Source organism: Marinobacter zhejiangensis, from assembly GCF_900114775.1.
In the GTDB taxonomy this organism is placed as follows: Bacteria; Pseudomonadota; Gammaproteobacteria; order Pseudomonadales; family Oleiphilaceae; genus Marinobacter; species Marinobacter zhejiangensis.
On the sequence record NZ_FOUE01000004.1, the window covers coordinates 399225 to 455140 of the forward strand.

Genomic DNA, 55916 nt, shown 5'->3' on the forward strand with positions numbered 1-55916 from the left:
ACCAGTGCAGTACCGCCAAGCGCCTGCATTACCATTGCGCCACCGCTAGGCAGAGCGAGGTAGTAGTGAAGCATGGGCCCAAGAGAGAGTCCCATCAGGCCTGTAAAAGCAAAGACCACACCAATACCGGCGGAACTGTTAGCAGTGCGTGGCAGGACAAACCAGACCAGTACCAGGGCAGTGATGCTGCAAACGAGGCTGGCGCCACGTCCCAGACCGACACTCATGGATACTGCTGCCATGATGGCACTGAAGGCAAGCGTCATTGCCAGCAGACTATAAGTATTCCGCAGTACCTTGGTGGTACTGGCGCTTAAGTCGGTACCGGCATGGGATGCCGAGTACATACCCTGACCATGCTGCGCATTTACATTTCTGTGTTCCATCATTTACTCCGTCTTGATAACGAATCAGTTTTAAACTACCACCAATAATAGTGTTCTGGTTGTAACTTTCAACGATTTACGACAGCAGACTGCCCAAACTATTTCATTAAACGACGGTAATGTTGAGAAAAAATTTCAAGGCGTTGACAGAGCAGGGGATTCAGGTATGATGCACACCGCTGTCGCAATGACGGCGAACAGAGTGTTACACGGTGGGCTGGCAGAGCGGTTGAATGCACTGGTCTTGAAAACCAGCGAAGGTTAATAGCCTTCCCGGGGTTCGAATCCCTGGCCCACCGCCACTTCTCCTCTTCGCAATTCTCCTTATTTTATCCACCCCCAAGTTGCGCTAGCCTGAAGCTGTTAACTCAGGTTTAATCCGCTTGGAGGAAGCTATGTCCCGGGATTCAAACAGGAAATACGCCGTTTCGGCTAACCGTACAGAGTCGCGTCACCGCATACGCTACGTTGAAACCGGCGGTGCAGCTGTTGATGCTGGCGAATGCGCTTTCTGCGAATCAACGCCAGTTCTGACGGATAGCGAGCAGAAAGAGGGGGCCGTCAGCCTCCCCAAGACAGGTCCGTGCCCGACGGGTTCCAGCGACTAACCTGGAAGAAACGCTCAAACATCAACCACTCAGACTGCATGGCCTCCAAATCAGTGAGAGCAAAGGCCACTTGCTGCCCCGGCAAGGCCTGAACCAGGCGACTGCAGTCAAGCGTGCTTACCACACCGATCTTCGGGTAGCCCCCTATTGTTTGCCGGTCGTTAAGCAACACAATGGGGTTGCCATCCCCCGGCACCTGAATGGAACCCAGCGCAACACCTTCAGAGATAACCCCAGACGGCGGCGACTGCAACGGGGCACCGCTCAATTTGAAGCCCATGCGATCAGACTGACTGGAAACCGTATAACGCTGACCGAACAAGCGGTGACGATCATCACCTGAAAATTGGTGATACTGGTACCCAGCGATCACCCGACACAAAACAGGCGACTCATAACGCCGCTGAAAGCGTAACGGGACGACTCGCTGCGGCAATATTCCGGCCGATTTCCCGCCAATCACATCACCAGCCGCAATCGGGTTCAAGCCGTCGACACCCTCCCGCATAACCACGGATTGGCTGCCAAACACGGTTTCCGACAACACACCACCAGGGATGGCAAGATAGCTAAATCTTCCATGCCTGACGGGTGGAATGCGCAAGCGATCCCCACGCGCCAACTCCAGGGTGCGCCAGGTCGGCATAAAGTCCTCATTCAGCTGCACTTCCCATGCAGCCCCGGTAACAGCAACTGTCACCGGAGCAAGGGCCACTGCCTCAAACCCGCCAAAGGCCAGCTCGAGGCAGGCACTTCCCGGCGCGTTTTCCAGCAACTTGTTGGCCCACATAAAGGCGTGGCGGTCAGCGGCGCCGCCTTGCGCCAGCCCGTGCCGCTGATAGCCCTGGCGCCCATTGTCCTGCACCGTCGTCAGGGGGCCTGGGTTTTCGATGCGGAAAAGGCTCAAAGCTCCCCCCCCATGGACAGGTACTCCTTCCGAGAAACAGGAAAGAACCGGACTTGGTCGCCGATACTGAGTCGCGATAATGAGTGACGATCAAACATGACGGTGGGAGAGCGACCGATCAACTGCCAGCCGCCTGGCGAAGTCCTTGGGTATATGGCGGTTTGCCCGTTGGCAATGGCAACACTGCCCGCCGGTACGCTGGCTCTTGGCACGACCTTCCGAGGAGCCTGTATTTGTGGGTCAACCGTCCCCAAGAACCCAAAGCCCGGCAAGAACCCCAAGGCGTACACCTGGTAACTGCGCTGGCTGTGCAGCCTGATCACTTCGTCGACGGAGAGCCCCTTCAGTTTGGCGAGCGCCAACAAGTCAGGCCCACTCTCTGGGGAATAGTAAACTGGAATTTCGTGGCTATGACCCTCAGAGGAGGGTTGGCGAGTTAACTGAGCCAGGCCACCCACTCCTTGCCGAACAATACGTGTCACATCACGGAAATCGCGCTGCAGTGGGTCATAGACCACCAAGAGTGTGGTGTACGATGGGACAAGATCAACCAGCCAGCCCTCACCATTGAGGTCCAACCATTCACAGAGTGCGACAATTTTCGAGGTCAATGCGGGGTCAATACGATTCCCCAGCGTCACCAGTACGCTATTTTCAGAGACGCAATCAATCATTGCCCGGCGCTTTGAAGGGCATCACGGATCGCTTTCACCGCCGCCAAGGCGTGTTCGTTGTCACCGTGCACGCACAGAGACTCCGCCGGGAGGTCGAGCCACTGACCAGACACACTTCGCACACCACCATTCGTCGCAAAGGAGAGGGCCTGCGCCACGATGGTGGCGGGATCATGATGCACCGCACCGCTCTGGGTGCGAGGCACCAGCTGGCCGCTGTCATCGTAGGCACGGTCCGCAAAGGCTTCAAAAATGAGGGGGACACCGATTTGGCACGCTAGCGCGCGGTGAGCCGAATGATCCAGTGTGATCGGGATCATCAATGCCAGGTCAGAGCGATAATTCGCAACAGACGCCATCACAGTGCGAAGCAGGGATGGGTCTTTCATCATGTCATTGTTCAAAGCCCCATGGGGCTTAACATAAGCAAGCCGAGCGCCTTCAGCTCTGCAGATACCCTCAAGAGCACCAATCTGGTAGAGCATGAGTGCCGTAATTTCTTCGGGAGTATGCGCAATGGAGCGACGACCAAAGCCAACCAGATCATGATAGGACGGGTGAGCACCGATCTCGACACCATGCTCAAGCGCCATCGCAACGGTTTTGTGCATGATCAAAGGGTCGGAGGCATGAAAACCACAGGCCACATTGGCCATGTCGATCCAGGGCATGACCAACTCGTCCTGCCCCATAGTCCACGCGCCGTAGCTTTCTCCCAAATCGCAGTTCAGTTTCATGGCGTCCGTTTATCGCTTCCTACAACACTCATCCTATAGACCGCCAACCCGGCAGGATGATCCCATGCCCCGGCAATAACTTACTGACTGGCACCCCGATCAAGTGCACTTTTCAGAGACTGCGCCAGCATCTCTGTTTCTCCAGCGCTAACAGGCCAGCCGCTCAAATTGTCTTCGATCAGCTGAACCAGCGCATCGATATGAGCAGGCTCGCTGTTGAGCGCTGGAATGTACGCAAAACTGTCGCCGCCGGCTTCGAGAAAGTACTCGCGGTTTTCCTCGTCAATCTCTTCGATGGTTTCGAGGCAGTCGGCCGAAAATCCTGGGCAGAATACATCAACACTTTTTACGCCTTTGGCTGGCAACGACTTCAGGGTTTCATCCGTATAAGGCTGGAGCCAGGGCTCCCGTCCAAAGCGCGACTGGAAGGTGGTCATGTACTGGTCTGCACCGAGTCCCAGACGCTCGGCGAGGAGGCGCGATGTCTTGTGACACTCACAATGGTACGGGTCGCCACGGTGAAGATATTTGAGCGGTACGCCGTGGTAGGACAACAACAGCATGTTCGAGCGCCCATTTGCCGCCCAGAATGCTTCGATCTGCGACGCCATGGCTTCGATGTACGGTGGGTAGTCCGGGTAATGACTGATAAAGCGCAAGTCAGGGAGCCAGCGCCGCTGCCGGTAATCACGGGACAGGGCATCAAACGTCGACGCCGAGGTGGAAGCCGAGTACTGCGGATAGAGAGGCAGAACTACCAAACGCCTAACGCCCTGAGCCTGAAGATCGTCCAAAGCACTGGCAATGGACGGATTGCCATAGCGCATGGCGTAGCGGACAACAACGTGATCACCGTATTTCGCATGCAGCCGCTCGCTGATGGCCTGGCACTGATTCTTGGTGTGAATCAGCAGCGGCGAGCCATCCTCTTTCCAAACCTTGCGATAGGCTTCCGCAGACCGCCGGGGCCGAATTCTCAGGATAACGCCATTCAGGATTAGCCACCACAAAAGGCGGGGCACTTCGACCACCCGAGGGTCAGACAGGAACTCTTTGAGATAACGTCTCAAGGCGCCAGGTGTTGGTTCGTCCGGAGTACCGAGATTGGTGATCAGCACGCCCAGCCGTTCGGGTTGGCCATGGGCGAAGTTTTCAACACCTTTGTAACGCATGAAATATGAGTTCCTGTCCGAAGGGTAGCAATCAGAAGTTTAACGTTTGTCTGCAAAATACTGCAGGCGGGGTTTAAGACCGTTGAGATCATAGCCAGCGTTGTACGCCTTGATCAGCAGCGCGTCGGCAGGGACCTTTGACGACTGGCTCATCACCCAGAGCGCGCAGCAACGAGTGCCTGAGCGGCAGAACGCCAGGATTGGCTTCTCCGCCTGCTCATAGATTTCAGCAAAGCGCTCAACGTCATGATCAAAAATGTTGCCAGACTGCACCGGCTGGTACACCCAGGCCAGCCCGGCTTCAACCGCGGCCTTTTCGATATCAGCCATCGCGGGCTGACCCGGCTCCTCAAAATCCGGTCGGTTAGCGATAATTGTGCGAAACCCGAGCCTTGCAGCCGTTTCAACGTCGCCCACCTGGATCTGTGGTGTGACCGTAATATCGTCGTCAATCTTTCTTAGGTCCATAAATCACCTGTAAAAAAACGTATGATGACACAGCTTGCGCTTGGTGTCAGATGGCTCAGCTTGCGGCTTTTCCGGGCGCAAACCAGCCACGCTCAAACAACTCAAAAATTGCCATTCCAGCGACCATTGAGGCCGTGAAGACCAGCGCCTTTATTTCGCCCGCTCCCAAGCCCACCAGCGCAGGCCCCGGGCAGAACCCTGCCAATCCCCAACCAACGCCAAACGCCAGGCTCCCAAGCACAAGCCGCTTGTCGATCTGAGTGGCGGTCGGCAACCGAAGGGGGCCTCCAAACACGGTTACCGTGCGCTTTTTAGCCACCATGAATCCGAACAAGCCAACACCAATGGCACCCGCCATGACCAGCGCCAGCGAGGGGTCCCAAAGACCCGCCAAATCAAGGAAGCCGAGAACTTTGTCAGGGTTGGCCAGGCCGGAGATCATCAGACCAAAACCAAAAAGCAGGCCAGATACGAATGACACCAAGGAAAATTTCATGTGTTTAAGCTCCGATAATGTGGCGAATCAGGTAGACGGTTGCAAAACCCGCCGCCATGAAGGTCAGGGTTGCCACGAGCGATCGCGGGGAGAGCCGGGAAATACCGCAGACACCGTGCCCGCTGGTACAGCCCGAACCATAGCGAGTGCCGACACCAACAATCAGACCAGCAACAATGAGCATCGGGTAGCTCGCGTCGATTTGGATGGGCGGGAGGTCACCAGCGAGGAGCCAGAGCGACGGAGCCCCGATCAAACCAGCAAGAAAAGCCACACGCCAGCCAATATCGCCCCGGGTAGGACGCAGGAGCGTACCAAGAATGCCACTAATGCCAGCTATCCGACCATTGGCCAGCAAAAGCAGGGTAGCCGCGACACCGATCATAAGACCGCCAGCCAGGGCAGTACCCGGAGTAAATGAGTTCCAGTCAATTTCAATCATCGTTCGTTACCTGTCTCTTGGGAGCAAAACATTAAATACAGTTGGGCCAGCATGGCCCGAACGTTATCGGACGCGATCCGGTAGTAGACGTTCTTTCCCTGCTTCCGGGGCTCGATCAAGCCTTCACGCCGAAGCACGCCAAGTTGCTGTGACAACGACGGCTGACGAATCCCGGTCAGCGCCTCCAAATCACCCACACAGGCTTCACCTTCCGTAAGATGGCAAAGCAGCATCAGCCGGTCCCTGTTGGCCAGTGATCGCAGGAACTGACTGGCATTCTCGGCCGACTGTTGCATTTGCTTGAGATCAATTGCAGCTTCCACTTCCATAGAACACCTCACTTCACAAAAACATAATATATAAAAATGTATACCGTAAAGACAAGACCAAAAAAGCCCGGCTTTGGGGGCCGGGCAGAGGCGTGCGAGTAGTATCCATGAAAGACTTCCAGACAACCGGCATCAGCAGGGACACCGGTATAGAGTAGTATTGACCATATATTGAACAGATCAAGGCGGGATCAGCCCACTTTCATCACATTTCGTCATATCGGGAGAGGGCTTATGCCGGGCTGAAACCACTGAATTTGACCGGCCGCTGTAATACAATAGAGCGATTGCCAATTTCTTCCGCATTAAGCGGAGCTTCCAGAGGTTCCAACGAGATGTCTGACCAGAACGAGAACAAGCCAGAGAGCGATGCCCAGCTTGCAGGTAAAATCAAAGATTCCGCTAGGCAGATCTGGCTTGCCGGCCTGGGGGCGTACAACAAGGCAGAGGAAGACGCGGGGCGCTTCTTCGAACGCCTGGTTCAGGAAGGCGAGCAACTTGAAAGCAAAACCCGCGACGTGGTCGAAAAACACGTAAAGCAGGTAGAAGATCGCGTTGACGACGTACGGGAGAAGGCAACCGGCACTTGGGACAAGCTCGAGCACCTGTTTGACCAGCGTGTTTCCAATGCCCTCCGCCGCTTGGGAATACATCGAAGGGAAGAGATTGAGGCGCTCGAGCACCGAATTGCTGCCCTCGAAGCCGAGCTCAGCAATCTGCGCGACAACAGCGCTGAAGAAGAATAAAGCGCCAGACAGCTGTCAGAGGTAATCCTGACTTAGCAGCACCACTTCTTCCCGCTCCTCTGCCGCCAGGTAGGGGAGCAGAAGATGCAACATTTGGTAAACCCCGCGCCCGGGATCAGTTGCATCCCTGTCATTGAGCTTTGCAAGACTGTCAAAGCTGCTCCAATAGCATGTGGTCAGCGTCAGCTGCTCACACAGGGCATTGAGCTCATTGGGTGCAAATCGGGCAATACCCTGAGTATCCAGACTCCCACAGATAACCCTGAAAGCCTGGCGTTTGCGGTTGAGTATTTTCCGGAACCGGGACTGAATGCTGTCGTACCGGGAAAGTACATTCACCAGATCCTGATAAAGGAAGCGGTAGCGACTGACTGTTTCGAACAGGATGTGGAGAAAAAACGAGATTTGCTCAAGGGAAATAGGCACATGCTCCGGTACCGCCAGCAGCTCACCAATTTCCGCCTCATAACGATCAAACAGAACAGTGACGATGTCACCCTTACTCTTGAAGTGGTAGTACAGGTTGCCCGGGCTGATATCCAGTTCGTCAGAAATCAGCAACGTGGTGACGTTAGGCTCACCAATCCCGTTGAACAGCGCGAGACTGGTGGTCAGAATCCTTTCTTTTGTCTTGATCTTCTTCGTCATGGAGATCCTGAGGGTGATGCAGTCTGTCAGTCGTCAAACCGAGCCCAAATCGGACAATGATCTGATGGGCGCTCCATCGCACGTATATCGTAGGAAACGCCAGACTCCGTAGCCCGTTCAAGCAGGTTATCGCTTGCCATAATCAGATCAATGCGCAGGCCCCGTTTCGGCTCACGCTCAAACCCTTTGCTGCGGTAATCAAACCAGCTGAAGGTATCGCATTCATTGGGGTGCAGGTGGCGGAATACGTCGGTAAACCCTCGGGACTCAACCTGGGCCAACCACTCCCGCTCTTCTGGCAGAAAGCTGGTTTTTCCCTCACGCAACCAGCGCTTGGCATTTGCCTCACCAATACCGATGTCCTTCTCGGTGGGCGAAATGTCCATATCGCCCATCACTACGACATCCTTTCCGTCTGACTTCAAGGAGTCGAGGTATTTCATCAGGTCAGCGTAGAACTTTTGCTTGGCAGGAAACTTGACCGGATGACTGCGATTTTCCCCCTGCGGGAAATAGCCGTTGATCACGCAAAGTTTACGCCCGTCACGATCAAATTCTGCGGCAATGAAGCGGCGTTGCGCGTCAGCATCGTCCCACGGATAACCCTTCTGGACAGACAGCGGTGCTTCACGCGAGAGCAGGGCAACGCCGTAATGGGTCTTCTGGCCGTGGAAATGCACATGGTATCCCATCGCCTCGATCTCTGCCGCGGGGAAGTCCGGGTCTGTGACTTTGGTTTCCTGGAGCCCAATGAAGTCTGGTTGGTAAGCATCGATCACAGCCTGAAGCTGATGCAGGCGAGTGCGGATACTGTTGACATTGAACGAGACGAACATCATGGGCAATTACTCTGCTGACGTTGGGACTAATGGTTTTATGCTTAAGGAAGCAGGGCTTGGAAAACCGGCAAAGTCTACCACAGTTCCCATGGAGCCAAATTGCCTGAACGCCACACTGCCTGACGACAACACAGCCTAAATCCCTGGCCCAACAACTTGGCAAATGGCGCCGTCACAACGAATCAGCCCCGAAGGATGGCTGGGCGATGATAAAAATGGGTAATCGTGCCATCACTGAATTTGCTGAAAAACTCACTGACCTCCGTGATTTTCTTTAACGACCTCAACCCGGTCACCGGATCACGAACCAGGACCTTGATACCGTTAAAGTTTTCCTGAATATTTGAAAACCTGGCCCGCATCGAGCAGGTGACAACATCGCCTCGATTGAGCGCCAGAGCCTCAGCAAGGTAGTCACAGTGCGCCTCTATTTGCCCCTCGCTCAAATTGTCGCGGGTATCCAGGTGGTCCAACTTAACGCGGTCAACAATACATTTTGAGTAGCTATGAGGGTGGGCACGTGCGTGCTTCCTGAAAGCCTCCCAGAAAAAGCTGTCAGTCAGGTCGGCAAAGTCGGCCATGTTGGTAAGGCAGGCGTCAACCCGGTCAAAGTTATCGGGATCATCAAGTACCTCGTTAATGGCTTCCCGCAGGAGCCAGTCAAAGCCAAGAGCCGTCTTGTGGGCATAGACCTTGCGGTACATCTGGTGGCGGCTGTAAACAAAGTCTTCCAACGCACCGAGGCCTTTGTGGGTAATCGCCAGCCCCAGCCAAGGCGAATCAACATCCCAGCCGAATCGCAGGTTGCTCAGCAAATGGTCCAGATTGAAGCCGCCAATCGTGACCGATGAATGAAATCCGTCCCTCAACATATAGTCGGCCCGGTCGGCATCTATCTCCCCGGATACGATCGAGCTGAGCAGATCCATCACCATGGCCGGAACGTCTTTCTGGTCCAACACGCCGTTTGCCGCGTCAGGTCCGGCAATGAACGACCAGAAGGTAAGCGCGTGCTGCTTGAATGCCGGGCTCGGCTCAACGGTGGTAGTTTCCATGATGCCCAGCACATCCTCCATCGCAAGACCCGACTCATCGAGAGCGATGGCAGACAAGACCTCGTGCGCAACCCTTACCGAATAGTGCTCGTGTTCCAGCTCATCAGGCGGGGCAGCATAGTACCGGGTGTAATTCTGACCGGACCAGAGCGAGTGAAATCGTTCGGGGTGCGCCATCAACTCATGAATGCGGCGTGCCTTGGTGAATTGATGAGAGAAGCTGGAATGACCGCTGTCGTGCAGCAGACACCCCAGACGAATGACCTTGGTAAGGTAGTCAATGGCATCAAGCTGGTTGAGCGAAAGATCTGTGTGATCGCTCAGCTGTCGCTCTCTGAGGTAGGCATCGATCATAGCCCGGAACATCCGCCCGCCAACATGCATAACACCGACGCTGTGAAGGAAGCGGGAATGCGTGGCCCCGGGGAATACCAGGCTCAGGATGTCGTTTTGACAAATATTCCGCAGTCGCTGGAAAAGAGGATGATCGATGACCTGGATTTCATGACGGTAAAGGGGGATGCCACCATGCACCGGGTCCATAACCAGCTTGTCAAACGCACCCAAGAGATCGTTAACTGCGCTACGTATCACGAATTTTAATCCCAAAACCTGAATTATTGTCTTGTTATATCACAGGGGCGTGCCAGAATAGGCAAAAGAGCACTCTCGAAAGCCGTTTTGTCCTTTCACATAGGTAGTTTAGGACGATAACCATGAACTCGCGCACCGAGCGCATACTTATTATCGACCCGGACAACGACGCCCGGCTCGAACTTGATCGTTACCTGGAGTCCAAGGGTTTTTACGTTTGCGGCTATCCGGATATCCAAGCTGCAAAGTCACTCTTTGACGATCAACCGCCAGACGCCATTTTTGCCGACCTCCCTCCTGAGGAAATTCAGCAGCTCAGCGAAAAGCTGGACGGCAGCGACTCATTCATTCCGCTAATCGCCTATGCCCGCGCAAAAGATGCCTGCGAGGTTGTCTCAGCCTTGCGCGCAGGCGCTGAGGACTTCGTTCTCAAGCCCCTGTCAGAAAAGAGCAAGGTTGACGATGTTCTTGGAAAACTCTTCGACCGCGTTCGGGTCAACCGGTTGAACCAGCTTTACCGCCAAGAACTGGAAGAAGCCAACAGCGACCTCAGAGCCGGTATTTCAGAGTTGCGCGCAGACCAACGGGCAGGACGAAAGGTCCAGCTCAAGATGCTGCCGGACCGGGACCGTCAACTTGGCGGACTCACTATCGACCACCTGATTAAACCGTCTCTCTATTTAAGTGGCGATTTTCTGGATTATTTCCGGCTCTCCAATGATCAGACTCTGGTTTACATTGCAGATGTCTCCGGCCACGGCGCCAGTTCAGCATTCGTTACCGTTCTTCTTAAAAACCTGACCAACCGACTGAAACGCAACCTCCGACGAGGGTCCAGCGACGACATTCGTTTCCCTGATCGCTTTCTCCAGCGAATCAATACCGAATTGCTGGATACAGGCCTCGGAAAACATGTCACAGTGTTCGTGGGGATCATTAATGAGCGCACCCATACACTGAAGTATGCCGTTGGGGCACATTTCCCTATGCCAATCCTATCCGTTGAGGGGGAGGCGCCCATGTTTCTTGAAGGGAACGGACTGCCCGTTGGGTTGTTTAAAGACCCGGAGTGGGAGGTCTATGAAATCAGGCTTAATGGGCCATTCCAGCTTTTTCTGTTCTCCGACGGAATACTGGAAGTCATAAAAGCCAAATCCCTGACAAAAAAGGAAGAGAGATTACTTGAAGTCGTGTCGGGAGGTAGTCACACTATCGCCTCTTTAAGCGATGCCCTGAATCTCGATGAGATCACAGAGCTACCTGACGATATTGCTATTGTATCGGTAACCGATACGCTAAATTCGACCGGCCAGCCAGGAACTGACAACCCCGCTGACGGTCCAGAGTCAAAATAGTGGCAGTGTAGATGATGGCTGGCTACAAGATCCTTCAGGCTGAAAAGCAGGGCATTTATGTCCTTAAGTTTATCGGCGAAATCCGGCTGAACCTCTGCTCAACGCTGGACAACCTGGTTGAGTCCATCACCCAGGATCCACAGTTCAAGACGGTTGTTATCGATCTGACTGAAACCGAGGTGATCGACAGTACAACCCTCGGTTTGCTGGCAAAGATCGCCATGGCGGCTCAGCAGCAAAGTCATTTCCTGCCCACCCTGATTTCGACCAACCCCGATATTACCCGCATAATCACCTCCATGGGCTTCGACAAGATTTTTATCATTGTCCGCGAGCCAGCCTCCCGCATAGAAGAACTCGAAGAAATTCCGGTCCTGCGCGCCAGCGAACACCAGGTGCGAGACAAGGTACTGGACGCCCATCGCGTCTTGATGGGGCTCAACAACAAGAACCGGGAAGAGTTCAAGAATCTTGTTCGTGCCCTGGAGTGCGAAGAGCACGGTTAACTGATTCGGGCTTATTGTTTGCCCGAAGTTTCACCTTTGAACACATTCGTATCTATTGATACGCAGACGGACAGTGTATGCCTCAAACGACGAACCCAACCAGCAATACAGAAAACAAGAAGGAACAGGTCGCGGTACTGGGCGGCGGAAGCTTTGGTACCGCCATCACCAAGGTGCTGGCCGAGAAAGGGCACACCGTACACTTTTGGATGAGAAGCGCCGAACAGGTTCAGGAGTTGGCGGAAAAGGGCACCAACAGCCGTTACATGCCCGGCGTCCAACTGACTGGAGACATCCGCCCATCCACCGACTTTTCTGCCGTTGTTAAGAATGCAGATGCGGTGTTTGTCGCCATCCCCAGTAAAGCCTTCAGAAACGTGATTCGCGAACATGCCAGCGACTTTCACGATGGCCAAATCGTTATCAGCCTGACCAAAGGGATCGAGCGCGACGGCTTCAAGCTCATGAGCGAAATCCTCCAGGAAGAGATCCCGCGCACCCGGATTGGCGTGTTAAGCGGCCCGAACCTGGCGGGTGAAATCGTCCAGCGTGACCTCACTGCAACAGTGATTGCCGCCAAGGATCCCGATGTACGCAGGACCGTACAGAACCTGCTGGGCTGCGAATATTTCCGGGTTTACGCCAATGTCGACATCTATGGAGTCGAACTCGCCGGCGCCCTGAAAAACATCTACGCGATTGTCGCTGGCATGGCTTCCGCACTAGAACTGGGCGAAAACGCCAAATCCATGCTGATCACCCGCGGCCTTGCCGAGATGAGCCGGTTCGCGGTGAGCCTGGGGGCGAACCCCATGACGTTCATGGGCCTCGCCGGTGTTGGCGACTTGGTGGTGACATGCACCTCATCGAAGAGCCGAAACTTCCGAGTTGGCTATGCTGTAGGGAAGGGCGCCCAGCTGGAGGACGCTGTGGCTGAGCTCGGGCAGGTGGCAGAGGGCATCTACACGCTTCAGCTGGTAAAGGAGAAGGCGGAAGATGCCGGCATCTACATGCCTCTTGTCCGGGGGTTATATGAGATCCTGTATGGCGGCGCATCCATCAAAGCCGTTATCAACGGATTAATGATGGCGGTGCAGAACTCCGATGTTGAGTTCATTCTCCCGCGCACCCTGACTTACTGAGTATGACAACGGGGGCCAACATGAACCTGGTTATCATGCGTCACGGCGAAGCTGGCTGGCATACGCTTGACCAAGAGCGGGCGCTGACAGAGCGCGGACGACTGGCAACTGCCGAGGTTGCCCATCGCCTTGCCGAGTCAGTTTTTCGCCCATCACTGATTTGGTGCAGCCCGCTTGTCAGAGCCCACCAGACCGCCGCCATCGTGTCCGGAATTCTTAACTGCCCGGTGCAGGAAAAGCCGTTCCTTACACCCGATGACGACCCCGGTCTTAGTCTCGACGCCCTGATTCAGGAGCCCCCTAAAAAATTGATGATTGTCTCCCACATGCCTCTGGTCGGCGCACTGTCGACCCTGCTCGTGGACGGTCATCGTCACGGCATCCCGTTCATGACCAGCCAGGCTGTCGTGCTTGATATGCCCATCGCAGGTCCGGGATGTGCAGACCTTCGCGAACAGTTTTTACCGTGACAGTGAGTGATGAATAACTTCCCAATCCAGTATATAGAGCCGGTTTTCCGACCACCCAGCGAGGCCAAGTCGCTGATCCTGCCAGTGACCAATGGCTGCTCATGGAACCAGTGCACCTTCTGTGAAATGTACACCCAGCCACAGAAAAAATTCCGCGCCAGGAAAGATGACGACATTCGCCAGGACATCGCCAACGCCGCAGACGCCTTTGGTGGCCAGGTGAGCCGGGTATTCCTGGCTGACGGCGATGCCATGGTCCTGCCTACCCGGCGGCTTATCTCAATCCTTGAGGAGCTCAAGCAGGCTTTTCCCGGGCTCAGGCGAGTCTCCAGTTACTGCCTTCCACGAAACCTGGCTCGTAAAACGGTGGATGAGCTGGCCGCGCTCAAAAACGCTGGCCTCGAAATCCTCTACGTTGGCATGGAGTCGGGGGACGATGAAGTTCTGCGCCGGGTGAACAAAGGGGAGTCTTACGAGTCTACCCGCTCGGCCCTGGAAAAGATTCGCGAAGCCGGACTGACCAGCTCAGTCATGGTGCTGAACGGGCTTGGAGGGAAAGCACTCTCAGAGCAACATGCCGTGAACACAGCCCGTCTTTGCAACGAAACCCAACCCGACTACCTTTCGACATTGGTTGTCAGCTTCCCGCAGGGCGAGGAACGCTTCAGGGAAGGCTTCGGTGGGGACTTCGAGCCCTTATCACAACAGGATCTGTTCAAAGAGATTCGCCTGCTACTAGAGCATCTTGATCTTCAGAAAACGGTATTCAGAAGCGACCATGCGTCAAACTACCTCGTGCTCAAGGGAACATTGGGTCGTGACAAAGCCCGAATGATCGACGAAGTCGACTTTGCCATCGCCAACCCCGGAGCGGCCCCGCTGCGTCCTGAGTGGATGAGGGGGCTATAACATGAGCGTGGATCCCAGCAAAATTGAAACCCAGATCAAGGATGCGCAATCCGGCCAGAAGGGCCTGCCACCTATAGATCAGTGGAACCCGGAGCTGTCTGGCGACATTGATATCCGCATCCAGCGTGATGGCATCTGGCTGTACCAGGGGGAGCCTCTCAAGCGGGAGGCGATAGCGCGAATCTTTTCCACAATCCTTCGCCGCGAAGAAGACGGAGCTTACTACCTGGTAACGCCCGTCGAAAAATGGCGCATTCAGGTTGACGATACCCCGCTGCTCGCCCATTCACTTGAGGTGCGCATGGACGACAGTACCGGGCAGGTGCTGAGCGTGACCACTAATATGGGAGAGACTCTGGACATTGGGCCAGACCACCCGCTTACCGTGGGTACGTACGACAGCGAAGATGAGCCGCGACCGGTCGTTGCTGTCAGGCATGGTCTGGAAGCTCGCGTGGTTACAAGCGCCTTTTATGAACTCGCAAACTACGTCGAAGAGCGTGAACATGAAGGCAGGAACACCCTGTGCGCCCTCAGCAAGGGGCATTATTTCTCCCTGGGGTAGGGAAAGGGGTTGAATTACGAGCGCCCGCCCCAAGAACTACGGTAGAAAACGCAGTCTGACCCTTGTTAGACTGTGCATTCGAACTCGTTGCCGGGCTTGGCCCATAGCGAAGATTTTGGTCGTTAGTCCCTCTGTTCAGTCCGACTGTTCACGATCACTTTCGATCGATTTACCCATACCAACAGTCTTAGTGACCAACAAGGAGATCTCATGGCTCAACCTCGCGTTGTAACCATCCATTACACCCTTACTAACGACCAGGGCGAAGAGCTGGACTCTTCTCGCGTAGAAGGTCGTGAGCCGCTGACATACCTGGAAGGCGCCCAGAACATCATTAATGGCCTGGAAAGCGCACTGAACGAAAAGGGCGCCGGCGACCAGCTCAAGGTGTCTGTAGCTCCTGCTGATGGCTACGGCGAAGTAAACGAGGAACTGATCCAGCCAGTGCCCCGCACCGCTTTTGAAGGCGTAGACACCATTGAGCCGGGCATGCAGTTCCAGGCCCAGACTCCGGGCGGCCCACAGATCGTTCGTGTTGTCGAAGTCAGCGAAGAAACCGTCACCATCGACGCCAACCACCCGCTGGCAGGCCAAACCCTGCACTTCGATGTTGAGATCGTCGAGACCCGCGAAGCAACTGAAGAAGAGCAAGACCACGGTCACGTTCACTGATCGCGCTTCCTTCGGGTACAAAAAACGGCTCCTTGTGAGCCGTTTTTTTATGCCTGAATGCTGAGCCCAACAAAAAACGGCCCCGAAAGGCCGTTTTTTGTGAACGCTCCGAACTTACATGTTCGGATAGTTGGGGCCACCGCCGCCTTCCGGCGTCACCCAGGTAATGTTCTGGGCGGGGTCCTTGATATCACACGTCTTACAGTGCACACAGTTCTGCGCATTGATCTGGAAGCGCTTGCCGCTGCCATCATCGGCATCGACCACTTCGTAGACGCCAGCCGGGCAGTAACGCTGAGCCGGCTCGTCGTACTTCGGCAGGTTCTCCGAAAGCGGAATATCCGGATTGGTCAGCTTCAGGTGAACCGGCTGATCTTCCTCGTGGTTGGTGTTGGAAATAAACACCGACGACAGGCGATCGAACGTCAGAACGTTATCCGGCTTCGGATAGGTGATCTTCTTGCACTCCGACGCAGGCTTCATCATTGCATAATCAGGCGTCGTATCATGGAAGGTGAAGGGCAGGCTGCGACGCAAAATGTTCTGCTCGAAGAATGCTACCGCACCACCAAGAACGTTGCCGAACTTGTGCATGGCTGGGCCAAAGTTACGCTCATCATACAGTTCTTTGTAGAGCCAGCTGTCCTTGAAGCGATCCGCGAAGCTGGTGATTTCTTCACCGGTCTTGCCTTCTTTCAGGGCTGCAAACACGGCCTCAGCACCCAACAGACCAGACTTCATGGCTGTATGGGAACCCTTGATCTTGGAGAAGTTCAGTGTGCCAGCGTCACAACCAAGCAGCAGGCCGCCTGGGAAACTCATCTTCGGCAGAGAGTTGAAGCCACCCTTGGTGATGGCGCGAGCACCGTAAGCAACACGCTTTCCACCTTCCAGATACTTCTTGATTTCAGGGTGGTGCTTGAGGCGCTGCATTTCCTCAAACGGGCTCAGGTGTGGGTTGCTGTAGGCAAGGTCAGTGATCAAGCCGACATACACCTGACCATTCTCCAGGTGATAAAGGAAAGAACCACCGGTGGAGCCAGACTCATTCAACGGCCAGCCTGTGGTGTGAACAACCAGACCTGGCTCATGTTTGGCCGGATCGATATCCCACAGTTCTTTGATGCCAATGCCGTAATGCTGAGGATCTTTGCCTTCGTCCAGGTTGTACTGCTCGATCAGCTGCTTACCCAGGTGACCACGACAACCTTCAGTGAAGAGGGTGTACTTGGCACGAAGCTCCATGCCTGGCATGAAGCTGTCTTTCTGGCTGCCGTCACGGGCGACACCCATGTCACCAGTAATAATGCCTTTGATCTGGCCATCTTCAACGATGGTTTCGGCAGCGGCGAAACCAGGGTATACCTCTACGCCCAGTGCTTCGGCCTGCTCACCCAACCAGCGACAAAGGTTGCCCAGGCTGATGATGTAGTTGCCATGGTTGTGCATGTTGCGAGGCACAAACGCATTAGGAATCTTGGTGGCACCTTCCTGACTCTTGAGCAGGAAGATATCATCACGGGTCACCGGCGTATTAAGTGGCGCACCCTTTTCCTTCCAGTCAGGGAAGAGTTCATTGAGGGCAGTGGGCTCGAATACGGTACCGGCCAGGATATGGGCGCCGATTTCAGAACCTTTCTCTACAACACATACGGTCAGTTCTTCGCCGGCCTCTTGTGCCAACTGCATTACCCGGCAAGCCGCTGAAAGGCCAGCAGGCCCACCGCCGACGATCAGAACATCAAATTCCATCGATTCGCGTTCCACGTTGGTCTCCTCAAAACTTCACAGTGGATATAAGGACTTCGACGCTACTCACTCAACCCGCCCGGCATTTCGCAAGTGCCGGATAAACCGAGCTGTCACTAACTAAAGGCGAAGAAAAATCCCGTCTCTCTCTTTTAAGTTGCCCAAGGTCATGATTACCGTGGGGCATTCAGCGGCCGAAGGCCGCCTTAGGGGGCGACATAATACCGGACAACTCCGCATTAAACGACTCCCAAGGGGCAGATTTACTGGCCCAATCGCCTCCAAGGATATAACAAAGCAGGAATCAAACAAACGTTTGTTTGAATTTTGTCTTATCCTTTGGCATTGTTAGCAAGTTCGATGTCCCGTAAGGCCTCAGGCTTCGCCGCCTGGGCGCCCCGCCATCGACCAGGCAAGGCCGGTCAGTGCCCGTTGCGCAAAGCGTCCCTACCCAGGGATTTAGCGCTGGCGGATCACGATCTCGCAGGTGTAATTTGAGTCGTTTTTTAGTATCGTCTCATTTCCGGCGATCAGTCAACACGCCTTCAATTGACCTTACTAACGGTCAAGCTGTGTAAAAGGCGGCTATTGACCCGTCCGGGCTTTGCATTCAGTATTATCTCGCCCTGACAGTTAGTCTGCGCGAACAATGCTGTTTAAACGATCGGCCAAGGCCCTGGTAACGATGCCCAGCGAGCCGGTCGATACGACAGGAATCAAGAATATTCCGGCTGCCGCCATCATATAGAGGGGCAGCGGGCGAGTATTTTTGATTGCGAGTCATAAACCCATCGTAGAAGAACGAGGAATCTATGAAGGTTCTGGTCGCTGTAAAACGAGTAATCGACTACAACGTAAAGGTGCGCGTCAAGCCGGACAACACCGGCGTTGATCTCGCCAACGTCAAAATGGCGATGAACCCTTTCTGTGAAATCGCTGTTGAAGAAGCGGTTCGTCTGAAAGAGAAAGGCGTCGCTAGCGAAATCGTCGTGGTATCCATTGGTCCTAAGGCCGCTCAGGAGCAAATTCGTACTGCTCTGGCTCTGGGCGCCGACCGTGGCATCCACATCGAAACAGATGAAGAGGTTCAGTCTCTCGAAGCGGCCAAGCTGCTCAAGTCTGTTGTCGAAAAAGAAGAGCCAAAGCTGGTTATCCTGGGCAAACAGTCCATCGACTCCGATAACAACCAGACCGGTCAAATGCTGGCTGCACTGACTGGCATGGGCCAGGGCACCTTCGCGTCCGAAGTGGTTGTTGACGGTGACAAAGTGAACGTAACCCGTGAGGTTGATGGTGGTCTGATGACCGTTGCCCTGAACCTGCCTGCGGTTGTGACCACTGACCTTCGCTTGAACGAGCCGCGTTACGCTTCTCTGCCGAACATCATGAAGGCCAAGAAGAAGCCGCTCGAATCTATCAGCCCGGCTGACCTGGGTATTGAGATCGCACCGCGCCTGTCCACCCTGAAAGTTGAAGCTCCGGCTGCACGTCAGGCGGGTATCAAGGTGGCTGACGTTGCTGAGCTGGTCGATAAACTGAAGAACGAAGCGAAGGTGATCTAAATGAGCATCCTTGTCATTGCTGAACACGACAACAGCAGCCTGAAGCAGGCGACTCAGAGCGTTGTGACCGCGGCCAAAGCCATCGGTGGCGACGTTGACGTACTGGTTGCCGGTGCAGGTTGCGGCGCAGTTGCAGAAGCAGCTGCCAAAATTGAAGGCGTAAACAAGGTTCTGGTTGCAGACAACGCTGCCTACGGTCACTTCCTGGCCGAGAACCTGTCTGAACTGGTTGCTGAAGCCGGTAAAGGCTACAGCCACATCCTGGCTGCCGCCGGCACCACGGGCAAAGACTTCATGCCGCGCGTTGCTGCACTGCTGGACGTTGCCCAGGTATCCGACATCATCCGCGTTGAATCTGCCGACACCTTTGTTCGCCCGATCTACGCCGGTAACGCCATTGCCACTGTTAAGAGCAGTGACAGCATCAAGGTAATCACCGTACGTCCGACCGGCTTTGACGCTGCTCCGGCCGAAGGTGGCTCCGCTGCCGTTGAAGCCCTGGACATCGTCAAGGACGCTGGCCTGTCTTCTTTCGTTGGCGAAGAGAAGGCGGTTTCCGACCGTCCGGACCTGGCAAGCGCTGGCATCGTGATCTCTGGTGGTCGTGGCATGCAGAACGGCGACAACTTCAAAATGCTGGAGCAAGTTGCTGATGTTCTGGGTGCCGCTGTTGGCGCATCCCGCGCTGCGGTAGACGCCGGCTTCGTACCGAACGACATGCAGGTTGGTCAGACCGGCAAGATCGTTGCCCCTCAGCTGTACATCGCTGTTGGTATCTCCGGTGCTATCCAGCATCTGGCGGGCATGTCCGACTCCAAAGTGATCGTTGCGATCAACAAGGACGAAGAGGCCCCGATCTTCCAGGTGGCCGACTACGGCCTGGTTGCGGACCTGTTCGAAGCAGTTCCTCAGCTGGAAGAAGAGCTGAAGAAAGTCGTTTAATACGACCTTCATCTAAAAAAGGGTGCCTTTGGGCACCCTTTTTTATTGTTCGATATTTGTCACCCGGAACAATGAGCCAAGAGGGCAGGCTCTCATTTTTCGTCGGACGATTGGTCTTTCCCAGGTTTTGATGGGGATTGCCGTTCCGCGATCATATCCGCAAAGACGTGCAGTGCCCGGTTGGTCGTTCTCACCGCCTTATAGAACGTCCGGCTTTTTTCATCGTGAACCTCACGGGCTTTTTTCGCTTTCGCTTTCAGCTCCTCAGAGCGCGAATAGCGGTCAACCAGATCAAACGTGGTGCCGGTAATGGTTCGATGTATCGCCTCAACTGCAGTCGTCCCTCCACGAACCGTATCTTCCATCAGGATTTTTCGGTTTCGCAGCTCCATACGCTCCATCCGGCGCCTCTGGATATCATTGGCCCGGCGGGAATGTACGACTCGCAGCCTTCGGAAGCTGATCCGGTTCTGAACGTGCAACAGCCCCGCAACGCCCAGAAGGATTGCACTGACAACGCCCAACAAAATTCCCGTGACGATCATTGCCAACCCTCACCGGTACTCAATTTTCATTTCAACCTGGATGTCACGCTGGGCCATTTCTTCCGCAACTTCCTGCATGACACGCTGATAAACCATCTTGGTGACCATAACGGGCAGACGATCAGCAACAACCCGGGCAGACCGAGACTCCCGCTTGGCGACAACCACCGGCTCCAACACTTTCAACGTCAGCATCATTTCTGGCTCCACATCCCGGAAACGATCGGCATTCAGCTCAAGCGCAGCCGCCAAAGCCTTCCTTTGTTGCACCAGCGCCCAGCACAGCATTCCACTGACCAGCGTTAGCACCGAAAAAGCAGCAATTGCCAGATAAACCACGATAATCCTCCAATGCACCAGGAGTGACTCTATTCCTGGCAAGTGTGCAGCAGTGAGGCATGGAAACGATTGGCCGATGCGACAGGGCCCCGGCATGAAAGATGTGAATTAGGGCCAACTGCAAACAGTTGCATACATACCTGAATGCACTCACACTTTATGGCAGACGTTTAACACTAAGGACCAGCATGATCTGGCTGAAAGCGTTCGTAAGTGGTTTTCTCGCCACCCTTATTTTTCACCAGGGGCTTTTCAGTCTGCTGTACCTGGCAGGCCGGGTATCCATTGAGCCCTTCAATTTCGAGCCCGTCCCGCCGTTCGGCATCCCGGCTGTGGTATCGCTTTCCCTGTTTGGTGGCTTATGGGGCCTGGCACTTTGGGCATTGCTTCGATCCGCGACCAAGGCGTGGTTCTGGCTACTCGCTGTTGTGCTGGGCGCCATCGGACCAACCGCGGTCGCCATGCTGGTAGTGTTCCCCCTCAAAGGCCTTGAGGTCTCCCAAACCACCTGGATAGGGGGACTGTTACTGAATGGCGCCTGGGGCCTGGGCGTGGCCATATTCCTGACCATTATGGGCACTGGAAGAGATCGAACCTGACAACAAGGAATCCCAATGGAAAACCAAAACTACGATCTGGTTGTGTTTGGAGCCACCAGTTTCGTTGGCCAAATACTGTGTCACTACCTCGCCAGCCAATACGGCACTGACAAAGACCTCAAATGGGCCATTGCCGGGCGCTCAATGTCCAAGCTGGATGCCCTGAAGCGGGATCTGGACAGCACCTCCTTGCCGGTCCTGCAGGCGGATGCGGCTGACTTGCAATCATTGACGGCTCTGTGCGAGAAAACCCGGGTAGTCATTTCAACGGTTGGCCCCTATGCGCTCTATGGTGAACCGCTGATCCGGGCCTGTGTTCAGACCGGTACGGACTACTGCGACCTGACCGGCGAAGTACAGTGGATTCGCCAGATGATCACCCGCTATGAAGAGCAGGCCCAGGCCAGTGGCGCCCGCATTGTTCATTGCTGCGGTTTCGACTCCATCCCATCGGATCTTGGCGTGTGGTTCCTGCAGAACGAGGCGACCAAGAACCTTGGAGAACCTTGCACCCAGGTCAAGATGAGAGTTAAAGCGGCCCGTGGTGGACTGTCCGGCGGCACCGTCGCCAGTCTGATCAACGTCACCAAAGAGGCGGCCGCCAACCCCCAGCTAAGGAAAGAGTTGGCCAACCCGTTCTCGCTGGCACCAGAAGGTCATAAATCAAACCAGCGCCAGCCAAACGTAAAATCGGCCGAGTACGATCCGGATTTTGATGTCTGGCTGGCGCCGTTCATGATGGCCCCCATCAACGTCCGCATTGTCCATCGATCAAATGCACTCCAGGGTGCCCCCTATACCGAGGAGTTCCTCTACGACGAAGCGATGATGACCGGAAAAGGCATGAAAGGACGCCTGACCGCTCTGGGCATCACTGCAGCCCTGGGCAGCTTCATTGCCGGAGCCGCCATCAAACCCACTCGCTGGGTGCTGGAGAAGTTCGTGGTACCCAAGCCAGGCGAAGGCCCCAGCCCCGAAGCTCAGAAAAATGGCTTTTACGACCTTCGCTTCCTGGGCATGACAGCCAGCGGCAAGACGGTGAGCACCAAGGTAACCGGCGATATGGACCCGGGCTACGGTTCAACCGGGAAAATGCTCGGCGAAGCCGGTGTTTGCCTGGCACTGGACATCGACAAAGCCAGCACCGGGGGCGGCTTCTGGACCCCAGCCTCCATCTTTGGCGAGAAGCTGGTCAACCGGCTTTGCGAAAACGCCGGCCTGACGTTTGAGCGGGTAGGGTAGGCTAACCCGTCATTCGCCCCGGGGTGGTTGGAGCATCAGCAGACGATCCACCTCGGGCATTGCACTGGCATCATGGGCGGCAACCAACAGCGTTCGCCCCTCAAGGTATTGGCGCATCCCGCAGGAAATGGCCGCACTTGTCGCTGCATCCACCCCAGTAAATGGCTCATCCAGAACGACCAGATCCGCCTCCCTAAGCAGGGTGCGGGCGAGGGCAATCCTCCTGGCCTCACCACCGGACAACTGACTCCCCAAGCGCCCCAGCCAACCGTCCAGCTGGCCGGGAATCTGGCTGATCCGCTCATCCAGCCTTACCAGTGCCAACGTACGCCAAATCAGGGCGTCGTCGAGCTGGCGTCCGTCTGGTACAAGGTTACGCCGAACCGTGTCATTAAAGATCACGGTTTGCTGCTCAAGGTAGGCGACCCGCTGCAGACCCGCTCCCCTGGCGATGACGCCCCCAGTCGCCTCCACCAACCCAGCCGCTACATCCAGCAAGGTCGATTTGCCTGACCCGGAGGCACCAACAACCCCAACCCATTCGCCACACCTGATGGCGGCAGTAACGCCCTCCAGAGCCACAACCTGACCTTCCCGGCAAACGCTCACATCCTGAAACGATAGCAAGAGGCTTGCGTCTTGCGTGCCGCCCGCCGTATCGGAATGTCGACCCCTATCCTCTCCACCTTCTGCGTTACTTACTGCATTCAATCGCCGGGCCGCGGCTTGGGTACTGCCAAGCACACCAAAGGCATCGGGCAGGGGACCCAAGACCTCCGCCATCCCAAGCAGCATCAGGGGCATCAGTACCGCAACTGGACCACTAATCGCGCCCCCGCGATAGAGCTCAAGCCCCACCCAAAGTGCCACCAGAACCGCAAGGTTGATACAAATACCGCTGAGTGCCCGGTGCCACGCAATGTTGCGGCCCAGCCGGGATTGGTCCGTACTCCAAATCGAAGCTTGTCGGGCGAGGTCTTCATGGGTCTGAGCCAGCAACCCGGCCGCAGTCAGCTCTGCCTGACCGCGGAGCTGATCAATCAGGCGCTCGCGCAAGGCATTCTGACCATCAACCCGCTGCCGGGCGACCTCACCGTTACGCAAGTGCAGGGCGGCCGTTGACAACAGAAACGCCAACACCAGCAAAGCCCCCACAAACCCGGCCATCAGAGGTGAATACACAAACAGCGCCACCGCAATCAAACCACCGGTTAACAACAACGCCAACAGGGTTGGCGCAACGAGCCGAAGGTAGAGCGTGTCCATCACATCGACATCGGAGGTCAGCCGGGCCAGCCAATCAGCCCCTTTCAGGTGTTGGCGCTGGAACCCCGGAACCGACGACAACGCCTGAAAAAGCGTGACCCGGAGCGCGGCCAAAAGGCGCAGAACCGTATCGTGGTTATAGACCCGCTCCAGATAACGCCCAACCGTTCGGGTAACGGCAAACAAACGTATGCCGCCACCCGGGGTATAGATATTCAGCTGGGCAGCGATGCCGGCCGCGAGCAACATCCCCGTAACCGCAGTGGCGGTAATGAACCAGCCAGAAAGCGCCAGCAGCCCCAGACCGGACACCAGCGTCAGCAAAATGAGCAGGGCACCGACCACAAGGCGGCGCTTGTCGCGGAATATGAGCGTTAGCCAGGGCACCAACTCACGCATGGACAGAGCCTCCATTGTCGAGGGTCAGCACTTTATCGGCGATCTCAAGCAACGACTGGTGATGGGTGGCCAGTACGAGGGTTTTTCCGGCCAATTTCAGCTGCCGAAAACCTTCAATCAGTATGCGCTGACTGGCCAGATCCAGGCCCGCAGTAGGCTCATCCAGCAGCACCAGCTTGTAGTCCGCCAAAAGCACCCTTGCCAGGGCCAACCGGCGGGCCTGGCCACCAGAAAGCCCATGCCCCGTTTCGGAAACGGCGCTATGAATCCCCCTGGCTCGCTGATTAACCAGAGGCCCGAGCCCCACCTTCTCCAACGCCCCGATCATGTCGTCGTCGCTTGCTGACGGCGCCACCAGACGGAGGTTGTCCGCCCAACTACCCTGCAACAGGAAGGGGGACTGGCCAAGCCAACCAAACGGCGTCGAGCCTGCAGGCTTACCGAAGATAGACACCACACCAAAATCGGGCTGAGAGAAACCGGCCAAGAGATTCAAAAGCGTACTCTTACCGCCCCCAGACGGGCCGCAAAGGGCCAGGCACTGCCCCGGTTCAACAGTAAGCGACACCCGATCCAATACCGGCAGACCGGGCTGGTAAGCGAAGCTGGCATCCTTGACCACCACCGCCTGGGAGATCGCACCTCCCTCACGCGTCATCTCGCCACCCGCAGCCTCGGAGGCCACACACTCTGACGAGCCGCATGCCATACGCGCCCGCAACAACTCGGCAGCCCCCAGCGCAGCGGCGCGGTCGTGGTAGTGCTGAGCGAGCTGTCGAAGGGGTTGGAAGAACTCCGGCGCCAGCATCAACACAAACAGCCCGGAATAGAGGGTCAGTTGATCGGCAGGTCCATAGTCGATGTAACCAAGCAGACCAAAGCCGATATAGATGGCCACCACGGCAATCGCCACCGACGAGAAGAATTCCAGCACGGCCGACGACAGAAACGCGACTTTAAGGGTTTTCATGGTCACCACCCGAAAGCGGTCAGATGCCTTTTCCAAATCGGCCGCCGCACGCTCGGTGGCATCAAATAGCTGGAGGGTGGTGAGCCCACGAATCTTGTCCAGAAACTGGCCGGACAATCGCCCCATGGTAAGAAAATGTTGCTGGTTAAGCTTTTCCGCCCCCATCCCCACCAGAGCCATAAAGAGCGGGATCAGCGGTGCCGACAACAACAGGAAGATGGCGGCAAGCCAATCAAGAGCACCAACAACCACAAGGATGATCATTGGCACGACCGCACTCAACACCATCTGGGGAAGAAAGTGGGCGTAGTAGCCATGCAGGGCCTCAACCTGCTCAATCCATTCACTGGACAGCGCGGCCGGTGACTCCTGCTTCAGACTTTGCGGCCCGGCATGACGCCAGGACGCCATAAGATTGCGCCGTACATCGCCCCTTATCCGCTCACTGGCATTGGCCGCAAAGTGACCCTGCAAGCCTTGAGCGAGTCCTCGAACAAGCACCGCAACCACCAGGGGAATCAACCAGACAACAAGGGAGGGCAGGCCCGCACCAACAATGACAGCCTGATGGACCAGATAGGCCAGCAACCCCATCTGCACGATGGTTGCCACACCGGCCAGCGTGCCAGCAAGGATGGTCAGGGCAATTGGGCGGCGATGGCCCCGAGCCAGCTCAGACAGCCATCGCCTTGTCTCGCGGGGATTAGTGGTAGCCGACACCGGCCTTGACCTTGCCGCGGAATACCCAGTACGTCCAGGCGGTATACACCAGGACAATGGGAATAACGAACAACAGGCCCAGCAGGAGGAACAACTGAGAGTTGTAGGCCGAAGCCGCATCCCACAAGGTGTAGTTTGGCGGCACAACGTACGGCCAGCGACTCACCAGCAAGCTCAGGTACGTGGCAATGAACAGCCCCATGGTGGAGACAAACGGCATGGCCTCACTGCGGTTGCGTACCGACCGCCAGATCTGGAACGCAAACAGCAGGGTCAAGGCCGGCAGCACCCAGATAATGCTGAATCCGGAGAACCAGCGCTCGAGCACCAACTCGTCAACATAGGGCGTCCAAAGGCTGATAGCCGCGAAGATCACCAGTACCGCAACCAGCAACGGCGTTGCCAGACGGTAAGCCCATTCCTGAAGCTCACCCTCAGTTTTGAGAATCAACCAGGTCGCCCCCAACAACGCGTAACCGGCCAGCATGCCGACGCCTGTGAGCACGGTAAACGGAGTGAGCCAGTCGAGGGCCCCGCCGACATACACCCCATTGGCGGTTTCAAAGCCCTGGATATAAGCACCCACAACAGCGCCCTGGGCAAACGAGGCAATGGTTGAACCACCGGCAAACGCCCAGTTCCAGAGGTAACGGGAGGTTCGCGCCTTGAAACGAAACTCGAACGCTACCCCACGGAAGATCAAACCCGCCAGGAGCAGGAATACGCCGATATAGAGCGCAGGAAGGAAGATGGTGTATACCAGCGGGAATGCCGCCAGAAGCCCGGCACCGCCCAGCACCAGCCAGGTTTCATTGCCGTCCCAAACCGGGGCGACCGAATTCATCATGGTATCGCGGGCTTGTTCATCCGGTGCAAACGGGAACAGGATGCCGACCCCCAGGTCGAACCCGTCCATCAGCACATACATGATCACCCCAAAACCAATAATGCCTGCCCAGATAATCGCAAGATCAAACGGCTGCATGATCAGTGACCTCCCTGATTTGCTGGATTAGCGCCAGAATCGTCAATCTCAAAGGGTACATGGGCGGCGGACAGCGGCCGCGCAGGCCGGTCACTTTCGTCCACGTGTTCGTCTTCGGTGCCTTCCAGCCCGACATACAGCACGCGCATCAGGTAATAGACGCCAGCCGTAAATACCATGCCGTACACCACGATGTAGCCAATCAGCGTAAACAGGGCCATGCCACCGGTGAGGGAAGGGGTCACCGCTTCTGCCTGCGTCATGATGCCGTACACCAGCCACGGCGCTCGCCCGGTTTCGGTCACGAACCACCCGGTCAATACGGCAAGGAACGGGGCAATACTCATAGCCCGAAGGCCCTGCAGGTACCACCCGGTTCGCCACAACCGGCCACCCACACGAAGCACCAGCCCGGTCACCGCAAACAGGATCATCAGCACACCAATACCGACCATGACCCGGAAGCTCCAGAACACCAGCGCAACTGGCGGCTGCTCTTCTGGTGAAACCTCGTTCAGTCCCTTGATCTCGCCGTGCCAGTCGTGGGTCAGAATGAGGCTCGCCATATTGGGAATGCCAATCTCAAAGTGATTGGTCTGATTTTCCTGGTCAGGAATGGCGAAAAGCAACAGAGGCACGTCGCCGGAGGTTTCCCAGTGCCCCTCCATTGCCGCCACTTTCATCGGTTGATGCTCAAGCGTACTCAGACCATGGAAATCACCAACCACCGCCTGGGCCGGAGCGATAAACAGCAGCAGCCAAAGGCACATAGACAGCGCCTTCTTGTTGGCTTCAACCTCACGACCGCGAAGCAGGTACCAGGCACTGACGCCCGCGACGACAAAACTGCCCGTCAGGAACGATGCCAGCGCCATGTGCATGAAGCGGAACGGGAAGGACGGGTTGAAAATCGCCTCACTCCAGGACACCACATGAAACACGCCCTCGCGGAACTCGACACCCGCAGGCGTCTGCATCCAGCTATTGGCCGCCAGAATCCAGAACGAGGAGATAAACGTACCTGTAGCAACCAGAATCGCTGAGGCCAGGTGAGCGCCTGGCGGAACCTTGTCACGCCCAAACAACAACACACCGAGGAAGGCTGCCTCAAGGAAGAAGGCCGTTATCACCTCATAACTGAGGATCGGCCCCAGGAAGTTGGCGGATGCCTGTGCAAAATTGCTCCAGTTGGTACCAAACTGGAAGGACATCACAATCCCGGACACAACGCCCATACCAAAAACCACGGCAAACACCTTGGTCCAGAAGGCTGAAAGCGTTATCCAAACGGGGTTTCGGGTTTTGAACGCAAGCCCTTCAAGGACTGCGATAAAGGATGCCAAACCAATGGTAAACACTGGAAATATGGCATGGAAAGACACGACGAATGCAAACTGAATGCGGGATAGTAAAAGGGGATCCAAGTCCACAGGAACCTCCACTTGAGAGATCTGAAGCTGTGTTTCCAGCCTCCCGAGGTGCAGGAGACCGACTTATAATCGTTAGATATAATGTTATAACCAAAATTATTTTGCAATTGCGCCAGCGATCAGATGAGCGCATAAAACGACAACAAGACAGCAGGCTCAGCGCACCGCGCGAGCATTATGGGGCATAGCATGAAGTTTTACGATGAACGAATCCTTCCGGTCTTGATCGACAAGACCTGTTCACTGGGTCAAGTGATGAAACTGCGCAGCCAGGTGGTGCCACACTGTGAGGGTACCGTACTGGAAGTGGGCATGGGCTCTGGCATCAACCTGGAGTTTTACAACCCCGAGAAGGTATCGCTGGTGTATGGACTGGAGCCCTCAGAGGGCATGCGCCGAAAAGCCAGCGCCAACCTCGCAAAATCACCCGTTCATGTAGAATGGCTCGGACTACCGGGGGAGCAGATCCCTCTGGACGACAACTCAGTGGACACCGTGCTGCTTACTTTCACCCTGTGCACCATTCCCGATTGGCTGTCAGCCCTGAAACAAATGCTCCGGGTATTGAAACCCGGCGGCAAGTTGCTTTTCCTGGAGCACGGACAGTCACCGGATGAGGCAGTACACAAGTGGCAGGACCGCATCACTCCCGTCTGGAAGCGAGTCGCCGGCGGCTGCCACCTCAACCGCCCAATTGCCGACATGATCAAGGAATCAGGGTTTATCGTGGACACCGTTGAGAACCTGTACGTCCCCAAATCCCCCAAAATCGCCAGCTACATCTACAAAGGCACCGCCCACAAAGCCACAGAGTAGCCATCAAATCCAGGGCAGGGGGCCGACCTTCAATTGCGTTATCCGCCAAGGCCTTATACAATCCTGCCCCTGATTTACCTCCCTCCTTGCCCGGATGGTGAAATTGGTAGACACAAGAGACTTAAAATCTCTCGGCCGCAAGGCCGTGCCGGTTCGATTCCGGCTCCGGGCACCATTAAAATCAAATAGTTAAAACCTCCTTCGATTCCGAATACTTCCTCGCCAATTCCTGTGTAGACGTTATGTAGACAAGACGGCATCCTTCAGGCGACTGAAAATTGGCGTAGGGTATCCCTAATAAACAAAAGCGAACATTCGCAGCACCTCATATCCTTGCCGTTTTCTGCCCCAGTTGAGCGCTTGGTCGCTTCTCAAGAACCCGGCAAACGATCAAATGGACTAACTGTTCCAGCTCGTCGATCGCCAATAATGTGGGTGTAGATTTCAGTCGTCCGAATATCGCTGTGGCCGAGGATTTCCTGAACCGTTCGGATATCACTTCCCGACCTCAGCAGCTCAGTGGCAAAAGCATGGCGAAAAGTATGCGCCGTCACCCGTTTGGTCATTCCGCTCGCTAGCACAGCCTGCCTTAATTGCCGCGCGTATGTTGACACTGCCAACCAAAGTCTTTCATGACCGGCCCGTACTTTTTGTGCAGAGAGGCCGGGACCGATGTGAGCCCGAATCCCTCGGCCAGGTCGGACTCATGTATTGCGCGTGAATGGGCGATTTGCCGATCCATGTTCTTTCTCACGTTGCCGGGGATAAGGGTATATCGATCTTTTCGGCCCTTACCGTTGAACACCAGCAGGTTCCGGCTTTTCAGGTCGATGTCTTTTATGCGAAGCGAGAGAGCTTCGCTGATCCTCAAACCACAGCCATAAAGAAGTGCAGTAATTAGCCAATACTCCGCTTCCATATTCCCAAGAATAGAAGCGACTTCCTCTGGGTTGAGAACCGTGGGCATGCGTCGGGGTGTTTTCGACATCTTGTAGTGCAGGTTTTCGATCTCCCTTTTCAGCACATTCTTGTAAAGGAAGATTATGGCGCAGAGTGCCTGGTTTTGGGTGGCGGGGCTGACCCCTCGATTTACGGCGAGATGATTCAGGAAACGCTCAATTTCGTGATTTCCCATCACCTCGGGGTGCTTCTTGTCATTGAACAGAATGAACTGGCGGACCCAGTAGAGATAGGCTTTCTCGGTTCGATAGCTGTACTGCTTCGTCCTGATTTCTGTGCGAACCGATTGCAGAAACGGTGATTTTGACACAGTCGCCCCTCCGTGGCTGAATGCTGTATATTTATACAGTTATAATGAAAAAGCCTCGAAAATGCTAAAAATTCTGCGGCTTAATTTGCATGAGGCTGCACACTTTTCACAGAGCACCCTAGTAGTCCATTGATTTAGAAGCGGATTTTTTTGGTCTTTTGGATTTAACTTGCAGAAACGTGCAACAATAACTCGCGTGCAAACTTTTCACAGAAGCAGGGCAGGAAAAGCACCTGGGAGCCGGAGAGTAAGGGGATGAAAAGTAAAGGCTATTCGGGCTGTGACTCAATTTTGGACAGGGTAGTGGCGTTGCGGTTTAATAAGAATTCAAACTAATAAGCTGTTAAGCGAGATCAGGAATCGATTGATGGGTGTACTTTGGACCACATATCCTCTGAATGATGAAATGACGGAGTGGCTCGACTCTCTTGAGGTGCCTTACCCTAAAACACCATCAAGGTTCCCAACTGGCCGTGAAGTTAAAGATGCGATAGCCGAGCTAGGCGGTGTCAAAGTTACTATTCGAGACAATGGTGTTGGTGCTACTTGGCAGGCTTGGTTGGAATCCGAGTCAAAACCAGATGAGCTATGGACTTTGCTCAACATAACTAACTATTCGGGCGATAATGAGTCGCAAGAAATATGGTTTGAAAAAGGTCATGATCAACTGATCAAGCAGATTTTAGCTGTGATTTGCAAGAAGTGCGGGCCCTTGGTTTTAATACCTGACACAGGTGGAGATCCAGAAGTTGTCGGCGCATAACAAGCACAAGCAAGGAACCAAACTACGCTCCGCCAATTTGCGGTTCGCTTCGCTCAATTTACCGCAAATTGGCTCCACTACGTTTGGCCCCTGTTGTGGCCGTTAAAGGAAGCAAGTGAAGAAGATTCTAATCTTTGTGTCGTTCTCAGTCTTGGTTGCATGCTCTAGCGATCAAACGGCATTCGAATTCAGTGATTATTCAAAGTGTGAGAACGATAGCGGGGAAAGGACGTTTGCGCGTGGCTCTCTCAATTCCTCTTGGGACGGCACTTATATCAATGCTGTTGTAGAGACCAATCTCAATTGTGCTCAAACACCGCAAAAACCGAGCTACCAAATCAAAGATAATGTGTTGGTATTGGGTTTCGAGACTATTAGCCCCAAAGGCGGCTCGGCTCTTTGCGAATGTGGGCATAGAGTTGAATTCTCAATTCGGTCAGAAAAAGAAATACCAGTTAAGGTTCTAGTCAATGGGGCGGAATTCAGGCCCCTTTAACCAGTAGCGCAAGCGGACCGGTTTTCCGGCGCGGTTGCGCCTCCAAACCGGCCGCTTCGCATAGCGTTAGCATTTTCGAGAGGAAGTTGAGTGAAAGATGGGCTCGTAACTATAGTGCCGGTTATCGGTGTTCTCGGTGTAGTCATTGGTGCTTTGCTGCAAGGCTTTTTTAATCGGAAAAATCAGGTGGCAAACAATCTCTCTGAGCTCCAAAACAAAGCCTATTCTGATTTCCTAAATTCTGTATCGAAAATAGCTGTGGCTCAGCGTAAAAATCAGCGAACTGTCGTAACCGAGGAACTCTCAAATTTAGCAGACGCCAAGTCGCGAATTTGTGTTTATGGCCATGCTAGTGTGGTTCATCATCTAGCTGATTTCTTGAGAGCTGGAGGTACGCTGCAAACTGAACAAGAAATCCTTTCGTTCACAAGGTTGTGCCTCCAGATTCGTGAGTCTGTAGGTATGCGCGATAAGGAGCTTTATCCCTCGGATATCTCCCAGCTACTGTTTAGTATCGACGTCAAAGATGTCAAAACACCAGGCGCCTGATGCTAACAAGGCAATTAAATTCGTTCCGGCCCGATGGGCCTCCACCGGACGCCCTTGTCAGGGCGCCGTTTATTGCTGGCGTTGAGGCTGTAGAAAAACCCCAAAATCCCTAGATTTTGATAGCATCAGGCAAACGGACAAGGAGTCGTCACGTGGCCAAGTTCAAACCTAAACCCCGTTTCAAACCCTACAACCACGACCAGAACGCCATGGTCGTGATCAACTACCAGGATCAGCTCCAGCCCGGCACCTTTGAACACGCGGTGCACTACCTGATCGAGCACAAGCTGGACCTGTCGGTGTTCTACCCCAAGTACCGCAACGAAGACACTGGCCGGCTGGCCTACGATCCGGCCATCCTGCTGAAGATTATCCTGTTCGCCTATTCCCGGGGCATCACCTCCAGCCGCGAGATGCAGTGGTGCTGCGAGACCAACATCCAGTTCAAGGCGCTGTCCTGCGAGACCGTGCCCCATTTCACAACGCTGGCCAAGTTCGTCAGCGGCCATGCCGAGGCCATCGAAGAGTTGTTTGAACAGGTGCTGCTGGTGTGCCACGAGCAGGGCCTGCTGGGCAACGAACTGTTCGCCATCGATGGCTGCAAGATGTCCTCCAACGCCAGCAAGGAATGGTCCGGCACCTTCAAGGAACTGGAAGAGAAACGGACCAAACTAAGGCGCTTGATCCGCCACCACCTTAAAGCCCACTACGAACGGGACGAGGCGGAAACCGAGGTCGAGCTGGATCGGGACATCCGCCGGGCCAAGACCATCCTGTCGCTGGATGAAGCCCTACAGAAAGTGGACCGCTTCCTAAAGACGAACCGCCCAAGGATGGGCCGGGGGAAGCGGAGCAAGGAAGTGAAGAGCAACATCACCGATAACGAAAGCGCCAAGATGACCACCAGCAAGGGCACGATCCAGGGTTACAACGGCGTGGCCACCGTGGACAAGAAGTACCAGGTCATCATCGACGCTCAGGCCTTTGGCGAAGGCCAGGAACACCACACCCTGCAACCGGTGCTGGAAACGGTCGAAGCCCGCTACAAAAAACTGGGCATCGCAAAGAATATCTACCAACAAAACACCGTCATCACCGCCGACACCGGCTTCGCTAACGAAGCCAACATGCAGTACCTGCACGAACGGCAGATCAACGGCTACATTCCGGACAACAAATTCCGCAGCCGCGACCCAAAGTTCCAGAATCAGAAAGCCAAGTACGGCAAGCGGCATCAGAACCAGACGAACACACGCTGGGAAGACATGTCACCGGATGTCGGTGGTGGAACCGGTGTTCGGCAACATTGGCACGAACAAGGGGTTGAACCGCTTCAGCCTGCGGGGCCGAAAAAAGGTCCAGGGTCAGTGGCAGCTCTACTGTCTGGTGCATAACATAGAAAAATTAACGAATTACGGGCAGTTAGCGGCATAAATGAGGGGCATGACAGGGCCGTCTGTGCCCGAGTCAGAGCAGGCATACCGCTTACAGATTAGAAACAGGGCCGAATTCGACACCTTGAGTGGCGGAATCGGGAAATGGGCCAGTTACTGGCTGGAAAACAACATTGGACATCGGGCAGTGGGAAGCGGCTCCGGGAAGCGTTTTTCTACAGCCTCGTTAGGCACAAAAGAGGATTGCATGGAACTTAATTGTAATTGTAATTCATATGAAGATCTTCCATTGGATCTTGCTGTTATTCAGCAGAGAGTTCTGGAATATCAAAGCATGAAGAAGCACCTTAAACAGTTGACGCAAAAAATTGTAGAGAGATGGGTCGAGCATTATCGGTTATTCAGGTGTGAAGTATGTGGTCAGTACTGGCAGTCATCTTTAGCTCCGCGCGATGATGAAACATGGTATTTATTTAGAGTGCCAAATACCACGCAAAAATCATGGAAAGAGAGGCCATATATTTCGCCAGATATGATAGTTTTATATTTTGAAGCTAGAAGGGAATTTCTATCCAAAGATTTTGGCTTAAGCTCAAAACTGTGCAAAGTTGATGGTTGTAAGGAGTTTGCAATTTCGGGTTTAAATAAATGCCAATATCATCAGTTCTTGCAAATAGAAGGTCAGGAAGAAATGGATAATTTATTAAACAAAAGGTGGTTCGGTCCATACAGTCCTGACCTAATAAAAAATGCCTAGCAAACGCAAGCACTCGGGTCAAATTTCCGCTGCGATCCAAGTTGCCCGGTGTTGCGGGCGTTAAATGCTACAGGAATGTATGAGCTACGATCATCCAGTTGAAGTTGTCGAAAATGATGTGCTTGTTGTCTCTGTCGTAGGTGCAGACGGTGGATATTTCATGTGGCAAAAAGGCCTAACCCAAGAGGTTGGTTCGGACGACGGTACCTACTTCGAGTTCGATGACCAGATCAATGGCCGCCACAATCAAGTTAAAGAATGCACCGTAACCAACTATGGTATTCACGTAGTGCTTGTGAATGGCAATTTGAAGAATTTGTACTTTTCTCCTGGCTTCGACAAATTTAAAGAGCTCCAGACTGGGCTAAACAAAATATATGCTGAACAAGTAGGCATCGTTGAGTTCAGCACTTAACAATCGCAGGCAGTTTGCTACGCCGCCCCAGCTGCGGGCGCTATAGCACCATCTGACTGTTCACTTTGCGACCATAGTGATCGAAGACTGGTTCACGCAGGTTGCTTGTGCAACGTATAGTTATTGACAGAACTCCAAGGTGGCGGGTAAACCTCACCACTCAGCTTCTCCCAGGAATAAGCGGTGCCGTCGGGCAATGTGGCGATTTCCGCTTCTGTCGGAGTACGGACCTGGGTTAATTGCTTTAGCCGATCCAGCCAGGAAGAGCCTGGATTAATCTCGGGCTCTTCTACCTTCTTTGGTCGTTTGATCCCCCAACGCAGCGCCCGTGCTACCCAGTATCGACTTTGAGCAAACAGACCAAACAGCTTGCCTTTCGCGGGTTCGCCGTACTGGATAGCCGGGCCATCCAGCTAGTCGCCGGTTTCCTGATCGAACTCTAGCCATTTGGCCGTTCTGATGGGCTGATCCGCCCGTTTGGCACAAGGGCCATTCATGGCCACGCCTCCCAAATTGCAATTTAAACGCTAACCAAAACACAGCGTTACCGTTAAACTCAGTAATAAGTTTTTTTGCTCGAATCAGAAAAGGGATGTTTTCATGCTAGCTACCCAGTTGCGCACACTATTCACCTTCCTGGTCTTGATGACCTCAGCCGCGTCAGTTGCGGCGACTGAGGCGGAGGACGCCATTGATCTGCTGATGGAAAAATCAGGATTAACGGAGCAGGTTCAAAGCATTCCGCTGGCGATGAAGGAGGGCATGACGATGGCCCAGCAGCAGAGCCAGGCGATTCCTGACCCGGTGTTTCAGGCCATGCTCAGAAGCGCCGACCGGGCGTTTGTCACTGAGGAAATCCTAACCTCACTGCGGGAGGCGCTGAACACGTCGCTGGAGCCTGCACAGGTGGAGGAGCTTCTGGAATGGTACAACTCGCCACTGGGCATGGAAATCACCCAAGTGGAGCAGGAGAACACCGGCGTTGACGCTCAGGAGCGAATGATGAGCCAGGCTGACAAGCTGCTCGCAGATCAACAGCGAGTTAAGTTTGCCCGCAAGCTGGATAAGCTGTTTGGTGCAACCGATATGGTCATGGACCTTCAGCAGTACACCGGGATGGCGGTTCTCTCAGCCCTGGTGATTGCCAACCAACCAAATGCACCGGTTGATATGACCGCGCTCAATCGCCAGATCTCCAACCAGATCGAAGCGACCCGGCCAGCGGTGGAGCAGGGCATCATCCTCTCCCTGCTGTACTCCTACCAGGGTATCGAGATGTCGAAGCTGGACCGCTATGAAGACTTTCTGATGGAACCCAACACTCGCCACTTCAATGGTGTGGTTCTGGACAGCCTGAACCAATCGCTGGAGCAGGGCATTGAGGAGTTCGCCAAAAGCCTGGCAAACCTGTTAGGCAGCAACCTTCAGCAGAGCTAAGGCCGGGGCGACTACCACTCGACCCGGTCGCCCACCTCAATACTGTTGCTTTCGAAGAAGCCCTGGTTAACCTCCAGGGCAAATCGATACCGGACACCCGCCGGATAGATCGGGCAAGTCGGCTGCTGGATGCAGAGATCCATAGCCTTGATCGAGCCGATGGTGCCGTCTTCATCGAGATAGGCAATATCCAGCGGGATCAGGGTGTTCTGCATCCAAAAACCGAAGCTCCCGCTGCGGGACACCTCGTATACAAACAGCATTCCACTGTCCCACGCCATCGAATCCCGCCCCATCAGCCCCACGCGCCGCTCACTGGGAGAGTCGGCAATTTCGGCCGTCAGGGTGACGACCTTATCGCCGGACACAATGCGTACGGAACGCTTTTCAAGCTCCGGCGAGGGCGGCACATCAACCACAGGACGATGACTGCAGGCACCAATCGCCAGCGTAGCCGCGGCTAGCACCAGCAGTTTTCGAGTGGACTGAAACGCGGGATTAACCTTGATCATGAGCGCAACCGATAACCGGATTTGAAGATCCACCAGATCGCGGTCATGCAACCCAGCATAAAGACCAGCGTCATGGCGACACTGATGCCCACATGTATATCAGAGACACCATAGAAGGCCCAGCGGAAACCGCTGATCAGGTACACCACCGGGTTAAACAGAGTGATGGTTTGCCAGATCTCGGGCAGCATGTCGATGGAGTAGAAGGTCCCCCCGAGGAACACCAGCGGCGTCACAATCATCAAGGGAACAATCTGCAGCTTCTCAAAACCATCGGCCCAGATGCCGATGATAAAGCCGAACAAACTGAAGGTGACCGATGTCAGCACCAGGAACGACACCATCCAGATGGGGTGAAGGATGGTGTAGTCAACAAAGAGCCGGGCCGTTACCAGGATGATCACCCCCAGGATCACCGACTTGGTGGCCGCCGCGCCGACATAGCCCAGAACCACCTCCACGTAGGACACCGGCGCTGACAGCACCTCATAGATGGTGCCTGAGAACTTGGGCATGTAGATGCCAAAGGAAGCATTGGAAATGCTCTGCATCAGCAGGGATAGCATAACCAGACCGGGGATGATGAAGGCCCCGTAGCTGATGCCGTCGATTTCCCCCATCCGGCTGCCAATGGCTGAACCAAACACCACAAAATACAAGGAGGTGGAAATGACCGGCGAGGCAATGCTCTGCATCAGGGTCCGCCACATCCGCGCCATCTCAAAGCGGTAGATTGCTTTGACTCCGTATAGATTCATTCCTGTCTCCAGCTATGGCGTCACGCTTATTCGTGGACGAGCCCAACAAAAATCTCTTCGAGCGAACTCTCGCGGGTCTGCAGGTCGCGATACTCGATCCCCATCTCTCCCAACTGCCGAAGCAACCGTGCTACGCCAGCCTGCTGTTGCTGGGAGTCGAAGGTATACACCAACTCAAAGCCATCTTCCGACAGCTCAATCGGCTCCGCAGCCAGCTCTCCGGGGAGCGACTCCAGCGGCTGCTGCAACAGCAGGCGCAACTCTTTCTTGCCCAGCTTTGCCATGAGCTGATCCTTACCCTCGACGAGGATAATTTCACCCTGGCGGATAACCCCGATACGGTCCGCCATCTCTTCAGCTTCTTCGATGTAGTGGGTGGTCAGGATAATGGTAACGCCATTGGCTCTCAGCCCCCGAACCATCTCCCACATGTCTCGACGCAATTCCACATCGACACCGGCGGTGGGCTCATCAAGAAACAGGATGCGGGGCTCGTGTGACAGCGCCTTGGCGATCATTACACGACGCTTCATTCCACCGGACAGGGACATAATCCGGCTGTTGCGCTTGTCCCAGAGCGACAGATCCTTGAGAACCTTTTCAATATGGGCAGGGTTGGCCGGCTTACCAAACAGGCCACGGCTGAAGGACACAGCGTCCCACACCGTTTCGAAGGCGTCGGTATTGAGCTCCTGCGGAACCAGCCCAATGGCTGATCGCGCCGCCCGGTAATCACGGACAATATCGTGGCCAGAGGCAAGCACGGTACCGCTGGAGAGATTGACGATCCCACAAATGATGCTGATCAGCGTAGTTTTGCCAGCACCATTGGGGCCAAGCAGAGCGAAGATCTCGCCCCGTTGGATGTCCAGGTTAATATTCTTGAGCGCCTGGAAACCGCCTGCATACACTTTGCTCAGGTTCCGGACCGAAATGTCAGGTTGCACGGAGTTCCCCTATGTTCGCTTGGATCAAAGTGCTGAATTTTCTCACGTCTTTACCCAAGGGTAAAAGAGCGAAATGTACGTGATGGCCGCTAAACGCCCGTATAATAGCGAACTTCAGTGAGAGGAGGGGTTCAAGTGGTGCGTGGTGTTGTTATAGCGATTATTTTGGTGGGGCTGCTGGCTATGGTGGCATTGGCGCCAAGGTGGTTAATGGAACTGTCGGGAAACCAGCCTGAGACAGACCAGCCTGCGTGCAACCTGGCCCATGAACCCTGCACCTGGGACGTTGACGGCTCACACTGGCAGGCCAGCCTAACCCAGCTGCCGGATGAACAAGGCAGCGCTCGCTTTCGCTTTTCCATCAAGACCAATGCCACCATCGAACGAATGCACGGCGTGCTTCGCGGCGAATCCATGTACCTGGGCGAATACCCCGTATTGCTGACATACAGCGACTCCGAACAGGAGTGGCAGGGCGTGTTTACACCGCCGGTCTGTACGGTTCAGGACATTATGGTCTGGCGCATCGACCTCGAACTCCCGGGGCGACCCGCACTCAACGCAGGCCAGCGCCTGCTGTTTGAGGTCCACCGCAAGTAACGCGACCGCATTTGCTGTTAGAATTGCGGATCGTTTTTTCAGGCATCAAGGATTGATAACGCTATGGATTACGCAAACGGCGTCCAGCACGTTTTACTCAGAAAAATTCACAAGGCCGAAAAGGAAGTCATGCAGCTCAAGCTGGATTATTGCCGCTTTGTCTTTGGGCTGAGCCATCGGTCAAGCGTGGTTGCCGGCGGAAAGGTATTCCGGGTCAGCGCGGTCGATGTGGAGAGCATGAAACTGCGCCAGGATGGCACCTACACAAAGCCCTCACTGAGCGGGGTTCCCGCCGAACCGGAACAGGCATCGGAATCGGTCGAGATCGGCAACGAATGGACTCTGGCCAGCGAAGGGGCTTAACCAAGCCCCTCAGATAAAGGCGTTGTTTGTAATCGCGGTATTGAGTGCGCTCTCACCTGGAATGAAGTGGTGAGCCTGCCAGTGCTCAGCGCCCTCCAGACCACTGCGATAACACGCCAGATATATTGGGCAACGGGTCAGGTGCACCATTGCCTCCCTGGCATCCTCTGCATCAAACTCCAGCTTTCGCCCCATCAGCTGACTAACAACCCCCATCACCCGCTCAGAATGGCGCTCAGCAGGAGCAACAAGCGCCCCAGCGGCACCGTACATCCAGGCCGCAGCGTATTGTTTGATGGACAGCGGCGACTCCACAAGCACCAGATGACTGTTGCGGCAAACCCTATCCTGAAGACCAAAGAGAATGTGTAGCTGGGTAATAAGCTCGGTACGATCCGTTGCGGGGGAGAGTGCGGCGCGGTGGGACTCATCACCTTGCCGCTGGTAGACACACGACTCCATAGCCGCGCCATCCGAAACCGTCACGCCCATGCCAGCTAAGGCGAAACTCTCCCCCCGCGCCAGGTCGGTCATCCGGTAGCCCAACACGAAGAACAAACAGGCCAACCCCAATTCGGCACCGACTACAATCAGGCTTTCCAGCATAACACTCCCAATAGCTGTAACTGTTAACGAATTTATTGTAACAACATGTAACGTCCAGCTAAGTGGAAGCAGTCGCAGTTTTGGAGTTTTTAGGTGCCAGGCAATAAAACTGTGACCAACCCGGCACGGCGAACGGAAGCCAGTTCTCGCGGAAAGCTCGCGACAGGCACCTGAACCTAACCCTAGCAGGTGGGCAACGTCTGAAGTGCAAGGCGGCCGCGAATAAACCGGGACAGTTTATCGATGCCGATGTTCAGGAGGGCGGTTACCCCAATCAGGATAAGGGCGCGATCGAACTGAATATTCTGGATCGCGCTGTCGACGAAAAAGCCCAGCGTGTGGATCCCGAGTATGCCGAGAATTGCGGTTTCCCGCATGATGATTTCCCAGCGATAGAACAGCAGCGCCAGGAACGAACGATAGACCCTTGGAACAATCTCGAAGCCGTACCGGCTCAGCCCTCGGGCGGCGTCTGGCCGCAACCCGATGCTACTTGACTGCCGCCCGACCAGATGACCGATGATCCCGCCATTATGAAGCGCCAGCGCGACCACTGCCGGCAACATTGAGGGCCCCCAGATCTGCAGCAGAATATAGGCCAGCATGTATTCCGGGGTTGATCTCAGGATGACCAAAAACACATGCCCGCCTACCCGGGTTGGCCGGTTGCCGAATTGGCGCGAGATCAGCGGGAACACCAGCAGGGTAATAAGGCCGGTCAACACCAGCGCCATCTGGGTCAACAGCAGGGTATTCCAGATACCCGGCAGGGCCTCGGTTACCGCAATATCTGCAAACCAGTCAGCCAACCCCGCCCAGCCATCTCCCTGCCGCAGCGGCGCCGGAATGATATCTTCGGTGAAAAATCGCGACACATTGCCCCACACAATCGGGAAGCCATCTCCCAGACAGAACGGCGCAGCAGCGAGGTAAAACGGCAACGTCTGCCGCCTTAACCAAAGCGGGATGGTCGCGATCAACAGGTAGAACAGAATGAGCATTGCTCCGGCTTCGGAGTACAGCCCCTGGGCAAATGAGGACTCCAGGTAAAAGCCCAGCGTTGGAAGGCCGACAAAACCAAGAACGGCACTGGACCTGAGACCACACTCAAGACGATAAGCCGTGTAAGTCTTGATCTGCTCCCAGCACTGGGGAATCCGGGCATACAGGTAGCTGGACACCACGCCGGTTCCCCTGGGCAGCGCCCGGGATGGTTCAGGATCGACTTCGTCCAGGATTTCGGAATAGACCTTGGCAAAGATGCCACAATAGGGAATTGCAATGGCCAGCACACCGGTTAACGGGTGAAAACCAAAGAACTGTAGAAAAATCAGCGCCCAGAACAGCTCATGAACGGATCGGATAACGGAGCAGAAAACCCGCACCGCCGTCCACTTGAAGGCCAGTGCCAGCAAGAAACCAAAGACGCTACCCAGGGCAACACCCACAAACGCAAAGGCAACGGTTCGAAGCAGGGCAGTGGCCAGGCCCTGATAGGAAAAGAAATCCGGCGTCACCAACCCAAGAAAGAAATTACCCAGATCTTTCCATGGGTTTGCCGCGGTGATCGACAGGTCCGCAAAAAACGCACAGCCTATGGCTATCGCCAAAAACAGCAGACTGACACGAACAGTGGGGTAGGCGGACATAAACGGCATGGATCAGTACAGTGGCAGGATATCGGCCGTTGAAAGCCGGTTGCTTGGCTCATCCAAGGCGATGACACCGTCGCTGATCCCAACAATCCGGTTGCAGTACCGAAGCGCAAGATCAACATCATGTAAGGCAATGAGGGCACTTCTGAAGCGTTCTGATAACAGTTCCATGACCCGGTTGGCCATTGGACCATCGAGGGCAGAAACCGGCTCATCAGCGATCAGTGCAGACGCACCCTGATAGATCGCGCGGCCAATAGCTACGCGCTGGCGCTGACCACCGGACAGCGAGGCAAGCGGAACCCATTGTTTGTCTGAGATCGCCAACGCCTGCAGGACCTCGCACACCTCGGCGCGATCCTTCTTGAACGGGCGAACCAGCGACAGCGCGTTATACCAGCTGGAGCGCTGATTAAGGCGCCCCATATACACGTTATGAAACACTGGCAGCGCCGGAACCAGCCCCAGGTCCTGAGGAACCAGGGCAATGTCCGACCCACACTGCTGCCAGGCAAGCTTGAGCAGAGTGGACTTGCCCGCGCCGCTTCGACCAACGAGTGCAACCCGTTCGCCATCAGCAACCGTCAGGGACAGCGGGCCTAACACCCGCCGGCCACCGAAAGACGCAGAAAGATTGCTCAGCTCAATAACGGACATTAATCCAGGACACCAATCTGCTCGGCAACGGCCCGGATTGGCTCATAGTCGTCATTTGAAGCAGGAATGAAGCGGGTACGGGGGAAGCTGGCCAAAAGTTCTGGGTCGTCCAGCTCAAGCAGCGCCTGCTGAACGCGCTCTTTGAAGCCTTCACCAAACCGCTCGTCAACGTCACCACGAACAGTCCACTGGTAGTCCGGATAGGTAGGCGTTCTCCAGATAATTTTTACGGAATCGGTATCAATGGTGCCATCGGCCAGCTCTTTTTCCCACACCTGGAAGTTGAGCGCGCCAACCTCGAAGGTTCCGGCCTCAACCAGTCGCAGGGTACGGGTATGGTTGCCACTGAAGCCAACACGGGAGAAGACCTCTTCAGGGGCTGCATCGAAGCGCTCACGCAGATAGAACTCCGGCATCAGGCGACCTGAAGTGGAACCTTTTGAACCGAAAGTGAACGTGCGGTTACGAACGTCATCAGACAGGGTCTCCGCTTCTTCAAGGCCGGTGCTGCTGTGAGCGATAAAGTAAGTCTCAAAGGCCTCATCTTCCTGGCCCTGGGCCAGCGCCTCAGACCCCGGCACCAGTCGGCGAGCCTGAACACCGGACAATCCACCGAACCAGGCCAGCTGAACCTGGTTGTTGCGGAATGCCGTCACCGCTGCCGCATAGGACTTAACCGGCACGTAGCGTACATCCACGCCAAGCTGTTCAGCCAGGTAATCAGCAACACCCTGGAAGCGCTCAATCAGTTTGGTTTCATCTTCATCCGGAATGGCAGTAAACACGAAGGTGTCTGCCATTGACGCTGAAACCGAGGAAAACGCAAGGGCCAGCGCCAGCAAAGCGCGACGCACCATAAGCTGCAGCATGTGAGCATCCTTATTCATTGAGTCAGGTTGAGGAGGGGAGTCACCCCCTTATTAGAAGGGCTCCAAGGATACCCGGAAATCGTCGCGCCATGTAGCTCCAACCACCGAAAAAACGGTGCGACAGGTCAACCCCGAATAATGATGGGCTCAAGCTCACCTGATCGGGCCAACACCTTGCCGATGGCGACCGCAGATGAGTAACCAAGCCGGTGCAATTCCTGCAGGCAGGACTCAACCCGGCCTTCCGGAACTCCGGCCAGCAGCCCACCAGCGGTCTGAGGGTCAAACAGCAGCGGGTAGCGAGGGTGCTGACCCCATACCTGCTGATCCCGGATGCCCCGCCTCAAACGGACGTTCTCCGGCTGCAGAGAGCTGAGAATCCCCTCAGCGACGGTTTCTTCGGCACCCTCAAGTATCGGAAGGGCAGACAACTCCAACTCCACATCGACATCCGAAGGTTTGGTCATCTCAAGCAGGTGACCCAGCAGCCCAAAACCAGTGATGTCGGTGCAGGCAGTTGCGCCATGCTCCCGGAGGCACACTGCCGCCGCCTGACTGGACTGAACCATCGAGTTCAACGCCCCATCAATCCAGCGTCCCTTCGCCTGGAGTCGGCCATGGGCGGCAAACAGGGTTCCGGTGCCCAAAGGCTTGGTGACCACCAGAACATCGCCGGGTTTCAGCCCACCCTTGCTAAGGACTTTGTCGGGATCAATCAACCCATTCACCGCAAAGCCGACGGCCAACTCACGCCCCTCACCAGTATGCCCACCAACGAGCGCGCAACCGGCGGCATTGAGAACCTCCAACGCGCCGGCCATCATTTGGTAAACGGTGTCTTCCGTCTTCGATTCAATCCCGTAGGGGATGGTCGCAATTGCCGTCGCACTCTGAGGCTCAGCGCCCATGGCATAAATATCGCCAAGGCTGTGATTGGCCGCCACCTTGCCAACGATGTAGGGGTCATCGATAAACGCCCGGAAAAAATCCACGGTATGAACCACCGCCTTTCCGGCGGGCACCGTCAGTACCGCCGCATCATCCGGAGCATGAAGTCCGACCAGGACATCATCCCGCTGCACAGGCTGAAGCTTGCCAAGGGCTCTCGACAACACCGTGCTACCCACTTTTGCACCACAGCCACCACATCGCATCGCGAGGGCCGAGACAGCTTGAAGGGCATCCTGCTCATTCAGCGCCGCACCGGTATCGACGCTACCCACCGCACCTGCCATGTCCGGAAGCTCATTGAACTTCGCCATAAAGCGGCGGTCGATCCAGTCTTTCCAGCGCCACAACCATCGACCCTGGGCGAATGCGTTGCCCCGGGAGGCGACGGCAAAGCGATCTCCAGTGCTGATCAGTGCGAGCCACCGTTTTTGCGGATGGTAGGGCTTGGGCGCCTGGCCCTGCGCCAACCGGCACAAATTGTCAGCCAAGGGGCGCCCCTGGCGAACGGCAAATACCCCCGCTTTCTCACGTGGATGATTGACCATATGCGCGATATCGCCTGCGGCGAAAACCCGCGGGTCGTCCAGGCTTTGCAAGGTGTCTCCAACCTTGATAAACCCATGCTCGTCCAGTGCAAGCCCCGATTCACGGAGCCAGGGCTGACCGCCAGCGTGAGTGGCCCAGAGAACCTCGTCAACAGCAATACTTTCGTTATCGTCCAGCATCAGCCGGTGAGCACCGACCTGTGTCACTGCAGAACCCAGATGAAGATTTACTCCGCGTTCACGGAGTATGTCCTCAAAGGCTTTCCTTACGCGGGGATTATGGGTAGGCAAGATCTGAGCGGCGGTGTCGACCAAATGGAAGGTGAGCTGACTGCAGTCAACACCACGCTGAGCGAACAAACGCTGCAATCGATACTGCATGGCAAGCGTCAGTTCAACACCGCCAGCGCCCGCACCAACAATCGCGATGGACAAAGGACCAATATGCGCCCCCATTCGATCGAGAAGACGCTGCCAATGACTGTCGAATCGATTGATCGGCTTAACGGCGGTTGCGTATTCAGCTGCACCGTCTACGTCGGCAAGCCTGGGGGAGGAGCCAATATTGATAGAAACAAGGTCATAGCGGACCTCTGGACGCCCTTTGCAGCGCACAACCTGTGCTGAGCGATCAAGCCCAATAACTTCGTCACGATAGAATCGGGCGCCTGCGTATTCAGCCAGCCGGCTCAGGTCGATATGGACGTCATCGTATTGGTAATGCCCGGCGATGTATCCGGGCAGCATTCCGGAATAGGGGGTATGGGTATCGCGGCAAATCAGGGTGAGGCGTACGCCAGGAACGGGGTTCATCGCAAAACGCTTCAGAACCCCGACATGACTGTGACCGCCACCTACCAGGACTATGTCCTGTAAAACAGGTTGTTCGGTCGTTTGCATTAAAGCAGCTTCTTGGCTTCACCGGACCATTGATCAAAGCCCTTCATTTTTGCGAAAGCCTGAAGCTTCTCTTTTTCAGCGGCAGAAGGGTTGGCAATCTGGTCGATTGTATTGATGCCCAGGTCAGCCATTTTCTTCGCGGTAGCAGGGCCAATACCCTTAACCTTGGTCAGGTCATTTTGGTTGACCGGCTTGGCAGCCTTTGCGGCAGGCTTCTTCGCCGCTGCAGCAGGGGCCTTCTTGGCCGGAGCAGCTTTAGCCGCTGGCTTTTTAGCAGGCGCTGCAGGCTTTGCCTTGGCACCACCGGCCGCTTTTTCGACAGACTTAACGACTTTCTCTACCGGCTTGGCGGTCTCGGGGGCCTTGCCCGCAATACCCAGACGCTCCATGACAGCATTCTGGATATCCTGGAATTCACCAAGACGGCGCTCCAGCTCATCGTGGAAACGCTTCATCTCGCGCTCACGCATATCGTCAATTTCACGAAGCAGCTTCTTGACCGGATCCTGAATCTGGTTTTGCAGGGTATCAAACTGCTTGAGCGCGTCGTTGATCAGTTTTTCAACCTGGGCAGAGGTCTTTTCGAACTCTTTGTTAACCTTTTTTACGATCTTGTCGACGCTTGGCTTTGCTTTTTTCGCCATGATGGCTTTCTCCCGATGTGTCAGTGTTTCAGCTAAATCTGTCGTTAAACCGCCGCTGTGCACCAGCGCTGTTATTATTGGAGCTTTATATTACAACAAGTTAGTGCCAGCTATGCTGGGCCGGGCAGGGCTGCCCGCAACATGGAAAGGTCAGGCCATTTGCCTCAGGCTGGACGATGGCCCGGACGAACGCCTCGAGCGCAGTGACTGCTTCTTGGTCACCACGTCCCGTATACGCTTGAGCTGTTCAACAATCGGGGAGTTTGGATTTCCATCATTTTTAATAAAATCAATGGAATAAAAGAAGTTGCTACAGTGCTTTCTTCGCTCCGTGATCAAACCGCTCACCCCTTTTGCACGAATACTGTCAAAGGGCATATCCATCACCAGATCCAGCTGTAACGTATCTCCCGGATTGAATACCTTATCGGTTTTGAGCACACAACCGAATTGATTCAAATCAAAGAGCTGGGCTTCGACAAGCTCCTTTCTGAAAAGCCCATGCTTGACCTGGAAGCAGGCGACAAGATCCGGTATTGCTTCGTTCATTTATTCGTTATCCATCATTATTCGTTGGCGCTGCCGTCGCGGCGCCTGAGACACTGGCTGATTAAACAATAGTCATCGCTGAATCGTTTTGCAATGATCTCAAGTTGATAGCCTTGGTGTCTCATGCATTTCGTCAAATCCCATAAATTTCCCGCCGGCGATCCTTCAGGTTGGTCACCGACCCCTCATTGCGCACCAGCTTCAGCTTTTCCAGGTCCAGATCGGAAAACATGATCATCTCTGTATTTGGCGTGGTCTCTGCCATCACCGCATCGTGGGGAAACGCAAAGTCGGAGGGCGAAAATACCGAGGACTGGGCGTATTGTACATCCAGATTTTCCACTTTCGGCAGGTTTCCAACACTCCCGGTGATCACGACATAGCACTCATTTTCAATGGCCCTGGCCTGGGCGCAGTGGCGAACTCTGAGATAGCTGTTTTTGGTATCGGTCCAGAAAGGCACACAAATGATATCAACACCGTCATCCGCAGCCATCCGCCCAAGCTCAGGAAACTCAATGTCGTAGCAGATCATGATCGCCACTCGCCCGGCATCAGTTTCGAACACCTGGAACCGATCGCCGCCTTCAATCACCCAATCCCGGCGTTCATGCGGCGTGATGTGAATTTTCATCTGCTCATCAACCCGCCCGTCACGGTGGCAGAGATAAGAGACATTGTAGACCCGGTCATCAACCAGTATCGGCATCGACCCAGTCACGATATTGATGTTGTAGCTGACCGCCATTTCCGACATTTCATCGCGAAACTGCTGAGTAAAGCCGGCCAGGAAGCGGATCGCCCGGGTCTGGTCAATCTGGTCTGTCAGCCCCATCAAAGGCGCGTTAAAAAACTCAGGGAAGAGGGCGAAGTCACTTTTATAGTTCGACAGCGCATCCACGAAGTACTCAACCTGGCGCAGAACCTCTTCAACTGACCCGAACTCGCGCATCTGCCACTGAACCGCCCCCATCCTGACCTGCGTCTTTTTGGCCTTAAGTACAGCCTGGGGCGGGGTGTACAGAATGTTTCGCCACTCCAGCAAGGTGGCGTAGCCAAGGGACTTTTTGTCCTCCGGCAGATACTTGTGCATCAGGCGGGTTACCTGAAAATCATTGGAGAGCTGGAAGGTCAGGATCGGATCGTACACTTCCCGTCGCGCCACCCGCTGAATGTAGTCCTCCGGGCTGTTCTGGTCAGCGTACTTGAAGTAGCCAGGAATGCGCCCACCCGCGAGAATACCCCGCAGATTCATCGAGCGGCACAACTCCTTTCGGGCCTCATAAAGCCGGCGTCCCAAACGGTAGCCCCGGTACTCCGGATGAATAAAGACATCCAGCCCATACAGCGAGTCGCCTTTCGGGTTATGGAGGATCTTTTCATTCCGGAGAATCAGGTCGTCGTAGGTGTGAGGATTGCTGAAGCGCTCATATTTGACGCACACCGTGAGGGCCACAGCCACTAACTCGCCCGAATCCTCAATACAGATCTGCCCATCCGGGAACTGAGCCACCAACGCCTCAATGGTTTCCCGGGGCCACGCCCCGCCGATGTCATCGTATATTCGATCCATCAACTCCCTGAGCTGATCATAGTCGTCAGCGGCCAGGTTACGGAGATTCAGGTGGAGTTCTTCATGCGCCATATTGCGAGTCTCCTGGGTCAGAGGCTATTACCACGGATATTAGACCAAGACGGCACAAGGAATCGACTGCGGCCATGACCCTAGCGGCCAATCCGCGCCTTGAGTTCGTCCAGGGTGCGCTGCCCAACCTCTGCCGAGTCCTGGCCAAGGTAGGGATTATCGAGAACCAGCAACGTTCGCCGTTCCAGGTGCAACTCATCCAAAGCTGCACCGTAAAAGCGATCGAGAAACTCGGCAAAACTGCCATCAAGAATGGCTCTATCCATCCCCAACTGAAGACGCTGGGCCGCTTCAGTGTCATCTGGCCCAACAAAAAAATACGAAAGCATCGGGTAGGCGAGAAGCAGGTCCGGCTCGACCGTCAGGCTCGGATCATTCTCAAGTTCAAGATCAAACAACACCTCGCTGACACCTCGGGCGAAGCATTCGAACCGCTGGTTTCGGAGCATTCTGAACAACGTTTCGTATCGGGCGTTTGCGATCACCTCAATACCATTGACCTGAAGGATGCTTGAGTCCGGCCAATGCAACCCCTGACCAATCCGAAGCCCCCGCTCGGCAAAATCTGCAATGGTCTCAACACCTCGAAAACGCTCCACCTGCGCCTTGCTGACCACGCACACACGAAACCCAAGCAGGCCACCGTCAATCGGGACGGGGATGGCCATCAACTCTTTTTCACGTTCAACTGAAGTTGCTACGGCAGCGATATCAATCGCCGTTTGATGGGGCTTGGATAGCTCAAGGAGGGCTCGCCCCTGAACCATCTCGACACTTCGTTCGATCCGGTAATCGCCGTACTCCGGCGTCTTACTCAGGGCCAGGTTAACCAGCTCATAAATAGCCGGACTGTCGAAATTTCGATACCACAGAATGTAGCTTCTGACCGGGCGATCTTGATTCGTCAGAACCTGGTCATGCAGGACGTGCGTTTCCGAGCCGACCGCAAACCCCGGCACAAAACCACAGAAGAGCAACCAGCTGAATGCCGTTATGCCAATACCACTACGTACCGCCATACACCATCAGACTCCGTTCTGACTACAGGGAGGCGAGTTCCTCCAGGAAAACTTCGCCATACTTTTCCAGCTTGGCCTTACCTACACCGCTGACCTCAGACAGCTCTACCATCGAGGAAGGCCGACGTTCGAGAATCTCCATCAGGGTCGCATCGTGGAAGATGACGTACGGCGGAACCCCTTGCTGTTCGGCCAGCCGTTTCCGGCAACTCCTTAACGCCTCCCAGCCCTTCTGATCGGTAATATGCTCCCGGGCTGGCGAGCGCCCGCGGGTTCGGGACGATGTTTTTTTGACCGGGTCCTTACGCAGCAGAACAACATCTTCACCCCGCAGGAGTGGCCGACATTCGGGCGTCAGCTGGAGCGCTCCGTACCCTTCAGGGTCAGCGCGCAGATAACCGTTCGCGACCAGCTGGCGAAATACTGATTTCCATTCACTGGCCGAGAGTTCACTGCCGATTCCGTACGTGGAAATCCGGTCATGACCGGCCTGGGCGATGCGATCATTTTCGCTGCCTCTCAGCACGTCAATCAGGTAGGTTACACCAAATCTCTGTCCCGTCCGATACACACAGGACAAGGCTTTTTGAACCGCAACGGTTCCGTCCCAGGTTTCAGGGGGCGTCAGACACGTATCGCAGTTTCCGCAGGGCGAATCCAGACTATCGCCAAAATAGCGCAGCAACACCTGCCGGCGGCAACTGATGACCTCACACAACCCCAGCATCGCGTCCATTTTCTGGCGCTCAACCCGCTTGAACTGCTCGTTACCCTGAGACCCTTCCAGCATCTGGCGCAGTTTGATGACATCCTGAAGTCCATACACCATCCAGGCCGTTGACGGGTTTCCGTCGCGGCCTGCTCGACCGGTTTCCTGGTAATAGGCCTCCAGGCTTTTCGGCAGGTCCAGATGGGCTACAAACCTCACGTCTGGCTTGTCGATGCCCATACCGAAGGCAATTGTTGCAACAACAATCACACCGTCTTCCCGCAGAAACCGTTCCTGGTTATGCGCCCGTTCCTCGGGTGGCAGGCCGGCATGATAGGGAAGGGCGTTATAGCCGTGCTGACTCAACATCCGCGCTGTGGCCTCAACCTTATTCCGGGACAGGCAATACACCACCCCGGAATCACCTTCATGCTCCTCTTTAATAAAATCTAGCAACTGCTTGTTTGCATTTGTTTTAGGGGTAATTCGGTACTGAATATTAGGACGATCAAAACCGCTAATAAAATGGCGTGCGTCCACCAGTGAAAGGCGCTGCGCGATTTCCTGGCGCGTCCGCTCGTCAGCCGTCGCCGTCAGGGCGATTCGTGGCACACCAGCAAACTCTCGCGCCAACAATTCAAGGCCGAGGTAGTCTGAGCGGAAATCATGCCCCCACTGGGACACGCAGTGCGCCTCATCAATAGCAAACAGGGCGATAGACACCCGGTGCAGCAGCTCCAGGGTTCTCGGTTGCAACAACCGCTCCGGCGCGCAGTACAGCAGGTCCAACTCGCCCGTCATCAATTCATTTTCAGTCGCCCAGGCTTGCTGGATGTCCATGGTTGAATTGAGGTAGGCCGCCTTTACTCCTTGCTGGCGGAGCGCAGCGACCTGATCCTGCATCAGCGCTATCAGGGGAGAAACGACGATGGCAGTGCCTGGTCTTGCAAGGGCCGGGATTTGGTAGCACAGAGACTTGCCGCCGCCGGTGGGCATCAGAACGAGGGCGTTATCACCACCAATAACGGTACGGACAATATCTTCCTGAAGGGGACGGAAGCCCTCATAGCCGAACACCTGGCTAAGAATGTCTTCTGGCGCACGCCGCCCGGCAACCGGCTTTTCCGGGGATAGATTCTCGAAGTCCGTCGGTATGGAGATATCGGTCACAGCGCAATTAGCCAAGTTAAACAGAATGTCGCGGAATCATAACAGAAAGGCCGGACAAGAAGTCGGATAAGCGGCTACAATAGCGCCATTTTGCGAGCCGACCGCCCCCAGCTGCACGGAATGGCGCGGAGACCATAAACACCAAGGCCCGCCAAGACATCACATAATAGGAATTTCATGCAGGAATTTGACGCGATTCGTCCGTATACCGACGAGGAAACCCCCGCCGCACTGGACCGGCTGGTTAACGACTCCGAGTTCCTCGACCTTATTGCGCGATTCAAATATCCGACGATCAGTCGCTGGCTGCCGGGCCTGATTCGAAACAGAATCCGGAACTGGCTGCTATCACGCTTTGCATCGGTGCGCCGCATTGATGAAATCCAGAGCGAGCTGTACGAGCATGTTGAACACTTGATCGAAAACACCACCACCCGGGTCACCCAAACCGGCCTTGAGAACCTGGACAAACAGAAAGCGTACCTGTTCATCTCCAATCACCGGGACATCGTTTTCGATCCGCTGGTCGTCAACTACCTGCTTTACCGCCAAGGGTTTGAGACCACTCGCATCGCCATTGGCGACAATCTGCTTGAAAACCGCGTATTTGCCGAACTAATGCGCCTGAATAAAAGCTTTGTGGTTCGACGGAACCTGCAAAGCCCCCGGGAAATGCGGGATGCGTTCCAGCTGCTGTCGTCGTTCATTAACCACAGCATCGAAACCAAACACAGCATCTGGATTGCCCAGCGCGAAGGACGCGCCAAAGACGGCCTGGATCAGACCGACCCCGCCATCATCAAGATGTTCTACATGAGCCAGAAAAAAAGCGGTCTGGACTTTAGCGACGCCATGAACAAACTGAACATTGTTCCGGTGTCGATTGCCTATGAATACGACCCTTGCGATGCAGACAAAGCCCGCGAGCTGGAAATTCGCGCCCGCACCGGCGAATACACCAAGAAGCCCGGGGAAGACACTGACCAGATCATGAAGGGCATGACTGGGTTCAAAGGGCATGTCCATGTCCATTTCGGCGCCGCAATCAGCAATGCGCCTGACAACCCTAAAGACCTGGCTGCCGCCATCGACCAGGAAATGCACGCGCATTACCACCTTCATGCTTCCAACCTGGTGGCTTACGACCAGCGCAGCCAACACCCCAACGCCCACAGCACAACGCCTGAAACCTCGGACACCCTGGTGACGGCCGAAGCCTGGAGCCCTGCTGAGCTGGATGCAGCTGAGTCGGAGCTAAACCGCCGCCTGGAAGCCTGCCCCCAGCAGATCCGGCCATTCCTCCTCGACATCTACGCCAACCCGGTGACGAGCGCACTGGCAACAAAAGAGTAGTGGTGTACACTAACTGATCAGGCGCAATTATCCGCACGGCCTTCAGGCTCAAAGCCTGACATGAATAATAATAAGCGGACAGGTTGGGGGAATTCGCATGGAATACCGCCGATACAAGCGGGTACCGGCTCGTTTGACGTTACTTATTTACAGAAGAGGGGCCTTGGTCGCCACGGGCATGCTGAGAAACATCAGTAAAAGCGGCCTATTCATATCAACGCACGGCCCCGACCTTGATCTTGATCAGGAAGTAGAGATCGAGTTCAACCTGCACGGTCGCCACACATCCGGCAGCCAGCGAATCCGAGCAAAGCTGGTGCACCAAACCCCTACAGGCATTGGAGCACAGTTCGCTGGCGGGGGAGACAAGGAGTCACCCGTTCTCAGAGCCTTGCTGAGCTGGGTAAAGGAAACCAACCTCCTGATTGGCCGCCCACGCACAGAGCAAGCAGCCGCACTCTGATCAGTTTCTCCAGAAGCCCGGTGACAACACCACCACGACACTGAGAATTTCGAGACGCCCAAGAAGCATACCGGCACACAGTATCCACTTGGCAGCTTCAGGCAGGGAGGCGAAGTTACCAGCAGGGCCGATGACCGCTCCCAGCCCAGGGCCCACGTTGGTCAGCGATGTCAAAGCCCCGGAAAGACTGGTGACGAAGTCCAGGTGCAGCGCCGCCAACGCCAAGGTGATCAAAAGCAGGCACAACAGGAAGATAAACGTGTAGGCAATCATCGAGGTGATGATCTCATCGCTTACCGGCCGGCCGTTAAAGTTTCGCGTCAATACCGCGCGAGGGTGAAGGAGCCGCATTAACTGCTCTTTCAGTAGGATCAATGACAGCTGGAAACGAAAAATCTTCATCCCACCGGACGTGGACCCGGAACAGCCGCCCACAAACATCAGGAAGAAGAACAGGGCAAACGATAGCGAGCCCCAGGCGCCGTAGTCTTCTGACGCATAGCCAGAGGTTGTCACCACGGACGTCACGTTAAACAGCACCGAGATGTAGCCGGAAACGATGTCGAAGTCATCAGTAACAAACCACCGGTACAGCGTCAGGAAGAAAGGCACAAGCAGAAGGATCGAAACAAACAGACGAACCTGCTGATCCCGCCACAAAACCCCACGCTGCCCGTGCATCTCCCGCACAAACAGGAAGAATGGCATCCCGCCGATCGCCATGAATATGGTCGCCTCGAACAGAATCAGATCAGAATCGAACTTCCCCATTGAGAGGTCGGAGGTCGAATAGCCGCCAGTCGCAATACTGGTCAAGCCATGGTTGAACGCATCGAACAGCGTCATCCCCGACACCCAATACACCAAGACCGCAATCACGCTGAAGACCACGTAAACCAGCAACAGCCCACGGCTCAAGGTTTTCATGCGGGGCAGGGCCTTATCGGTCCATTCGGATGATTCGGTGGCGAACAGCCGCATTCCGCCCACCCGAAGGAAAGGCAGGACCGCAACGAACATACCGATAATTCCGATGCCACCAATCCATTGAAGGATCGACCGCCACAACAGGAGATCCTGGTCCAGGGAATCGAGCCCGACAAGAACCGTCGCGCCGGTGGTGGTAATGCCCGACGTCGCCTCAAAGATGGCATCGGTCAGGGATATACCCGTATCACTTAAATAGAACGGCATGGCGGAAACCAGTGAGATAACCAGCCAACTGGATACCGTGAGAACAAACATGTAACGAGGCTTTAGGTCCCGGGGTTGACGGTACGAGACCAACATACCCAGAATTCCGGCCGTGAACACCAAAGCCGCGGACTCCGCGAACGCAATGGCATTGGGCGCACTGGCGTTAAGAAGGAGCAGGGGAGGTAGTGTCATGAAAATGCTGAGCAGCACAAACATCACACTGACGATAAAAATTACCGGATAAAGGTTTCTCAAGGGATACTCTGTCTTGATCCAGACCAGCCTCACAGTCGAGCGCCAGCATACCCTCGACCTTACCCCACTGCAATCTTCGCAAGCGCGAATTGAATTGCGCGCACAGGTGGCGCAGAGTGGGAATGTACAACGTAACTTCAACCCCGGGGCATACCATGAACCATCTCGCCCACCTTTTCCTGGCACCGGCAAACGCGGAGATCCGTGTCGGCGCGCTATTGGGCGACTTTTCCCATGGACTGGAATCCCAAAAACTACCTGAACGCGTTCGTGCAGGCCTACAGCACCACCGGGCCGTCGATGCCTTCACAGACAGCCACCCCCAGGTTCTGGCTGCGAAAACCCTCTTTTCGCCTCAACGACGGCGCTTCGCGGGCATAGCTCTTGACGTACTGTTCGATCACTACCTCATACGCCACTGGCAACAGTTCTCAGAGGTCACCCTGGAGAGCTTTATCGGCGAGGTCTATCAAGACCTCGCCCGTAACCGCCACCTCATGCCAGAACGTATGGCCGCCGTCACTAGCAGAATGATTCTGGATGACTGGTTCTCAGCCTATCAAGACCTGGACACCGTGGGCTTTGTTCTTGACCGACTGGCTGGCCGAATCCGGTTTAGCAACGAATTTTCAGGCGCACTCGAGGAAATTATCCCCAATGACACACAACTGGAAGAACACTTTCTGGCGTTCTTCCCTGACCTCATTACTGCCGCTCAGGCAGAATCGGGCAGGGAACGCTGATCCCTGACCGGGGTGTCATCTTTCTGGTGATAACTCGTCACCTGGTTCCTGCCAGACTCCTTGGCCCGATAAAGCGCATGGTCGGCCGCAACAAACAAGGCTTCCGCTGACTCGAAACGCTCAACATGCAGCGATGCCACACCAAAACTTGCTGTCAGACCAAACCCTTGCGCCGTTTCCCGCTCAACCGCCGAACGAATCCGTTCCGCCACAAACACTGCCTCCCGCTCATTGATTTCAGGCAGAATGATCACAAACTCTTCTCCGCCATAACGGCATACCGTGTTGGGCTTCCTGACATTCGCCTTGAGAATTCCGGCCACGGTCTTCAAAGCTGCATCACCTTTGGCATGGCCGTGGGTGTCGTTGAACTGCTTGAAGTTATCAATATCAACAACGATAAGCGCAAGATCCTGCTGATTTTGCAGAGCACGCGCGAAC

Annotated in this window: 59 protein-coding genes, 2 tRNA genes and 2 pseudogenes (2 of these 63 cut by a window edge); 27 read left to right on the forward strand and 36 right to left on the reverse strand. The window is 55.2% G+C overall.

What is annotated here, in order from left to right; all coding sequences use genetic code 11:
• A protein-coding gene (locus BMZ67_RS14640; protein ID WP_092024011.1) for a Bax inhibitor-1/YccA family protein crosses the window boundary here: on the reverse strand, positions 1-386 show its 5' portion. It extends 328 nt beyond the left edge of the window; the window shows 386 of its 714 coding nt (coding positions 1-386); its start codon is at positions 384-386; its stop codon lies off the left edge, out of view.
• Between the two features lie 211 nt (positions 387-597).
• On the opposite strand from BMZ67_RS14640, the gene BMZ67_RS14645 reads away from it, so the two are divergent.
• Positions 598-688 (forward strand) — tRNA-Ser (locus tag BMZ67_RS14645).
• 259 nt (positions 689-947) lie between these two features.
• On the opposite strand, the gene BMZ67_RS14655 is transcribed toward BMZ67_RS14645, so the two are convergent.
• From BMZ67_RS14655 to BMZ67_RS14690, 8 genes are all read right to left on the reverse strand, one after another.
• Positions 948-1901, reverse strand: coding sequence for a 5-oxoprolinase subunit C family protein (locus BMZ67_RS14655; protein ID WP_092024015.1), 954 nt, complete (start codon positions 1899-1901; stop codon positions 948-950).
• Complete coding sequence (gene pxpB / locus BMZ67_RS14660) at positions 1898-2575, reverse strand: 5-oxoprolinase subunit PxpB (protein ID WP_092024017.1); 678 nt, start codon at positions 2573-2575, stop codon at positions 1898-1900. Before pxpB ends, BMZ67_RS14655 begins: the two co-directional genes overlap by 4 nt.
• Positions 2572-3312 (reverse strand): 5-oxoprolinase subunit PxpA, encoded by a 741-nt coding sequence (locus BMZ67_RS14665; RefSeq protein ID WP_092024019.1) that lies wholly within the window; start codon positions 3310-3312, stop codon positions 2572-2574. The genes pxpB and BMZ67_RS14665 overlap by 4 nt, the downstream gene beginning before the upstream one ends.
• Positions 3313-3392: 80 nt before the next feature.
• Positions 3393-4484, reverse strand: a complete 1092-nt coding sequence (gene hemH, locus BMZ67_RS14670; RefSeq protein ID WP_092024021.1) for a ferrochelatase — start codon at positions 4482-4484, stop codon at positions 3393-3395.
• Between the two features lie 39 nt (positions 4485-4523).
• Positions 4524-4952 (reverse strand): TIGR01244 family sulfur transferase, encoded by a 429-nt coding sequence (locus tag BMZ67_RS14675; protein WP_092024023.1) that lies wholly within the window; start codon positions 4950-4952, stop codon positions 4524-4526.
• Positions 4953-5007: 55 nt separating this feature from the next.
• Positions 5008-5448 carry a DUF6691 family protein gene (locus BMZ67_RS14680; RefSeq protein WP_092024025.1) on the reverse strand — a complete coding sequence of 147 codons (441 nt, stop codon included), beginning with the start codon at positions 5446-5448 and terminating at the stop codon, positions 5008-5010.
• 4 nt (positions 5449-5452) lie between these two features.
• Complete coding sequence (locus BMZ67_RS14685; protein WP_092024027.1) at positions 5453-5890, reverse strand: YeeE/YedE family protein; 438 nt, start codon at positions 5888-5890, stop codon at positions 5453-5455.
• Positions 5887-6219: an ArsR/SmtB family transcription factor gene (locus tag BMZ67_RS14690; RefSeq protein ID WP_092024029.1), complete on the reverse strand. Its 333-nt coding sequence runs from the start codon at positions 6217-6219 to the stop codon at positions 5887-5889. Before BMZ67_RS14690 ends, BMZ67_RS14685 begins: the two co-directional genes overlap by 4 nt.
• A 335-nt stretch (positions 6220-6554) precedes the next feature.
• Here BMZ67_RS14690 and BMZ67_RS14695 point away from each other — a divergent pair, with 335 nt between their 5' ends.
• Positions 6555-6965 carry a phasin family protein gene (locus BMZ67_RS14695; protein ID WP_092024031.1) on the forward strand — a complete coding sequence of 137 codons (411 nt, stop codon included), beginning with the start codon at positions 6555-6557 and terminating at the stop codon, positions 6963-6965.
• Positions 6966-6980: 15 nt separating this feature from the next.
• Here BMZ67_RS14695 and BMZ67_RS14700 read toward each other — a convergent pair whose 3' ends face one another.
• The 3 genes from BMZ67_RS14700 to BMZ67_RS14710 form a co-directional block, all read right to left on the reverse strand.
• Positions 6981-7613: a TetR/AcrR family transcriptional regulator gene (locus BMZ67_RS14700; RefSeq protein ID WP_092024033.1), complete on the reverse strand. Its 633-nt coding sequence runs from the start codon at positions 7611-7613 to the stop codon at positions 6981-6983.
• 26 nt (positions 7614-7639) lie between these two features.
• Positions 7640-8452: an exodeoxyribonuclease III gene (gene xthA, locus BMZ67_RS14705; RefSeq protein ID WP_092024036.1), complete on the reverse strand. Its 813-nt coding sequence runs from the start codon at positions 8450-8452 to the stop codon at positions 7640-7642.
• Positions 8453-8634: 182 nt separating this feature from the next.
• On the reverse strand, positions 8635-10098 hold the full coding sequence (locus BMZ67_RS14710) for an HD domain-containing protein (protein ID WP_092024167.1): 1464 nt from the start codon (positions 10096-10098) through the stop codon (positions 8635-8637).
• 125 nt (positions 10099-10223) lie between these two features.
• Between BMZ67_RS14710 and BMZ67_RS14715 the strand changes: the two genes are divergently transcribed.
• From BMZ67_RS14715 to BMZ67_RS14745, 7 genes are all read left to right on the forward strand, one after another.
• Positions 10224-11456: a PP2C family protein-serine/threonine phosphatase gene (locus BMZ67_RS14715; protein WP_092024038.1), complete on the forward strand. Its 1233-nt coding sequence runs from the start codon at positions 10224-10226 to the stop codon at positions 11454-11456.
• 14 nt (positions 11457-11470) lie between these two features.
• Positions 11471-11962, forward strand: a complete 492-nt coding sequence (locus tag BMZ67_RS14720; protein ID WP_092024169.1) for an STAS domain-containing protein — start codon at positions 11471-11473, stop codon at positions 11960-11962.
• A gap of 77 nt (positions 11963-12039) precedes the next feature.
• The gene (locus tag BMZ67_RS14725; protein ID WP_092024040.1) at positions 12040-13104 is read left to right on the forward strand and encodes an NAD(P)H-dependent glycerol-3-phosphate dehydrogenase; all 1065 of its coding nucleotides are present in this window, start codon (positions 12040-12042) and stop codon (positions 13102-13104) included.
• A 20-nt stretch (positions 13105-13124) separates the two neighbouring features.
• Entirely contained in the window at positions 13125-13574 is a 450-nt protein-coding gene (locus BMZ67_RS14730; protein ID WP_092024171.1) for a SixA phosphatase family protein, read from the forward strand.
• Positions 13575-13583: 9 nt separating this feature from the next.
• On the forward strand, positions 13584-14483 hold the full coding sequence (locus BMZ67_RS14735) for a radical SAM protein (RefSeq protein WP_092024041.1): 900 nt from the start codon (positions 13584-13586) through the stop codon (positions 14481-14483).
• A gap of 1 nt (position 14484) precedes the next feature.
• Positions 14485-15048 (forward strand): DUF1285 domain-containing protein, encoded by a 564-nt coding sequence (locus BMZ67_RS14740; protein WP_092024044.1) that lies wholly within the window; start codon positions 14485-14487, stop codon positions 15046-15048.
• Positions 15049-15258: 210 nt separating this feature from the next.
• Positions 15259-15720 (forward strand): FKBP-type peptidyl-prolyl cis-trans isomerase, encoded by a 462-nt coding sequence (locus tag BMZ67_RS14745; RefSeq protein WP_092024045.1) that lies wholly within the window; start codon positions 15259-15261, stop codon positions 15718-15720.
• Positions 15721-15834: 114 nt separating this feature from the next.
• Here the strand turns inward: BMZ67_RS14745 and BMZ67_RS14750 are convergent, their stop codons facing one another.
• Positions 15835-17487 (reverse strand): electron transfer flavoprotein-ubiquinone oxidoreductase, encoded by a 1653-nt coding sequence (locus BMZ67_RS14750; RefSeq protein WP_092024047.1) that lies wholly within the window; start codon positions 17485-17487, stop codon positions 15835-15837.
• Between the two features lie 794 nt (positions 17488-18281).
• Here BMZ67_RS14750 and BMZ67_RS14755 point away from each other — a divergent pair.
• Together BMZ67_RS14755 and BMZ67_RS14760 are read left to right on the forward strand one after the other, a co-directional pair.
• Complete coding sequence (locus BMZ67_RS14755) at positions 18282-19031, forward strand: electron transfer flavoprotein subunit beta/FixA family protein (RefSeq protein WP_092024049.1); 750 nt, start codon at positions 18282-18284, stop codon at positions 19029-19031.
• On the forward strand, positions 19032-19973 hold the full coding sequence (locus BMZ67_RS14760; RefSeq protein ID WP_092024051.1) for an electron transfer flavoprotein subunit alpha/FixB family protein: 942 nt from the start codon (positions 19032-19034) through the stop codon (positions 19971-19973).
• 92 nt (positions 19974-20065) lie between these two features.
• Here the strand turns inward: BMZ67_RS14760 and BMZ67_RS14765 are convergent, their stop codons facing one another.
• Positions 20066-20518, reverse strand: a complete 453-nt coding sequence (locus tag BMZ67_RS14765; protein ID WP_092024053.1) for a hypothetical protein — start codon at positions 20516-20518, stop codon at positions 20066-20068.
• A 9-nt stretch (positions 20519-20527) separates the two neighbouring features.
• A complete protein-coding gene (locus BMZ67_RS14770) occupies positions 20528-20857 on the reverse strand; it encodes a hypothetical protein (protein ID WP_245749995.1) in 330 nt (109 codons plus the stop codon).
• 188 nt (positions 20858-21045) lie between these two features.
• Here BMZ67_RS14770 and BMZ67_RS14775 point away from each other — a divergent pair, with 188 nt between their 5' ends.
• Both BMZ67_RS14775 and BMZ67_RS14780 read left to right on the forward strand, forming a co-directional pair.
• Positions 21046-21456, forward strand: coding sequence for a hypothetical protein (locus tag BMZ67_RS14775; RefSeq protein ID WP_092024055.1), 411 nt, complete (start codon positions 21046-21048; stop codon positions 21454-21456).
• A gap of 15 nt (positions 21457-21471) precedes the next feature.
• The gene (locus tag BMZ67_RS14780; protein ID WP_092024056.1) at positions 21472-22698 is read left to right on the forward strand and encodes a saccharopine dehydrogenase family protein; all 1227 of its coding nucleotides are present in this window, start codon (positions 21472-21474) and stop codon (positions 22696-22698) included.
• Positions 22699-22707: 9 nt separating this feature from the next.
• On the opposite strand, the gene cydC is transcribed toward BMZ67_RS14780, so the two are convergent.
• From cydC to BMZ67_RS14800, 4 genes are read right to left on the reverse strand one after another with little or no spacing between them, the layout of a single operon-like run.
• A complete protein-coding gene (gene cydC / locus BMZ67_RS14785; RefSeq protein WP_092024058.1) occupies positions 22708-24363 on the reverse strand; it encodes a thiol reductant ABC exporter subunit CydC in 1656 nt (551 codons plus the stop codon).
• Positions 24356-26053, reverse strand: coding sequence for a thiol reductant ABC exporter subunit CydD (cydD, locus tag BMZ67_RS14790; protein ID WP_092024060.1), 1698 nt, complete (start codon positions 26051-26053; stop codon positions 24356-24358). The genes cydC and cydD overlap by 8 nt, the downstream gene beginning before the upstream one ends.
• Positions 26037-27038 (reverse strand): cytochrome d ubiquinol oxidase subunit II, encoded by a 1002-nt coding sequence (cydB, locus tag BMZ67_RS14795; RefSeq protein WP_092024062.1) that lies wholly within the window; start codon positions 27036-27038, stop codon positions 26037-26039. Before cydB ends, cydD begins: the two co-directional genes overlap by 17 nt.
• Positions 27039-27040: 2 nt before the next feature.
• Positions 27041-28468, reverse strand: a complete 1428-nt coding sequence (locus tag BMZ67_RS14800; RefSeq protein WP_092024175.1) for a cytochrome ubiquinol oxidase subunit I — start codon at positions 28466-28468, stop codon at positions 27041-27043.
• A 189-nt stretch (positions 28469-28657) separates the two neighbouring features.
• Here BMZ67_RS14800 and BMZ67_RS14805 point away from each other — a divergent pair, with 189 nt between their 5' ends.
• Together BMZ67_RS14805 and BMZ67_RS14810 are read left to right on the forward strand one after the other, a co-directional pair.
• Positions 28658-29284: a class I SAM-dependent methyltransferase gene (locus BMZ67_RS14805; protein ID WP_092024064.1), complete on the forward strand. Its 627-nt coding sequence runs from the start codon at positions 28658-28660 to the stop codon at positions 29282-29284.
• 88 nt (positions 29285-29372) lie between these two features.
• A tRNA-Leu gene (locus BMZ67_RS14810) sits at positions 29373-29459 on the forward strand.
• 196 nt (positions 29460-29655) lie between these two features.
• Here BMZ67_RS14810 and BMZ67_RS18785 read toward each other — a convergent pair.
• Positions 29656-29850: a tyrosine-type recombinase/integrase gene (locus BMZ67_RS18785; RefSeq protein WP_281246619.1), complete on the reverse strand. Its 195-nt coding sequence runs from the start codon at positions 29848-29850 to the stop codon at positions 29656-29658.
• A 23-nt stretch (positions 29851-29873) separates the two neighbouring features.
• Complete coding sequence (locus BMZ67_RS14815; RefSeq protein WP_281246620.1) at positions 29874-30554, reverse strand: phage integrase N-terminal SAM-like domain-containing protein; 681 nt, start codon at positions 30552-30554, stop codon at positions 29874-29876.
• 367 nt (positions 30555-30921) lie between these two features.
• Here BMZ67_RS14815 and BMZ67_RS14820 point away from each other — a divergent pair, with 367 nt between their 5' ends.
• The 7 genes and pseudogenes from BMZ67_RS14820 to BMZ67_RS14840 all read left to right on the forward strand — a co-directional run bounded on the left by BMZ67_RS14820 (position 30922) and on the right by BMZ67_RS14840 (position 36365).
• Positions 30922-31317 (forward strand): hypothetical protein, encoded by a 396-nt coding sequence (locus BMZ67_RS14820; RefSeq protein WP_092024066.1) that lies wholly within the window; start codon positions 30922-30924, stop codon positions 31315-31317.
• A gap of 586 nt (positions 31318-31903) precedes the next feature.
• Positions 31904-32362 (forward strand): hypothetical protein, encoded by a 459-nt coding sequence (locus BMZ67_RS14825; protein WP_092024068.1) that lies wholly within the window; start codon positions 31904-31906, stop codon positions 32360-32362.
• 209 nt (positions 32363-32571) lie between these two features.
• Positions 32572-33564 (forward strand): annotated as a pseudogene (locus BMZ67_RS14830) (transposase); the annotation flags it as partial.
• Positions 33545-33796, forward strand: a pseudogene (locus tag BMZ67_RS18875) (transposase); the annotation flags it as partial. The pseudogenes BMZ67_RS14830 and BMZ67_RS18875, both read left to right, overlap by 20 nt.
• Before the next feature lie 24 nt (positions 33797-33820).
• The gene (locus BMZ67_RS18535) at positions 33821-34513 is read left to right on the forward strand and encodes a hypothetical protein (protein WP_139214389.1); all 693 of its coding nucleotides are present in this window, start codon (positions 33821-33823) and stop codon (positions 34511-34513) included.
• A gap of 79 nt (positions 34514-34592) precedes the next feature.
• Complete coding sequence (locus tag BMZ67_RS14835; protein ID WP_092024070.1) at positions 34593-34928, forward strand: hypothetical protein; 336 nt, start codon at positions 34593-34595, stop codon at positions 34926-34928.
• A gap of 600 nt (positions 34929-35528) precedes the next feature.
• The gene (locus BMZ67_RS14840) at positions 35529-36365 is read left to right on the forward strand and encodes a hypothetical protein (RefSeq protein ID WP_092024072.1); all 837 of its coding nucleotides are present in this window, start codon (positions 35529-35531) and stop codon (positions 36363-36365) included.
• A gap of 11 nt (positions 36366-36376) precedes the next feature.
• Here BMZ67_RS14840 and BMZ67_RS14845 read toward each other — a convergent pair whose 3' ends face one another.
• Genes BMZ67_RS14845 through BMZ67_RS14855 form a run of 3 tightly spaced genes read right to left on the reverse strand, consistent with a single transcriptional unit; the run spans position 36377 to position 38582 of the window.
• Complete coding sequence (locus tag BMZ67_RS14845) at positions 36377-36877, reverse strand: DUF192 domain-containing protein (protein ID WP_092024074.1); 501 nt, start codon at positions 36875-36877, stop codon at positions 36377-36379.
• Positions 36874-37635 (reverse strand): ABC transporter permease, encoded by a 762-nt coding sequence (locus BMZ67_RS14850; protein ID WP_092024076.1) that lies wholly within the window; start codon positions 37633-37635, stop codon positions 36874-36876. The genes BMZ67_RS14845 and BMZ67_RS14850 overlap by 4 nt, the downstream gene beginning before the upstream one ends.
• Before the next feature lie 26 nt (positions 37636-37661).
• A complete protein-coding gene (locus tag BMZ67_RS14855; protein ID WP_092024078.1) occupies positions 37662-38582 on the reverse strand; it encodes an ABC transporter ATP-binding protein in 921 nt (306 codons plus the stop codon).
• A gap of 210 nt (positions 38583-38792) precedes the next feature.
• On the opposite strand from BMZ67_RS14855, the gene BMZ67_RS14860 reads away from it, so the two are divergent.
• Together BMZ67_RS14860 and BMZ67_RS14865 are read left to right on the forward strand one after the other, a co-directional pair.
• On the forward strand, positions 38793-39182 hold the full coding sequence (locus BMZ67_RS14860) for a hypothetical protein (protein WP_092024080.1): 390 nt from the start codon (positions 38793-38795) through the stop codon (positions 39180-39182).
• 63 nt (positions 39183-39245) lie between these two features.
• Positions 39246-39545 carry a hypothetical protein gene (locus tag BMZ67_RS14865; protein ID WP_092024081.1) on the forward strand — a complete coding sequence of 100 codons (300 nt, stop codon included), beginning with the start codon at positions 39246-39248 and terminating at the stop codon, positions 39543-39545.
• Positions 39546-39554: 9 nt separating this feature from the next.
• Here BMZ67_RS14865 and BMZ67_RS14870 read toward each other — a convergent pair whose 3' ends face one another.
• The 10 genes from BMZ67_RS14870 to recQ form a co-directional block, all read right to left on the reverse strand.
• On the reverse strand, positions 39555-40151 hold the full coding sequence (locus tag BMZ67_RS14870; RefSeq protein WP_092024082.1) for a hypothetical protein: 597 nt from the start codon (positions 40149-40151) through the stop codon (positions 39555-39557).
• 182 nt (positions 40152-40333) lie between these two features.
• On the reverse strand, positions 40334-41800 hold the full coding sequence (locus BMZ67_RS14875) for a PhnE/PtxC family ABC transporter permease (RefSeq protein WP_092024177.1): 1467 nt from the start codon (positions 41798-41800) through the stop codon (positions 40334-40336).
• Between the two features lie 12 nt (positions 41801-41812).
• Positions 41813-42463 (reverse strand): phosphonate ABC transporter ATP-binding protein, encoded by a 651-nt coding sequence (locus tag BMZ67_RS14880; protein ID WP_092024084.1) that lies wholly within the window; start codon positions 42461-42463, stop codon positions 41813-41815.
• Positions 42463-43320 (reverse strand): putative selenate ABC transporter substrate-binding protein, encoded by an 858-nt coding sequence (locus tag BMZ67_RS14885; RefSeq protein WP_425434249.1) that lies wholly within the window; start codon positions 43318-43320, stop codon positions 42463-42465. The genes BMZ67_RS14880 and BMZ67_RS14885 overlap by 1 nt, the downstream gene beginning before the upstream one ends.
• 137 nt (positions 43321-43457) lie before the next feature.
• A complete protein-coding gene (gene selD / locus BMZ67_RS14890; protein ID WP_092024088.1) occupies positions 43458-45728 on the reverse strand; it encodes a selenide, water dikinase SelD in 2271 nt (756 codons plus the stop codon).
• The gene (locus tag BMZ67_RS14895; RefSeq protein ID WP_092024090.1) at positions 45728-46372 is read right to left on the reverse strand and encodes a helix-hairpin-helix domain-containing protein; all 645 of its coding nucleotides are present in this window, start codon (positions 46370-46372) and stop codon (positions 45728-45730) included. Before BMZ67_RS14895 ends, selD begins: the two co-directional genes overlap by 1 nt.
• Before the next feature lie 150 nt (positions 46373-46522).
• Positions 46523-46921, reverse strand: coding sequence for a hypothetical protein (locus tag BMZ67_RS14900; RefSeq protein WP_092024092.1), 399 nt, complete (start codon positions 46919-46921; stop codon positions 46523-46525).
• A 133-nt stretch (positions 46922-47054) separates the two neighbouring features.
• Positions 47055-48566 carry a bifunctional GNAT family N-acetyltransferase/carbon-nitrogen hydrolase family protein gene (locus BMZ67_RS14905; RefSeq protein WP_092024094.1) on the reverse strand — a complete coding sequence of 504 codons (1512 nt, stop codon included), beginning with the start codon at positions 48564-48566 and terminating at the stop codon, positions 47055-47057.
• Positions 48567-48646: 80 nt separating this feature from the next.
• Positions 48647-49585 carry a type 2 periplasmic-binding domain-containing protein gene (locus BMZ67_RS14910; RefSeq protein ID WP_092024096.1) on the reverse strand — a complete coding sequence of 313 codons (939 nt, stop codon included), beginning with the start codon at positions 49583-49585 and terminating at the stop codon, positions 48647-48649.
• A gap of 22 nt (positions 49586-49607) precedes the next feature.
• Positions 49608-51464 (reverse strand): DNA helicase RecQ, encoded by a 1857-nt coding sequence (recQ, locus tag BMZ67_RS14915; RefSeq protein ID WP_425434245.1) that lies wholly within the window; start codon positions 51462-51464, stop codon positions 49608-49610.
• A gap of 177 nt (positions 51465-51641) precedes the next feature.
• On the opposite strand from recQ, the gene BMZ67_RS14920 reads away from it, so the two are divergent.
• The gene (locus BMZ67_RS14920; protein WP_092024098.1) at positions 51642-52817 is read left to right on the forward strand and encodes a lysophospholipid acyltransferase family protein; all 1176 of its coding nucleotides are present in this window, start codon (positions 51642-51644) and stop codon (positions 52815-52817) included.
• 97 nt (positions 52818-52914) lie between these two features.
• Positions 52915-53280 (forward strand): PilZ domain-containing protein, encoded by a 366-nt coding sequence (locus BMZ67_RS18880; protein ID WP_092024100.1) that lies wholly within the window; start codon positions 52915-52917, stop codon positions 53278-53280.
• Here the strand turns inward: BMZ67_RS18880 and BMZ67_RS14930 are convergent, their stop codons facing one another.
• On the reverse strand, positions 53281-54693 hold the full coding sequence (locus BMZ67_RS14930) for a TrkH family potassium uptake protein (RefSeq protein ID WP_092024102.1): 1413 nt from the start codon (positions 54691-54693) through the stop codon (positions 53281-53283).
• A gap of 194 nt (positions 54694-54887) precedes the next feature.
• On the opposite strand from BMZ67_RS14930, the gene BMZ67_RS14935 reads away from it, so the two are divergent.
• Positions 54888-55475 (forward strand): acyl carrier protein phosphodiesterase, encoded by a 588-nt coding sequence (locus BMZ67_RS14935; protein ID WP_092024181.1) that lies wholly within the window; start codon positions 54888-54890, stop codon positions 55473-55475.
• Here BMZ67_RS14935 and BMZ67_RS14940 read toward each other — a convergent pair.
• A protein-coding gene (locus tag BMZ67_RS14940; RefSeq protein ID WP_092024104.1) for a sensor domain-containing diguanylate cyclase crosses the window boundary here: on the reverse strand, positions 55448-55916 show its final stretch. It continues 1298 nt past the right edge of the window; only the last 469 of its 1767 coding nucleotides appear in the window; its start codon lies beyond the right edge, outside the window; it ends in the stop codon at positions 55448-55450. The two genes, BMZ67_RS14935 and BMZ67_RS14940, sit on opposite strands and share 28 nt — an antisense overlap.

Excerpts from the sequence above, each read along its gene's own strand:
- pxpB (WP_092024017.1), bottom strand. The coding sequence starts at position 2,575 with ATGATTGATTGCGTCTCTGAAAATAGCGTACTGGTGACGCTGGGGAAT.
- BMZ67_RS14665 (WP_092024019.1), bottom strand. The coding sequence starts at position 3,312 with ATGAAACTGAACTGCGATTTGGGAGAAAGCTACGGCGCGTGGACTATG.
- hemH (WP_092024021.1), bottom strand. The coding sequence starts at position 4,484 with ATGCGTTACAAAGGTGTTGAAAACTTCGCCCATGGCCAACCCGAACGG.
- BMZ67_RS14675 (WP_092024023.1), bottom strand. The coding sequence starts at position 4,952 with ATGGACCTAAGAAAGATTGACGACGATATTACGGTCACACCACAGATC.
- BMZ67_RS14680 (WP_092024025.1), bottom strand. The coding sequence starts at position 5,448 with ATGAAATTTTCCTTGGTGTCATTCGTATCTGGCCTGCTTTTTGGTTTT.
- BMZ67_RS14685 (WP_092024027.1), bottom strand. The coding sequence starts at position 5,890 with ATGATTGAAATTGACTGGAACTCATTTACTCCGGGTACTGCCCTGGCT.
- BMZ67_RS14690 (WP_092024029.1), bottom strand. The coding sequence starts at position 6,219 with ATGGAAGTGGAAGCTGCAATTGATCTCAAGCAAATGCAACAGTCGGCC.
- BMZ67_RS14695 (WP_092024031.1), top strand. The coding sequence starts at position 6,555 with ATGTCTGACCAGAACGAGAACAAGCCAGAGAGCGATGCCCAGCTTGCA.
- BMZ67_RS14700 (WP_092024033.1), bottom strand. The coding sequence starts at position 7,613 with ATGACGAAGAAGATCAAGACAAAAGAAAGGATTCTGACCACCAGTCTC.
- xthA (WP_092024036.1), bottom strand. The coding sequence starts at position 8,452 with ATGATGTTCGTCTCGTTCAATGTCAACAGTATCCGCACTCGCCTGCAT.
- BMZ67_RS14715 (WP_092024038.1), top strand. The coding sequence starts at position 10,224 with ATGAACTCGCGCACCGAGCGCATACTTATTATCGACCCGGACAACGAC.
- BMZ67_RS14720 (WP_092024169.1), top strand. The coding sequence starts at position 11,471 with ATGGCTGGCTACAAGATCCTTCAGGCTGAAAAGCAGGGCATTTATGTC.
- BMZ67_RS14725 (WP_092024040.1), top strand. The coding sequence starts at position 12,040 with ATGCCTCAAACGACGAACCCAACCAGCAATACAGAAAACAAGAAGGAA.
- BMZ67_RS14730 (WP_092024171.1), top strand. The coding sequence starts at position 13,125 with ATGAACCTGGTTATCATGCGTCACGGCGAAGCTGGCTGGCATACGCTT.
- BMZ67_RS14735 (WP_092024041.1), top strand. The coding sequence starts at position 13,584 with ATGAATAACTTCCCAATCCAGTATATAGAGCCGGTTTTCCGACCACCC.
- BMZ67_RS14740 (WP_092024044.1), top strand. The coding sequence starts at position 14,485 with ATGAGCGTGGATCCCAGCAAAATTGAAACCCAGATCAAGGATGCGCAA.
- BMZ67_RS14745 (WP_092024045.1), top strand. The coding sequence starts at position 15,259 with ATGGCTCAACCTCGCGTTGTAACCATCCATTACACCCTTACTAACGAC.
- BMZ67_RS14755 (WP_092024049.1), top strand. The coding sequence starts at position 18,282 with ATGAAGGTTCTGGTCGCTGTAAAACGAGTAATCGACTACAACGTAAAG.
- BMZ67_RS14760 (WP_092024051.1), top strand. The coding sequence starts at position 19,032 with ATGAGCATCCTTGTCATTGCTGAACACGACAACAGCAGCCTGAAGCAG.
- BMZ67_RS14765 (WP_092024053.1), bottom strand. The coding sequence starts at position 20,518 with ATGATCGTCACGGGAATTTTGTTGGGCGTTGTCAGTGCAATCCTTCTG.
- BMZ67_RS14775 (WP_092024055.1), top strand. The coding sequence starts at position 21,046 with ATGATCTGGCTGAAAGCGTTCGTAAGTGGTTTTCTCGCCACCCTTATT.
- BMZ67_RS14780 (WP_092024056.1), top strand. The coding sequence starts at position 21,472 with ATGGAAAACCAAAACTACGATCTGGTTGTGTTTGGAGCCACCAGTTTC.
- cydC (WP_092024058.1), bottom strand. The coding sequence starts at position 24,363 with ATGCGTGAGTTGGTGCCCTGGCTAACGCTCATATTCCGCGACAAGCGC.
- cydB (WP_092024062.1), bottom strand. The coding sequence starts at position 27,038 with ATGCAGCCGTTTGATCTTGCGATTATCTGGGCAGGCATTATTGGTTTT.
- BMZ67_RS14805 (WP_092024064.1), top strand. The coding sequence starts at position 28,658 with ATGAAGTTTTACGATGAACGAATCCTTCCGGTCTTGATCGACAAGACC.
- BMZ67_RS18785 (WP_281246619.1), bottom strand. The coding sequence starts at position 29,850 with ATGACCAAACGGGTGACGGCGCATACTTTTCGCCATGCTTTTGCCACT.
- BMZ67_RS14820 (WP_092024066.1), top strand. The coding sequence starts at position 30,922 with ATGGGTGTACTTTGGACCACATATCCTCTGAATGATGAAATGACGGAG.
- BMZ67_RS14835 (WP_092024070.1), top strand. The coding sequence starts at position 34,593 with ATGAGCTACGATCATCCAGTTGAAGTTGTCGAAAATGATGTGCTTGTT.
- BMZ67_RS14840 (WP_092024072.1), top strand. The coding sequence starts at position 35,529 with ATGCTAGCTACCCAGTTGCGCACACTATTCACCTTCCTGGTCTTGATG.
- BMZ67_RS14845 (WP_092024074.1), bottom strand. The coding sequence starts at position 36,877 with ATGATCAAGGTTAATCCCGCGTTTCAGTCCACTCGAAAACTGCTGGTG.
- BMZ67_RS14850 (WP_092024076.1), bottom strand. The coding sequence starts at position 37,635 with ATGAATCTATACGGAGTCAAAGCAATCTACCGCTTTGAGATGGCGCGG.
- BMZ67_RS14860 (WP_092024080.1), top strand. The coding sequence starts at position 38,793 with ATGGAACTGTCGGGAAACCAGCCTGAGACAGACCAGCCTGCGTGCAAC.
- BMZ67_RS14865 (WP_092024081.1), top strand. The coding sequence starts at position 39,246 with ATGGATTACGCAAACGGCGTCCAGCACGTTTTACTCAGAAAAATTCAC.
- BMZ67_RS14870 (WP_092024082.1), bottom strand. The coding sequence starts at position 40,151 with ATGCTGGAAAGCCTGATTGTAGTCGGTGCCGAATTGGGGTTGGCCTGT.
- BMZ67_RS14875 (WP_092024177.1), bottom strand. The coding sequence starts at position 41,800 with ATGTCCGCCTACCCCACTGTTCGTGTCAGTCTGCTGTTTTTGGCGATA.
- BMZ67_RS14880 (WP_092024084.1), bottom strand. The coding sequence starts at position 42,463 with ATGTCCGTTATTGAGCTGAGCAATCTTTCTGCGTCTTTCGGTGGCCGG.
- BMZ67_RS14885 (WP_425434249.1), bottom strand. The coding sequence starts at position 43,320 with ATGGTGCGTCGCGCTTTGCTGGCGCTGGCCCTTGCGTTTTCCTCGGTT.
- selD (WP_092024088.1), bottom strand. The coding sequence starts at position 45,728 with ATGCAAACGACCGAACAACCTGTTTTACAGGACATAGTCCTGGTAGGT.
- BMZ67_RS14895 (WP_092024090.1), bottom strand. The coding sequence starts at position 46,372 with ATGGCGAAAAAAGCAAAGCCAAGCGTCGACAAGATCGTAAAAAAGGTT.
- BMZ67_RS14900 (WP_092024092.1), bottom strand. The coding sequence starts at position 46,921 with ATGAACGAAGCAATACCGGATCTTGTCGCCTGCTTCCAGGTCAAGCAT.
- BMZ67_RS14905 (WP_092024094.1), bottom strand. The coding sequence starts at position 48,566 with ATGGCGCATGAAGAACTCCACCTGAATCTCCGTAACCTGGCCGCTGAC.
- BMZ67_RS14910 (WP_092024096.1), bottom strand. The coding sequence starts at position 49,585 with ATGGCGGTACGTAGTGGTATTGGCATAACGGCATTCAGCTGGTTGCTC.
- BMZ67_RS14920 (WP_092024098.1), top strand. The coding sequence starts at position 51,642 with ATGCAGGAATTTGACGCGATTCGTCCGTATACCGACGAGGAAACCCCC.
- BMZ67_RS18880 (WP_092024100.1), top strand. The coding sequence starts at position 52,915 with ATGGAATACCGCCGATACAAGCGGGTACCGGCTCGTTTGACGTTACTT.
- BMZ67_RS14930 (WP_092024102.1), bottom strand. The coding sequence starts at position 54,693 with ATGTTTGTGCTGCTCAGCATTTTCATGACACTACCTCCCCTGCTCCTT.
- BMZ67_RS14935 (WP_092024181.1), top strand. The coding sequence starts at position 54,888 with ATGAACCATCTCGCCCACCTTTTCCTGGCACCGGCAAACGCGGAGATC.